Origin of the sequence: Marinobacter alkalisoli, assembly GCF_045449855.1 — a bacterium.
Taxonomy (GTDB): domain Bacteria; phylum Pseudomonadota; class Gammaproteobacteria; order Pseudomonadales; family Oleiphilaceae; genus Marinobacter.
In genome coordinates, this window is record NZ_JBJJLC010000005.1 from 170,808 (window position 1) to 227,551 (window position 56,744).

The 56,744-nt window shown below is 55.0% G+C and carries 57 protein-coding genes (1 of these 57 only partly in view); 45 read left to right on the forward strand and 12 right to left on the reverse strand.

Annotation, left to right across the window (positions count from 1 at the left end; genetic code table 11):
• Window positions 1-112 precede the first annotated feature (112 nt).
• The 3 genes from zwf to ACJO5Y_RS02890 are packed head-to-tail and all read left to right on the forward strand — an operon-like array spanning window position 113 to window position 2,975.
• Window positions 113-1,588, forward strand: coding sequence for a glucose-6-phosphate dehydrogenase (gene zwf / locus ACJO5Y_RS02880; protein WP_406984903.1), 1,476 nt, complete (start codon window positions 113-115; stop codon window positions 1,586-1,588).
• On the forward strand, window positions 1,575-2,294 hold the full coding sequence (gene pgl / locus ACJO5Y_RS02885) for a 6-phosphogluconolactonase (protein ID WP_406984905.1): 720 nt from the start codon (window positions 1,575-1,577) through the stop codon (window positions 2,292-2,294). The genes zwf and pgl overlap by 14 nt, the downstream gene beginning before the upstream one ends.
• Window positions 2,295-2,327: 33 nt before the next feature.
• Window positions 2,328-2,975: a bifunctional 4-hydroxy-2-oxoglutarate aldolase/2-dehydro-3-deoxy-phosphogluconate aldolase gene (locus ACJO5Y_RS02890; protein ID WP_406984907.1), complete on the forward strand. Its 648-nt coding sequence runs from the start codon at window positions 2,328-2,330 to the stop codon at window positions 2,973-2,975.
• 41 nt (window positions 2,976-3,016) lie between these two features.
• Here the strand turns inward: ACJO5Y_RS02890 and ACJO5Y_RS02895 are convergent, their stop codons facing one another.
• Together ACJO5Y_RS02895 and ACJO5Y_RS02900 are read right to left on the reverse strand one after the other, a co-directional pair.
• Window positions 3,017-4,204, reverse strand: a complete 1,188-nt coding sequence (locus tag ACJO5Y_RS02895) for a fatty acid desaturase family protein (RefSeq protein WP_406984909.1) — start codon at window positions 4,202-4,204, stop codon at window positions 3,017-3,019.
• Window positions 4,205-4,213: 9 nt separating this feature from the next.
• Window positions 4,214-5,338, reverse strand: coding sequence for a ferredoxin reductase (locus ACJO5Y_RS02900; protein WP_406984911.1), 1,125 nt, complete (start codon window positions 5,336-5,338; stop codon window positions 4,214-4,216).
• Window positions 5,339-6,194: 856 nt separating this feature from the next.
• Between ACJO5Y_RS02900 and ACJO5Y_RS02905 the strand changes: the two genes are divergently transcribed.
• From ACJO5Y_RS02905 to ACJO5Y_RS03040, 29 genes are all read left to right on the forward strand, one after another.
• On the forward strand, window positions 6,195-6,509 hold the full coding sequence (locus tag ACJO5Y_RS02905) for a hypothetical protein (RefSeq protein ID WP_406984913.1): 315 nt from the start codon (window positions 6,195-6,197) through the stop codon (window positions 6,507-6,509).
• 1,358 nt (window positions 6,510-7,867) lie between these two features.
• Entirely contained in the window at window positions 7,868-8,419 is a 552-nt protein-coding gene (locus tag ACJO5Y_RS02910) for a hypothetical protein (RefSeq protein ID WP_406984914.1), read from the forward strand.
• Window positions 8,420-8,504: 85 nt separating this feature from the next.
• On the forward strand, window positions 8,505-8,732 hold the full coding sequence (locus tag ACJO5Y_RS02915; RefSeq protein ID WP_406984916.1) for a hypothetical protein: 228 nt from the start codon (window positions 8,505-8,507) through the stop codon (window positions 8,730-8,732).
• Between the two features lie 116 nt (window positions 8,733-8,848).
• A complete protein-coding gene (locus tag ACJO5Y_RS02920) occupies window positions 8,849-9,250 on the forward strand; it encodes a hypothetical protein (protein WP_406984918.1) in 402 nt (133 codons plus the stop codon).
• A gap of 108 nt (window positions 9,251-9,358) precedes the next feature.
• Window positions 9,359-9,739: a VOC family protein gene (locus tag ACJO5Y_RS02925; RefSeq protein WP_406984920.1), complete on the forward strand. Its 381-nt coding sequence runs from the start codon at window positions 9,359-9,361 to the stop codon at window positions 9,737-9,739.
• Window positions 9,740-9,755: 16 nt separating this feature from the next.
• Window positions 9,756-10,067: a hypothetical protein gene (locus tag ACJO5Y_RS02930; RefSeq protein ID WP_406984922.1), complete on the forward strand. Its 312-nt coding sequence runs from the start codon at window positions 9,756-9,758 to the stop codon at window positions 10,065-10,067.
• A 121-nt stretch (window positions 10,068-10,188) separates the two neighbouring features.
• Window positions 10,189-10,398, forward strand: a complete 210-nt coding sequence (locus tag ACJO5Y_RS02935) for a hypothetical protein (RefSeq protein WP_406984924.1) — start codon at window positions 10,189-10,191, stop codon at window positions 10,396-10,398.
• A gap of 118 nt (window positions 10,399-10,516) precedes the next feature.
• Window positions 10,517-11,140 (forward strand): DUF1780 domain-containing protein, encoded by a 624-nt coding sequence (locus ACJO5Y_RS02940; protein ID WP_406984926.1) that lies wholly within the window; start codon window positions 10,517-10,519, stop codon window positions 11,138-11,140.
• Between the two features lie 70 nt (window positions 11,141-11,210).
• Window positions 11,211-11,717, forward strand: coding sequence for a DUF2199 domain-containing protein (locus ACJO5Y_RS02945; protein ID WP_406984928.1), 507 nt, complete (start codon window positions 11,211-11,213; stop codon window positions 11,715-11,717).
• Between the two features lie 120 nt (window positions 11,718-11,837).
• The gene (locus tag ACJO5Y_RS02950) at window positions 11,838-12,800 is read left to right on the forward strand and encodes a calcium/sodium antiporter (protein ID WP_406984930.1); all 963 of its coding nucleotides are present in this window, start codon (window positions 11,838-11,840) and stop codon (window positions 12,798-12,800) included.
• Window positions 12,801-12,916: 116 nt separating this feature from the next.
• Window positions 12,917-13,621, forward strand: a complete 705-nt coding sequence (locus ACJO5Y_RS02955) for a hypothetical protein (protein WP_406984931.1) — start codon at window positions 12,917-12,919, stop codon at window positions 13,619-13,621.
• A gap of 273 nt (window positions 13,622-13,894) precedes the next feature.
• Window positions 13,895-14,353, forward strand: coding sequence for a hypothetical protein (locus tag ACJO5Y_RS02960; RefSeq protein ID WP_406984932.1), 459 nt, complete (start codon window positions 13,895-13,897; stop codon window positions 14,351-14,353).
• Between the two features lie 285 nt (window positions 14,354-14,638).
• Entirely contained in the window at window positions 14,639-15,199 is a 561-nt protein-coding gene (locus ACJO5Y_RS02965; protein ID WP_406984933.1) for a hypothetical protein, read from the forward strand.
• Between the two features lie 261 nt (window positions 15,200-15,460).
• A complete protein-coding gene (locus ACJO5Y_RS02970; RefSeq protein ID WP_406984934.1) occupies window positions 15,461-15,886 on the forward strand; it encodes a hypothetical protein in 426 nt (141 codons plus the stop codon).
• On the forward strand, window positions 15,883-16,479 hold the full coding sequence (locus ACJO5Y_RS02975) for a glutathione S-transferase family protein (RefSeq protein ID WP_406984935.1): 597 nt from the start codon (window positions 15,883-15,885) through the stop codon (window positions 16,477-16,479). Before ACJO5Y_RS02970 ends, ACJO5Y_RS02975 begins: the two co-directional genes overlap by 4 nt.
• A gap of 34 nt (window positions 16,480-16,513) precedes the next feature.
• Complete coding sequence (locus ACJO5Y_RS20835; RefSeq protein ID WP_504928329.1) at window positions 16,514-16,972, forward strand: Rv1443c family protein; 459 nt, start codon at window positions 16,514-16,516, stop codon at window positions 16,970-16,972.
• 98 nt (window positions 16,973-17,070) lie between these two features.
• Entirely contained in the window at window positions 17,071-17,748 is a 678-nt protein-coding gene (locus ACJO5Y_RS02980; protein ID WP_406984936.1) for a class I SAM-dependent methyltransferase, read from the forward strand.
• A gap of 97 nt (window positions 17,749-17,845) precedes the next feature.
• Window positions 17,846-18,385 carry a GrpB family protein gene (locus ACJO5Y_RS02985; protein ID WP_406984937.1) on the forward strand — a complete coding sequence of 180 codons (540 nt, stop codon included), beginning with the start codon at window positions 17,846-17,848 and terminating at the stop codon, window positions 18,383-18,385.
• Window positions 18,386-18,481: 96 nt separating this feature from the next.
• Window positions 18,482-18,895, forward strand: coding sequence for a GNAT family N-acetyltransferase (locus tag ACJO5Y_RS02990; protein WP_406984938.1), 414 nt, complete (start codon window positions 18,482-18,484; stop codon window positions 18,893-18,895).
• Between the two features lie 185 nt (window positions 18,896-19,080).
• The gene (locus tag ACJO5Y_RS02995; protein ID WP_406984939.1) at window positions 19,081-19,935 is read left to right on the forward strand and encodes a class I SAM-dependent methyltransferase; all 855 of its coding nucleotides are present in this window, start codon (window positions 19,081-19,083) and stop codon (window positions 19,933-19,935) included.
• A gap of 8 nt (window positions 19,936-19,943) precedes the next feature.
• Window positions 19,944-21,479 (forward strand): N-acetyltransferase, encoded by a 1,536-nt coding sequence (locus ACJO5Y_RS03000; protein ID WP_406984940.1) that lies wholly within the window; start codon window positions 19,944-19,946, stop codon window positions 21,477-21,479.
• A gap of 333 nt (window positions 21,480-21,812) precedes the next feature.
• Window positions 21,813-23,372: an NAD(P)H-dependent oxidoreductase gene (locus ACJO5Y_RS03005; RefSeq protein WP_406984941.1), complete on the forward strand. Its 1,560-nt coding sequence runs from the start codon at window positions 21,813-21,815 to the stop codon at window positions 23,370-23,372.
• A gap of 532 nt (window positions 23,373-23,904) precedes the next feature.
• Window positions 23,905-24,618 (forward strand): glutathione S-transferase family protein, encoded by a 714-nt coding sequence (locus ACJO5Y_RS03010; RefSeq protein WP_406984942.1) that lies wholly within the window; start codon window positions 23,905-23,907, stop codon window positions 24,616-24,618.
• Between the two features lie 112 nt (window positions 24,619-24,730).
• Window positions 24,731-25,141, forward strand: a complete 411-nt coding sequence (locus tag ACJO5Y_RS03015) for a hypothetical protein (RefSeq protein ID WP_406984943.1) — start codon at window positions 24,731-24,733, stop codon at window positions 25,139-25,141.
• A 50-nt stretch (window positions 25,142-25,191) separates the two neighbouring features.
• Window positions 25,192-25,668, forward strand: coding sequence for a GNAT family N-acetyltransferase (locus ACJO5Y_RS03020; protein ID WP_406984944.1), 477 nt, complete (start codon window positions 25,192-25,194; stop codon window positions 25,666-25,668).
• 208 nt (window positions 25,669-25,876) lie between these two features.
• Complete coding sequence (locus ACJO5Y_RS03025) at window positions 25,877-27,196, forward strand: glycerophosphodiester phosphodiesterase family protein (RefSeq protein WP_406984945.1); 1,320 nt, start codon at window positions 25,877-25,879, stop codon at window positions 27,194-27,196.
• A gap of 12 nt (window positions 27,197-27,208) precedes the next feature.
• Window positions 27,209-27,823 (forward strand): GNAT family N-acetyltransferase, encoded by a 615-nt coding sequence (locus ACJO5Y_RS03030; RefSeq protein ID WP_406984946.1) that lies wholly within the window; start codon window positions 27,209-27,211, stop codon window positions 27,821-27,823.
• Entirely contained in the window at window positions 27,751-27,972 is a 222-nt protein-coding gene (locus ACJO5Y_RS03035) for a hypothetical protein (RefSeq protein ID WP_406985037.1), read from the forward strand. Before ACJO5Y_RS03030 ends, ACJO5Y_RS03035 begins: the two co-directional genes overlap by 73 nt.
• An 18-nt stretch (window positions 27,973-27,990) precedes the next feature.
• Window positions 27,991-28,626, forward strand: coding sequence for a LysE family translocator (locus tag ACJO5Y_RS03040; RefSeq protein WP_406984947.1), 636 nt, complete (start codon window positions 27,991-27,993; stop codon window positions 28,624-28,626).
• Window positions 28,627-28,629: 3 nt separating this feature from the next.
• Here ACJO5Y_RS03040 and ACJO5Y_RS03045 read toward each other — a convergent pair whose 3' ends face one another.
• Window positions 28,630-29,808 carry a magnesium transporter gene (locus tag ACJO5Y_RS03045; protein ID WP_406984948.1) on the reverse strand — a complete coding sequence of 393 codons (1,179 nt, stop codon included), beginning with the start codon at window positions 29,806-29,808 and terminating at the stop codon, window positions 28,630-28,632.
• A 149-nt stretch (window positions 29,809-29,957) separates the two neighbouring features.
• Here ACJO5Y_RS03045 and ACJO5Y_RS03050 point away from each other — a divergent pair, with 149 nt between their 5' ends.
• Window positions 29,958-30,350: a VOC family protein gene (locus ACJO5Y_RS03050; protein WP_406984949.1), complete on the forward strand. Its 393-nt coding sequence runs from the start codon at window positions 29,958-29,960 to the stop codon at window positions 30,348-30,350.
• 26 nt (window positions 30,351-30,376) lie between these two features.
• On the opposite strand, the gene ACJO5Y_RS03055 is transcribed toward ACJO5Y_RS03050, so the two are convergent.
• From ACJO5Y_RS03055 to ACJO5Y_RS03065, 3 genes are read right to left on the reverse strand one after another with little or no spacing between them, the layout of a single operon-like run.
• Window positions 30,377-31,372: a type I asparaginase gene (locus ACJO5Y_RS03055; RefSeq protein ID WP_406984950.1), complete on the reverse strand. Its 996-nt coding sequence runs from the start codon at window positions 31,370-31,372 to the stop codon at window positions 30,377-30,379.
• On the reverse strand, window positions 31,369-32,772 hold the full coding sequence (locus ACJO5Y_RS03060) for an aspartate ammonia-lyase (protein WP_406984951.1): 1,404 nt from the start codon (window positions 32,770-32,772) through the stop codon (window positions 31,369-31,371). The genes ACJO5Y_RS03055 and ACJO5Y_RS03060 overlap by 4 nt, the downstream gene beginning before the upstream one ends.
• Entirely contained in the window at window positions 32,750-34,225 is a 1,476-nt protein-coding gene (locus ACJO5Y_RS03065) for an alanine/glycine:cation symporter family protein (protein ID WP_406984952.1), read from the reverse strand. The genes ACJO5Y_RS03060 and ACJO5Y_RS03065 overlap by 23 nt, the downstream gene beginning before the upstream one ends.
• A gap of 161 nt (window positions 34,226-34,386) precedes the next feature.
• Here ACJO5Y_RS03065 and ACJO5Y_RS03070 point away from each other — a divergent pair, with 161 nt between their 5' ends.
• The gene (locus tag ACJO5Y_RS03070) at window positions 34,387-35,217 is read left to right on the forward strand and encodes a helix-turn-helix domain-containing protein (RefSeq protein ID WP_406985032.1); all 831 of its coding nucleotides are present in this window, start codon (window positions 34,387-34,389) and stop codon (window positions 35,215-35,217) included.
• Between the two features lie 32 nt (window positions 35,218-35,249).
• Window positions 35,250-35,855: a GNAT family N-acetyltransferase gene (locus tag ACJO5Y_RS03075; protein WP_406984953.1), complete on the forward strand. Its 606-nt coding sequence runs from the start codon at window positions 35,250-35,252 to the stop codon at window positions 35,853-35,855.
• An 89-nt stretch (window positions 35,856-35,944) separates the two neighbouring features.
• Here the strand turns inward: ACJO5Y_RS03075 and pyk are convergent, their stop codons facing one another.
• The gene (gene pyk, locus ACJO5Y_RS03080; RefSeq protein WP_406984954.1) at window positions 35,945-37,393 is read right to left on the reverse strand and encodes a pyruvate kinase; all 1,449 of its coding nucleotides are present in this window, start codon (window positions 37,391-37,393) and stop codon (window positions 35,945-35,947) included.
• 68 nt (window positions 37,394-37,461) lie between these two features.
• A complete protein-coding gene (gene gap, locus ACJO5Y_RS03085; protein ID WP_406984955.1) occupies window positions 37,462-38,466 on the reverse strand; it encodes a type I glyceraldehyde-3-phosphate dehydrogenase in 1,005 nt (334 codons plus the stop codon).
• A gap of 169 nt (window positions 38,467-38,635) precedes the next feature.
• Here gap and edd point away from each other — a divergent pair, with 169 nt between their 5' ends.
• From edd to ACJO5Y_RS03105, 4 genes are all read left to right on the forward strand, one after another.
• Window positions 38,636-40,456: a phosphogluconate dehydratase gene (edd, locus tag ACJO5Y_RS03090; protein ID WP_406984956.1), complete on the forward strand. Its 1,821-nt coding sequence runs from the start codon at window positions 38,636-38,638 to the stop codon at window positions 40,454-40,456.
• A complete protein-coding gene (locus ACJO5Y_RS03095) occupies window positions 40,453-41,418 on the forward strand; it encodes a glucokinase (RefSeq protein WP_406984957.1) in 966 nt (321 codons plus the stop codon). Before edd ends, ACJO5Y_RS03095 begins: the two co-directional genes overlap by 4 nt.
• 154 nt (window positions 41,419-41,572) lie before the next feature.
• Window positions 41,573-43,093, forward strand: a complete 1,521-nt coding sequence (locus ACJO5Y_RS03100) for a sensor domain-containing diguanylate cyclase (protein ID WP_406984958.1) — start codon at window positions 41,573-41,575, stop codon at window positions 43,091-43,093.
• A complete protein-coding gene (locus ACJO5Y_RS03105) occupies window positions 43,090-43,701 on the forward strand; it encodes a uracil-DNA glycosylase family protein (RefSeq protein WP_406984959.1) in 612 nt (203 codons plus the stop codon). The genes ACJO5Y_RS03100 and ACJO5Y_RS03105 overlap by 4 nt, the downstream gene beginning before the upstream one ends.
• Here the strand turns inward: ACJO5Y_RS03105 and ACJO5Y_RS03110 are convergent.
• Entirely contained in the window at window positions 43,676-45,430 is a 1,755-nt protein-coding gene (locus ACJO5Y_RS03110) for an ABC transporter substrate-binding protein (RefSeq protein ID WP_406984960.1), read from the reverse strand. The genes ACJO5Y_RS03105 and ACJO5Y_RS03110 overlap by 26 nt on opposite strands.
• 387 nt (window positions 45,431-45,817) lie before the next feature.
• On the opposite strand from ACJO5Y_RS03110, the gene ACJO5Y_RS03115 reads away from it, so the two are divergent.
• Window positions 45,818-46,987, forward strand: coding sequence for a porin (locus tag ACJO5Y_RS03115; protein ID WP_406984961.1), 1,170 nt, complete (start codon window positions 45,818-45,820; stop codon window positions 46,985-46,987).
• A gap of 169 nt (window positions 46,988-47,156) precedes the next feature.
• Here ACJO5Y_RS03115 and glpD read toward each other — a convergent pair whose 3' ends face one another.
• Both glpD and ACJO5Y_RS03125 read right to left on the reverse strand, forming a co-directional pair.
• A complete protein-coding gene (gene glpD, locus ACJO5Y_RS03120; RefSeq protein ID WP_406984962.1) occupies window positions 47,157-48,686 on the reverse strand; it encodes a glycerol-3-phosphate dehydrogenase in 1,530 nt (509 codons plus the stop codon).
• Window positions 48,687-48,888: 202 nt separating this feature from the next.
• A complete protein-coding gene (locus ACJO5Y_RS03125; RefSeq protein WP_406984963.1) occupies window positions 48,889-49,647 on the reverse strand; it encodes a DeoR/GlpR family transcriptional regulator in 759 nt (252 codons plus the stop codon).
• A gap of 205 nt (window positions 49,648-49,852) precedes the next feature.
• On the opposite strand from ACJO5Y_RS03125, the gene glpK reads away from it, so the two are divergent.
• A complete protein-coding gene (gene glpK, locus ACJO5Y_RS03130; protein WP_406984964.1) occupies window positions 49,853-51,325 on the forward strand; it encodes a glycerol kinase GlpK in 1,473 nt (490 codons plus the stop codon).
• On the opposite strand, the gene ACJO5Y_RS03135 is transcribed toward glpK, so the two are convergent.
• Window positions 51,326-53,209, reverse strand: a complete 1,884-nt coding sequence (locus ACJO5Y_RS03135) for a sigma-54-dependent Fis family transcriptional regulator (protein WP_406984965.1) — start codon at window positions 53,207-53,209, stop codon at window positions 51,326-51,328.
• Between the two features lie 340 nt (window positions 53,210-53,549).
• Between ACJO5Y_RS03135 and ACJO5Y_RS03140 the strand changes: the two genes are divergently transcribed.
• The 4 genes in view from ACJO5Y_RS03140 to ACJO5Y_RS03155 are tightly spaced (at most 10 nt apart) and all read left to right on the forward strand, a layout consistent with a single transcriptional unit that may run on beyond the window.
• On the forward strand, window positions 53,550-54,644 hold the full coding sequence (locus ACJO5Y_RS03140; protein ID WP_406984966.1) for an ABC transporter ATP-binding protein: 1,095 nt from the start codon (window positions 53,550-53,552) through the stop codon (window positions 54,642-54,644).
• Window positions 54,644-55,747, forward strand: a complete 1,104-nt coding sequence (locus ACJO5Y_RS03145) for an ABC transporter ATP-binding protein (RefSeq protein ID WP_406984967.1) — start codon at window positions 54,644-54,646, stop codon at window positions 55,745-55,747. Before ACJO5Y_RS03140 ends, ACJO5Y_RS03145 begins: the two co-directional genes overlap by 1 nt.
• Entirely contained in the window at window positions 55,744-56,610 is an 867-nt protein-coding gene (locus ACJO5Y_RS03150; protein WP_406984968.1) for a carbohydrate ABC transporter permease, read from the forward strand. Before ACJO5Y_RS03145 ends, ACJO5Y_RS03150 begins: the two co-directional genes overlap by 4 nt.
• A 10-nt stretch (window positions 56,611-56,620) precedes the next feature.
• On the forward strand, window positions 56,621-56,744 hold the beginning of the coding sequence (locus ACJO5Y_RS03155) for a carbohydrate ABC transporter permease (RefSeq protein WP_406984969.1). The gene runs 683 nt beyond the window's last position; only the first 124 of its 807 coding nucleotides appear in the window; the start codon lies at window positions 56,621-56,623; its stop codon lies beyond the right edge, outside the window.

Sequence of the window (56,744 nt, forward strand, 5' to 3'; positions counted from 1 at the left end):
ATGCGGTAGTAAAAATATCAAAATATGGATTTTTTTCTTGGAATGACCGGATTTCGATGTCATTATTTGTTTAATATTACTACATTGTGGTTTGGAATGAGAGACGGAACCAATGGCCGATAACAACAGTACCCGTTGTGACCTGATGATGTTTGGAGCGCTGGGTGATCTGGCGCAGCGTAAGCTTTTTCCCGCACTGTATCAGCTGGAGCGCTCAGGTCTGCTGGATTCGGGGAGTCGGATTCTGGCGATCGCCCGAGATAAGGTCGATACGCCAGGCGCCCGAAAGTTGCTCCAGGACAAGCTCAGGGAACATGTAAAACCCCACGAATTTGACGAAGCCCTGGTCGAATCCTTCCTGCAACGGGTGGACTACCTGTACCTGGACTTTACCGATCCGGATGGGTATGACGCACTGAACGAGTGGCGCGGGACACCTGAAAGTAATCTCATTGTATATATGGCGACGCCACCTTCTATGTACGGTGTCATCGCGCGCAACCTGAGAAGTGCCAACTGCTGCACGGATCAAACCCGCGTAGTGGTCGAGAAACCGATCGGTCACGACCTGGCGTCATCCAAGGTTATCAACGATGAGCTGGGTGAGGTTTACCGTGAAGATCAACTGTTCCGCATTGACCATTACCTGGGCAAGGAAACGGTCCAGAACCTGATTGCACTGAGGTTCGCCAACAACCTGTTCGCCTCCCAGTGGGATCAGAACCACATTTCCCATGTTGAGATCACGGTGGCCGAGAGCGTTGGCATTGAGGGCCGCTGGGGCTACTTCGACAAGGCTGGCCAGATTCGGGACATGATCCAGAATCACCTGCTGCAGCTGCTCTGCCTGATTGCCATGGACCCGCCATCGGACCTTTCCGCGGACAGCATTCGTGATGAAAAGGTCAAAGTGCTCAAGGCGTTGAGAGAAATCACGCCTGAGTTGATGGATAGCCATGTGGTGCGCGGTCAGTACACCGCAGGCACCAGCAATGGCCAACCGGTGCCCGGATACCTTGAGGAAGAGGGCGCCAACAAGGGCAGCTCCACGGAAACCTTCGTGGCGCTGAAGGCGGAGATCGAAAACTGGCGCTGGTCCGGCGTGCCTTTCTATATTCGGACTGGTAAGCGCCTGCCGGAAAAGCTTTCGCAGATCATTATTCACTTCAAGCCGGCCCCTCACTACATCTTCGATCCGGATCAGAAGCACCTGGCGAACAACAAGCTGATTATTCGCCTGCAGCCGGATGAAGGCATGTCCCTGAAAATCCTGACCAAGGACCAGGGCCTGGACAAAGGCATGAGGCTGCGTCAGGGGCCGCTGGAGCTGACCTTCTCTGAAACCTTCCATACCGATCGCATTCCGGATGCCTATGAGCGCCTGTTGTGGGAGGTGATGAAGGGGAACCAGTACCTGTTTGTTCGCCGTGATGAAGTCGAGCATGCCTGGCGTTGGGTCGACCGCGTGATTGGCAACTGGAATGACAGTGGCGAACCACCCAAGCGGTACGCGGCAGGCACCTGGGGGCCGGTTGCTTCCATCGCCATGATCACCAGGGATGGAAGGAGCTGGTATGAAGACGCCTGATATTCAGTTCCCCCGGGGTGTTGAGCCCCGGTTTGGAGAAACACCGGAACAAGTAGCCCTTGAGCTGGCAGAGACGGTGTCGGGTTTCCTCAAGAAACGTCTGGCGGAGGCCGAGCGAGCGTCCCTGGTGGTGTCCGGCGGATCAACGCCCATGCCGTTTTTCACAGCCTTGTCCCGCAAGGAGCTGGATTGGGGGCGGGTGGATGTCTTGCTGGCGGATGAGCGCTGGGTTGAGGAAACCGATCCGGCCAGCAACACCCGATTGGTGAAGGAAGTCCTGCTGCAGAACAATGCCGCCGCGGCCCGTTTCCTGTCCCTGAAGCAGTCCGGTGCAACGCCGGCAGAGGGGCTGGACGCCGTCAAAGCCGAACTCGCCGGGTTGTCACTGCCGCTGGATGTGGTGATTCTGGGCATGGGTAACGATGGTCATACCGCCTCCCTGTTCCCGGATGCAGCAGAACTGCCCCACGCAATGGACCCGGAATGCCGGGATATCGTTGCCGCCATGACGCCACCGTCGCAACCGCAAAAACGAATCACCCTGACCTGGCCGGCCCTGCGCGATGCCCGGTTTATCGCCTTACATCTCAAAGGCACGGATAAGCTGGATACCCTGAAGAAAGCGCTGGACACCCCGGATGACGTCATGGCCATGCCCATTCGCGGCTTCCTGAAGCCCGGTTTGCAAGTGTTCTGGAGCCCCTGAGCCCGCCCCCGAATTTCAATATGGAGTAGACCCATGAATCAACTATCCGATTTCCACCGTGAGCGAGTCAGGGCCGTGCTGGAGTCTTCACCTCTGGTCCCGGTGATCGCCATTCACGATCTTGATGACGCGGTGCCCCTGTGCCAGGCATTGGTGGACGGCGGCATCAACGTACTGGAAATTACCCTGCGCACCGAGCACGGCGTCAAAGCCATAGAGCGGGTCCGCAAAGCCATTCCTGACGCCTGGGTTGGCGCCGGAACCGTTACCAGCATCGCCCAATACCGTCAGGTAGAGGCGGCCGGTGCCCAGTTTGTGATCACCCCAGGCGTTACCGAAGCCATCCTGGAGTTCGGCCTGACTTCCGAAGCCCCGCTGTTGCCGGGAATCTCCACCATCTCCGAACTGATGGTGGGGTATAACCTCGGCTATCGGGAATTCAAATTCTTCCCGGCGGAAGTCGCCGGTGGCATTCCAGCCCTGAAAGCCTTCAGCGGCCCATTCCCGGACGTCACCTTCTGCCCGACAGGCGGTATCCGACGCGACACCGCCAGGGATTACCTGGCCCTGGGCAACGTCCAGGCAGTCGGTGGAAGCTGGCTGACCCCGGGTGACGCGATTGCTTCCAAAGATTGGGCAACAATCACTGATGTTGCCCGTGGGAGTCTGGAGGACCTCTGAGTTTTCCGGCGGCAGGGTCCACAGTTCACCGGGGGCTCGCGTCAGGCGCGGGCGACTTCCGGTTGTGGTCTGCCCCCCGGAAATGCCAGACGTAAGTTTTTCAGCCAGGTAGTGCCAAACTGGCGCCACAGGGATGCCCGGTTGTATGGCAAGCCATAGCGGGCAGCCACGGCCCGCACCCGCTGGGAGGCTTCCGGATATCGATTGCTGCACATGTCAGGGAACAGGTGGTGTTCAATCTGGTGGCTCAGGTTGCCGGAGAGCACATGGAACAGGCTGCCCCCCGTAATATTGGCGGAACCGAGGAGTTGACGAAGGTACCATTGGCCACGGGATTCCCCCTCCACCTGATCGGGGGTGAAGTTATACACGCCTTCGGGAAAATGGCCGCAAAAAATGATCATAAAGGCCCAGATATTGCGAATGATGTTGGCGATGAAGTTCGCCCCGGCCACCAGCCCGAAGACCAGGAAAGGGGAGGCCGGCACAAAGAAGGAAACAGGCACAGCCACCAATGCCGCCAGTCCCGGCCACATAATGTAGTCCTTACGAACCTGACCCCAGATCTTGCGCCCGATACGGCTCGCCAGTGGCTTGAGCTCTGATGCCTTCTTACGGCCTTCGATCACATCCACCAGGGCCTGTTCATGCAACGCTACGCCTTCCTCAAAGAACAGCATCAGCAGGATGAAATAAACAGGCTGGGGCAGGTATTTGGGATGCCACTCCTGCAAAGGCGTAACCCGCATAATGCCGTATCCGACATCGAGGTCCTTTTCCAGGACATTGGTCCAGGTGTGGTGTACCACGTTGTGGGAATGCATCCAGCGATCCGACGGGCTCATGGTGTCCCATTCCCAGGTATTGGACTGGATATCGGGATCCTTCATCCAGTCCCACTGCGCATGCAGGACGTTATGGGCAATTTCCATGTTCTCCAGGATCTTGGCGATACCAAGCATGAACGTACCCAGTCCCATGATCAGTAATGTCGCTGTCCAGCCGGCTAGCGCATGGGACCAGGCAGGCAGGAAGAACAGACCCGCATACATAAACAAACGGCCAATCAGAGCCATGCTTCTCTGAGTTCGGATCATTCCAAGGATGTATTGGCGATCACTCTCACCTCGACTCTTCATGATGTCATCATAAATCGCCTCCATTTCACGGCCGAATTCGTCAATCTGCTCGTCAGTAAGATCCACCGGCAGGGGTTTCTTGGTAGCCATCGTGTACTCCTAAAGATCCAGTTCACAGTCGCCAGCAGCGGCGCACACACAGGTCTGCACAATGGCGCCGGCTTCATTCAACACCTCGCCGGTACGCAAATCCCGCACACAACCCGAGACCAGCTTGGTGTTGCAGGTATGACAGATACCCATGCGACAGCCGTGGGGCGGGTTCATGCCAGCGTCTTCGGCAATCCGTAACAGATTGGTTTCGCTGTCGGCGTCTACATCAAGGTTACTCAGGGCAAAGCGAACTTTACCGCCAACGGCGTCTTTCGGTACCTCGGCAAAATCCGCCAGGAAACGCTCAATATGCAGTCGGCGCCTGAGTCCAGCTTGCTCATACAAGTCTTCCAGAGCGGCGAGTAACCCCGGGGGACCACAAGCGTAGCAATCCCGCTCTTTCCAGTCGGGACAGAGCGATTCCAACTGCTCCTCACTGAAATAGCCCCTGATTTGTTTCTGTTCACCAAGTTCCTGGGTGTGCACTTCGTGGAGGTGGTACTGCGCCTTATCCGCCGCGAGTTGTCGCAGCTCTTTACTGAAGATCACATCGAACTCGTGAGGTGCGTAATGTATGTGCACCGTGTCTGGCAACCGCTCCTGCGCAACCAGACTTCGTATCATGCTCATGGCCGGTGTAATACCACTGCCGGCGGTAATAAACAGGGGCTGGATCGGAGAGGCATCTGGCAGATAGAAATCGCCCTGGGGCAGGCCTATGGGGAGATAGTCACCGACTTTGATATTGCGGACGATATGCCTGGATACGCGCCCTCCCTCGATAATCTTCACGGTGATCGTAAAGCAGTCGTCATTACGCTCCGGCGGGGAAGATATCGTGTAGGTGCGGGTATAGTGTCGGCCCTCAACAGGAATGCCGATGCGAACATGCTGTCCGGGCCGGTTCAATCGCCAGTTCACGCCAGGGCGCAAGGTAATGGTGCGCGCATCCTTGGTCTCGTCCCATACATCGACGACCTGCGCCTGCATCTGGTGGGTGCTCCAGAGCGGGTTGACCAGTTCGACGTAATGGGAGGTGCGTAAAGGAAAGGCGAACATATCCAGAACCTCTGCCAGTTTCTGTCGCCAGGTGGTTTCCGGGGCGGGAGTTTGCTGAGCTGGACTTACCATAACTACGATACTCTGAAAAAATGCATTGAAGCCGAAGTTGTGTACTGCATGACCTTTTTCAAGCTAGTACACGGGTTAAGAGCCCTCCACCTATATAGAGTCCACCAATGCCATATGGCCTGATTAGCTATCAGCCGACGTCACCGGTGGCATCCTTGCCGCAGGAAGTTTTCAGCGGTTGGTTGGAGGGGAGGGGCTGACAACTGGAAAAATGATCGTTGCGACCATGAACTGGGTGAGTTTGTAGAAACCTGTAAGTTTCCGTTCTAAATCAGTGGTATGGAAGGGTGTTTGAAAAAGTGGATAGTGGTCTTTGTGATCATTTTTGTTTGGGACGGCGGTCAGGAAAACAGTCGGAACTTATTGACCTGACGGGATTTTCTGCCTAGTTTTGAGAGGTTGTTGAATTGAGATATGAGTCAGTGGAAAAGTGATCATTCAGACTCATATACAAATGTTAGGCAGTAATGATGAGTCAAGAGCAGCTATATAAAAACTGGCATATACCATTCGTTCCGCTCGGGCGAGAATGCTGCATTGCTAGAGACAATGCAGCTGAAGTCATCACACGAATTTACGATGATCGATTGATCTTTTTAGGCTACGACGCTTTCACCGTTTTCCCTGACGGAAATAGGCAACCGAGAACTGATTTTTGTGCCTCTTTTTCCGCTAACAATCAGCCAAGCCTTGATGAAGCATTAAGCTCGCTTACAGCAGATCCGTCGCAAGTGACACATTATGTTTTTTACTTTAAATTCAGTGCCTAACAAGGGCAGGCACGGCGACGCCCACTACATTGCACCTTCGGCTCCATTCCGTGGGCGCGCATGCTGCAGGCGTTAAGTGTAAAGCCATGATCGAAGTTGATACCGAAACTTGGTCTGTTCATGATCCAGATAGGATTTTGGAAATAGCCTTGGGAAAATCTCACCTTTCTGCGAGGGTAGAGCCAAGAGAGGATTTGCTGTTTTTCGAGCACAAGTCCAAGCCAATAAATGTCGATTTTGGTTTTTATGGCAATGAAGCGACATTTGATGGTGAGTGGGTGGTGTACGTTATAAATACATCACTCGAAGAACCTTGGAGTCAGCCGCTTGAGAGAATGGCTTCAAGTAGTTTTTTAAAGGGCATCGAGAATGTTCAAAACACCGTGGCAAAATACACTTAACCAATCATTCCAGTTCGTTCCGGCCCTGATGGGCCTCCACCGGACGGCCTTTGCTCCGCTTCGCTTCGCAAAGGCCGCCGCTGAATCTTGGCGTTAAAGGCCTTGGCTGTGGTGTTCATCGGTTGGGTGTTTTGGCGCGGTTTGGGTGGGTGCCTGCAGGCAGAAAACAGCCCTCAGTTTGGCAACGGTTTTGGCCGGTATTTTGGTGTTCAGGTCGCGGGGCAATCCGGCGCATTCGTCGGGCACTTTCCGCGTATTCGGTGTTCTGGTTCCTGGCGCAATGGGTCAAGCTGGCACACAGTATCGGGAGTGGGCATTCAGCACTGGGTGCCAATACAAAACAACGGGTAACCGGCCCTTAACCAGTCGGTCAACCGGACGCCAAAAGCGTACCGCTTTTGGTTCCCTTCGCTGCGCTACGGCGCCGGTTACCATCAGCGTTAAGTGTTTGAGGGTGTTTTGGTCCGCGTCATCCTGATAGCAATATTTACGGTAGTTGCGGTTTCAGCTCTGCTAGGTGCTACGGTGGCATCTCTAAATGCACACCCGTTTTGGTATGTCAGCAGAGCAAGCGCCTTTATGGTTGGCTTGGCTTTAGGAGTGTTTTCGAGCACTCGGTTGCAGGAAGTCAGTAGGCTGTCTGAGCGTGGCCTTTGGGCCTCTCTGCTTGGTGTGGTAGTGGCTTTTCTTTCGCTACCAATACTAGACGCTATGGAACCTACTCTGGTTTCGAATCGGTCATATGGCCATGTTATAGGCAGTATTGTATTTGTACTTTTGGGTCTTCTAGTGACCAAATTTATAAGCAAAATTATTCACTTAACAAATGCAGGCAAGGGACGCTCCTAACGTCGCGCCCCTGCTGCTGGCGTTAGGCACACAAGCAATGAATATCTATTTTTTAACGAGGTGGGGTAACGGGGAGGAAGATGACGGTCCTGATTCAAGCAACGACACTCACCTGATAGTCCGGGCGAGTAGCTTGGGGCGAGCGAGCGAATTGGCCGATCCCTATTTGCACCGGCTGCCTGAAAGTACCGAGGAAGGCAGAAAGGTCGCAATGTTTACACAGTGTGCTGTCCTACTCGGAGCCACTAATGACGCGAAGGAGCTGGAGGGCGTGATCTGTTGGCCATGGTACAGTTTTTCTCCGCCGCAATGTTGTGCTTCTACATGGGTAAGGGATTCAATAGCAGAAGGCTGGCTCACTCACGAGGAGTATTATGGTGAACCACCGCCACTTAACGAAAATGCCTAACCATGCCAGGCACGGCGACGTCTACTCCATTGCGGCTTCGCCTCCATTTCGTAGCCGCGCGTGCTGAGCGGCGTTATGCAAAGGGAGTAACGGTCGATTAATGGAAATTATAATTAACCCTTTTGGTGACCCCTCGCGGCATAAAATTGAGCGCGAGAAGGAGGAAGTTGATAGCCTTCTTCAAAAACTTGAGAGCTACCCGGGCGGTTATATTCCTGCTGAGGTCGGCACCAAGGACATCGGCAGAGGGGCTGACTGGCTAGTTGTCTCCGTGACAATTCTCTCAGGTGCAACCGGTCTATTTTTTGCCATTCCCGCAGCCCATAAAAAAGTCAGAGAAACATTAGAGGAATGGGACAGAATCTTTAGAGAGTTCAAAAGGCTGCTTGATTGGCTTTCTATTAAAAAGCCAGTAATGCTGCCTGATGAGTACCTGTTTTTAGAGGCACTATCCAAACTAGATGAGGAGTGCGAAGCCTCGGAATTGGTGTTCTTGGGAGTCAATAGAATCCCAACAGACAATCCGAGTCTCCAAGGACTCGAAGACATGGTTTTTAGCTTTCAAGATGGAGGCATGATTGAGAGTGTAGCCGTTTCTCGATCGGGCAAAATTCTCTGGCACCATAGTGTCGAGTCAGCAGGTAGTGCATAACAATTCGCGGCACTCGGACGCACTAAAGTGCGCCGGTGCGCTCTGGCGTTATGCAGCGTCGATTGGCACAGCAGGTACTGGCTTTATGAATGACGATATGCTGCCCCCATGGCTTCAGTATCCTGAAATACCGTTGGGGTCTATTGGTTGGCGAATGGGGCCTGGTGAAGAGTATTGGTATCAGTTCGTTGACTGGTACGGCAGGCTTAGTGCGAGAGAACGAGAGGAGTACAAGGCACGCTACCCCAAACCAGAAAGCTGGAAGGTGTTTTGGCCATATATCCCTGAAAAGCTTGAGGCCTATCTTGGATAAAATGCATAACCAGGCATTCCAGTTCGTTACGGCCCTGGCGGGCCTCCACCGGACGGCCTTTTCTCCGCTTCGCTGCGCAAAGGCCGCCGCTGAATTTTGGCGTTAGGAGTAAATGAATGGAAGCCATCTTTCGATCGCTAGTAGTCACTATGGCGCTCCTCACGGTAATTTTTTGGTCAATGCCATACGTCGATTACATGTGGTTTTCGGTTGAGCAACTTCAGCTCCTTGATCAAGGCGGCTTAGGATCTGTCATTCCAGGAAGTGAACTAGCATATTGGGGGGAATTAGCTGTCTGGCTCGGTTTGTCTGTTGGGCTGTTCTTCTACATCAAAGTAGCTAGGATTGGATTTTTGGTTTTTTACTGCCTAGTCATCGCCCGAAGCTTTTTCGACGGAGTCCAAGTGCTTTCACCTTATGAAACGGCGATATCATCGATCCTTGGTTTGGCAGATGGAGCTATCTTGGCCCTAGCTTACCTCACTTCGATTGCTGCCAATTTTGAGCGGAACTCCTAACAAGTGCATTAAGTTTGTTCCGGCCCGATGGGCCTCCACCGGACGCCCTAGTCGGGCGCCGCTTATGCAAAGCGTTATGAGTATCCACACTCGTGAAGGGAGTCATCGGTGTTTAAAGTAAAAGCAACCCAGCATGTTCTGGCGGTAAAGGATCTTGAGAAGACCGAGAGCTACTTTCTCGACAAACTTGGGTTTTCCGTCCGGTTCCGTGTGGACGGCTGGTCGTTCCTGAGCCTCGGCAGTTTTCACGTAATGGTGGGGCATTGCCCGGACGAACTTCCGGCTCGTGATACGCATGAACATTCGTACTTTGCCTATGTGAACTGTGAGGGCATCGACGAAATTTACCGTGACTATCAGCAGAGCGGCGCGGAGATTTTCCAGGCAATATCTGATAAGCCTTGGGGCTTACGTGAGTTTGGTGTAGCAACACCAGAGGGTCATCGAATCATGTTCGGTGAAGACATTGACCCATCAGAGAACTCATAACCAGGCCATGCACCGGATGCCAAAACCTCCGCTTCGCTCCGGTTTCGTCACCGGTGATGGCAGCGTTATGTACAGGGCAGTCAAAGGAGCCGTGGTGTCACAGAATAACCTTCGTGTTGTTGTCGCAAGCGATATAAATCCTCGTGACGGTATTGGGGTCGAGATTTACATCGATGAAGATCTGATTCTCGAGATATTCAGGGACGATACGGACAGGACGAGAACTGTCACGGTTTTCAAAGAACCTGTATCCCTCGAGGTAATGGAGGAAAGCATTTCAATCTTTAAAAGAGAAATTCCATGGGATTTCATCGAGTATGAAGAATGAGGTGCTGGTCCGGTCACAGACATAACAATACGCACCAGTTCGCGGCCTACGGCCGCCGGACGCTCGCAAGCTCGTGCCGCTGTGCTCCGCATTATGTTGCAAAACTATGAATAGAGAACTTATGGAAAAAGAGTTCTACGAAGGCAAAAGGAGTAACAGAATCCCTTTTGTCATCAATGACTCCGTGGAGATTTCCGACGGCCCGGCCAAGGGTAAGTTAGCAGCTGTCATATCAATTGAGCCTGGCGACGATGGAGTCTCATATTTAGTTGAGCCCGGTGACGGCTCAGGGGACTTGATCATCCCGGCCGAGCAATTAACGTTAAAGTAGCGCTGTTGGAAATTGCAACATAACAAGTCGCTTAAGTCTGTTCCCGGCCTGACGGCCGTCCAGCGGACGCCACTGTCGTGGCGCCGCTTAGCTCAGCGTTAAACACAAGGGAAGCATCATGGAAGATGATGAGTTCATCAAAGAAAGAATCGCTTCACTGGAAGAATCGGTAGAGTATTTTGGTGCCGAATACAAAGCCGAGCGCGAGCGGTGGGTTGTTCAGACGTTTCTCGAAAATTTGAACATTCATCACTCTGAAGAGGACGTTACCTCTCCAGAACAAGATCCACCTAATGTTGTCGTCATTGGTGGTGCTTTTGAGGTCAAAGAGATACTTGATCCGGGCCGTAAGCGCCATAAGGAATTCAAAGATGAACTGGAAAGGGTCAAAGAAATTAGCGACCCTCAAGATCTTCTGACTCCTTTCAGGCCCAAAGATTCGTCGATTACCGAGATTTATCAACGTTGCTTGGAAGAAGCAAACAAGCTTAACTTGAAATACGCATCCAGGGACCGTGAATCGATGGATCTCCTGTTTTATGTGAACTTGAAACATATCTTCGGGGTTAAGGAAGAACCGTATCCGGACGTTTCCGAGATCCGGAATTGTGGGTGGAGGTCAGTATCATTTGTGAAAGGCCAGATTGCATGTTGTTTTTGCGCCAGCGAGCTTGCGCCTGAATGGTTACAGCAAGCTGTCGGTAGTATCCGCCACAAAGTCTGGGACCTAGACAATGTTTAACAAATGCAGGCAAGGGACACTCCTGACATCGCGCCCCTGCTGCTCGCGTTAGCCAAAAAAGTTGGAGATCATGGCAGGTATTTTCAGTTTCAAATGCTCTTGTTGTGGAGAGGTACATGAAGGCTCTCCCAGTTTCGCATTTCGGGCTCCAGATCCTTGGCTTGAGCAACCGGAAGAAATTAAATCCACCGGTAGAATTGGAGATGACCTGTGCTTCTATGAAGACGAAGATGGTTGGCATTTTTTCATTAGAGTGATTATTGAGATTCCTATTTATGGAGTTTCTGAGCCGTTCATGTGGGGTGTCTGGGTCTCCCTGAGTCGGGAAAGTTATGAGCACTATGTTGAAACTTGGGATGAGCCAGACACGGATAGAGCTTATTTTGGTTGGTTCTGCAACTACCTTCCCTATTACGAAAACACCTATGCGCTAGCAACCGATGTGCATCCTCGTTCAGATGGCTCTCGGCCTTATCTGACGCTACATGAGTCGGACCATGAACTATTTAGAGATTTTGAGAATGGAATCAGCATCCAAAAGGCACAAGAAATCGCGGAAACCGTCATGCATGGCTAACCAGGGCTCCAGCCGACCGGTTTTCCGCTGCCGCTCCAAACCGGCGGCTGAGCCCGAGCGTTAGGCAGTCCAGACTGATGCAGCCATTTTTATTAAGTGCGCAACCGGAAGCTCAAAATCATGTTGAACCTGCTATTTGTCGCTATCGGAGTGTTGCTTCTGACTAGTGGCGGTGAGGCACTTATCAGAGGATCTTTGGCAGCTGCAAATCGACTGGGGATTTCTCCTCTGCTCAGCGGCTTGTTAATTGTCGGTTTCGGTACGTCTGCGCCAGAGTTGGTGGTCTCAATTGAGGCTGCTCTTAGTGAGCGGCCCGACATCGCAATCGGTAACGTTGTGGGGAGTAATATCGGCAACATCCTGCTGATACTAGGCTTATGCGCACTGATAACGCCTCTTGCTGTCAAGCCGCTCGTATTGCGGCGTGATGGTGTCACGGTTGTCGCGGCTAGCATTTTGTTTCTTATTCTTGTCGGTGGGGATGCTTTGGTAAGGTCTGACGCCACCATATTCCTTCTGGCGCTCGCCGCTTATCTGATCTGGGCTTATTGGACCGAGCGCTCTGGAGAAGCGCCTTCCGCAGGGTTACACATAGCTGAAGGGGAGGAAGTTACTTCTCTGCCAAAAACAACGCTATGGATAGTCATGGCGGTTGTGTTGGGCTTGGTCCTTTTGGTTGCCGGCTCACAAGTACTGCTAAAGGGAGCCGTGGGAATAGCCGAGTCGTTTGGTGTCTCAGAAGCTGTGATAGGTTTGACCCTTGTGGCGGTTGGCACGTCTTTGCCCGAGCTTTCGATATCAGTAATCGCGGCGTTCCGCCGACATGCCGATGTTGCTATTGGGAATATCCTAGGCAGCAATATTTTCAATCTCCTGGGAATACTCGGAATTTCCGCGTTGCTACAGCCGCTTCCAGTCCACGAGCGAATCCTTCATTTTGATCAATGGGTCATGTTAGGAACGTCGCTGATTCTGTTGTTCTTTCTATATACGGGAAGTCGGCTTAGCAGACTCGAAGGAGGGTTGCTCCTGCTGGGCTACGCTGTATATGTAAGTCTGAGTTTCACGGTATTCGGTACATAAACTATGCGAGCGAAAATGACTAACCAGGCCAAGCACGGCGACAGCTTTTTCGTTTCGGCTTCGCCTCCACTACAAAGCTGCGCGTGTTGGCGGCGTTAGATTTTCGAGGAGCCAACTTGGATCCAACTGAAAGATATGTTGAGCGGCACCTACGCCATAGGGGTTTTAAAGACATTACTTATGAGCCAGACGGTAACGTACCGCCCGATTTCTTACTGGACGGCACTATCGCTGTGGAAGTTCGCCGTCTGAATCAAAATCACTTCGATGGTGGGGAATTTAAGGGCTTAGAAGAGGTGGAGATACCACTCTGGAAAAAAATTGATGACCTTACCAAAAGCCTAGGTCCACCTTTGTTTGGGCAAAGTTGGTTTGTTTTTTTCCGTTTTGCTCGCCCAGTAGCGCCTTGGAAAACTCTTGGTCCAAAGATAAAAACTGCTCTCCAATCATCTGCCCAGAATCCTCTTCAAGAAAAAGGGACTATTTTTCGGGATGGAGATTTTGAACTCGACATTTTTCCGGCCAGCAACCCGCATTCAACAATGTTTTTGATCGGAGGTTGTAGCGATGAAGAGTCTGGCGGTTTGGTCTTAGCTGAGATGGAAAAGAATATTCGCTACTGCGCTGAAGAGAAGTCGAGGAAGGTCTCTAAAATCAGAAGTAGATACCCAGAGTGGTGGCTTGCATTAGTAGACTATGTTGGCTTCGGGATCAACGACTACGATCTGGAAATGTTTCGTAATCAGGTCCAAATTGAACATGATTGGGACAGACTTGTGGTAATCGATCCTAACGACCCAACTAGATACTTTGAAATCTAACAATCGCAGGCACGGCGACGTCTTTGCCTCCATTCCAAAGCCGTGCATGCTGCGGGCGTTTTAGGGAGCCGAGTTACCCTATCGGGATAGAGCACTCTTTATTCGCTCGCAAATTAACTCAACCGTCTTCAGAACCGATGAACCGTCGGTATGCCAAACTAGGAGTAGAGATTGATGGGAAGCTCTGTTTTGAAAACAGCCATTTTTTGCCTCGGTGTCTCAGTACTGCACGGGTGCGCGTCAGGATATACTCTGTCACAGCAGTCTCTGCAGATGAAATCATCAATGACTGAAAGGAACGCGATGAATATAATCCGTTCTAGCCTTCGCGGCAACGAATCAGCAAAAGGCATGTGTAACGCACACACCAATCGAAATGATCAGCCCGCGCAGTTGGTTGGTTTTCGTGATATGGATGTTGTGTACACAAGCACAGAAGTGAGTTTCAAGGGTTTTGAAAATATTCGTAATTTAATGGAAGGGAGAGACTTGGGCAGTGAATTTGAGGACCAGATTAAAACATACAGTCTCAATTTAAGTGAAGTGAATAAAGTAAGGGTGATGAATGATGTGGATTACCCGAACTGTCCTAAGAAGGGCGCAATCATCACCCTTTACACGGGAGTCGCAAATTCAATCAAGGCCCATATTGGTTCCAATGAAGACGAATTCATGGCCGCCATCAGCTCTATTTCACCCGAAGCGAGGTTGATGGAGGGCGTAGGCTTGTGAAACAGCGCCGCTCCATCTATCTATGCGGGATTCAGCCTTGTCCACCGGTGGGTATGTAATTGGGGCGACCTGCATGTTCGTCATAAGCGTTCGGATTATCGATGCGCTTCCCTAACAGTGGGTGAAGCCGACCGATACTTCGCTGCGCTCCGTCCCGGCCCGGCGGCTTACTTAGGGCGTTCTACCTGATCATGAACTGCTTTTGGAGATTCGCGCCACATAGGTGCTACGTTTGCTTCGCTGAATGGCGTATGCATGTGTCCACAGTACTAAAAAGGAAAAGAAATGTTTAAAAAATATGTGATCTTGGCTTTGTGTACTCTAACAGTTGGCTGTCAAAGTATGATGAACACTGACTTCTTCATCAGCAATGAGCAGATGATTGATATGTATCCAATTGGTGAAAATAGTGGTTATCTAGTTGCTCGTATTGGTATAGAGGACGCGAATGAAGTGCCGGGATCAGTTTTTCTGCATATGAGACACCAAGAAAATAGCGGCTTGGGCGCTGCAACTGAAATTAGAATGTTCCCCAACCATGATCCTCTGGTCGTGATGCGAGTTCGCTCAGGAACCTATACGTGGGAAGATGTGGACTACATGGGCTACGGCTATTCAATGGACCTTAAAGGTACGGAAGTCCAAGTTGCACCCGGCAGCTTCAACTACATCGGCGACATCTATTTTAGCGTTCAGAAAAAAGAGTCCGGACGATTCTTTGCTCGTATGGGAGGAGCCGATAAATCAGATGTTGTGGAAGATCAAATTCAGAAGACCTTCCCTGTGTCCTCGGAAAAGTATCCGTTTCTGAACCAAGTGTCTATTCCAAAGCCGGTGGGTGGGTAAACGAACACAGTTTTGAGGTTAGGCAGATAGGCGATTGTCAGCCAGAATGCTCTAACCAGTGCAGCCACGGCGACGCCCACTACATTATCACCGCCATCCTCGCCCATTCGATTGGCGCATGGAATAAGATCTTGGTTGGGAGCAGGCCGAGTGGTATTTCGAACAGCTACAAACATAACCTGGCCAGTCACGGCGACGGCTACTACATTGAGGCTGCGCCTCCATTCCGTAACCGCGCGTGCTGAGCGGCGTTAAACGATTATGACATCAGCTCAGAAAGTTATCGTTAAAAACTGGAAGTGCGCCGGTATTTTCTTGCTGGTCTTGGCATCAACTTTCCTGCTGCCTTCAGATCATCGATTATCTGCTGGCCTTGCAAGCGGTTTTGTTTTGGTGCTGATGCTGGCATTCAACCCTGAGTTTCGGAAGTGGAAAGGGTATGGGCCGAGAGGTCTACGCCTGGGCCAATATCTACAAGAGCACGGAATTTTGCAGCTGTGGGTGGTCGGATCTTGCCTTTTTGTGCTGCCAGTTCTTATTTACCGGATTTATAGCTCAGGCGGCGACGCTTGGGGATTGTATGCGCTCTGTTTCTTTCTTTTAATCGGTCCCGTTGTAGTTACTTCGGAGATCGAGAGGTATCGGGCTGCGGGCCCAGAGCGTTACATAGCAAAGGAGAGTGCGTGAAAATTTACGGTGATACCAAATCAGGCAACTGCTACAAGGTTCAGCTCGTCTGCAGCCTGCTGAATATTGACCACGAATGGATTGATGTCGATATCCTGGCTGGCGACACTAAGTCTGACGAGTTCTTGAAAAAGAATCCCAATGGCAAAATACCCTTGCTTGAGCTTGATGAGGGCGAGACCCTTGCTGAGTCAAACGCCATTATCAACTACTTGGCAGGCGGGTCAGCTCTCTATCCAGAGGGAAGTCTGGCTCAAGCACGCGTCCTGCAATGGCAATTTTTCGAACAATACAGCCATGAGCCGTTTATCGCGGTAGCCCGCTTCATCAATAAGTACCTTGGGCTTCCTGAGGAAAAGGCCGCCGAATATGCTTCAAAGCAAGCTGGCGGCCACAAGGCGTTGCAAGTTATGGAGCAGCAACTTAGAAAAACACCATATATAGCAGGTGAGAACTTTACCACCGCAGACATTTCGCTTTATGCATACACACACGTAGCTCACGAGGGCGGCTTTGAGTTGGAGGCCTATCCGGCCGTTCTAGCATGGCTAGACCGGGTGGCTTCATTGCCGAATTTCAAAGGTATGGTGTGATTGCATGTAACCATCACAGTCTCGGAGGGTAGTGGTGAAGTTTCAAGTATCGAGCAATCTTGAAGTCAGTCCGAAGGAGGTCGGCGGACTTCTTACCATGAAGGGGGTCAATACGGAGCTGAGTCCTCTCATCCGCATGACCGCACCTCCCAAATGGTCTAACCAGGCAATCTTTGAGTGGCCTACAGGCAGGATACTTTTTTCCAGCTGGATACTACTTTTCGGATTTATTCCCATCGATCGGCATACGTTCTTTTTCCAGAGCATTGATCGCCAACGTGGTTTTGTGGAAGAGTCCAGTTCTCTAACCAACAAGTTGTGGCACCATTGTCGGGACATTGATTTGAACGGGTCATCTTGCCGGGTTACCGATACCGTCGAGTTCCAGTGTAGGTTGCCCCTATTGGCATATATTCTGGCACCGGTTTACCGGTTCGTCTTCAGGCACCGTCATAAAGTATTGAGGTCGCACTATGGGGGGAGCGACAGTTAACCATGCCAGTCACGGCGACGGTTACTGCATTGCGGCTTCGCCTACGTTCCGTAACCGTGCGTGCTGAGCGGCGTTATACAGACTAGGGAGAGTCAGAATTGAAGTTAGCAAACGTAGTCCCATGGGGTCGGTCTTTTGAAGAATACCAGGCAATGTTCGGATTATCAGAAGATGATCTGAAAAAGCGGATTCTTGGCTGTGGTGACGGCCCAGCGAGCTTCAACGCGGAGGCAACGAAACGGGGGAGCCAAATCACCTCTTGTGATCCGGTGTATCAGTTCGAGACGAAGGAGATACGTCGCCGGATTGATGAAGTGTATCCGGACATCATGGCTAAGATGAAACAGGGGGCAGACGGCTATATCTGGGACTCACTGGGCAGCGTTGAAGAGCTTGGCAACGTTCGGATGAAAGCCATGTCGAAGTTTCTTTCTGACTTTGATACCGGTTGTCGCCAAGGGCGGTATGTATCAGCATCATTGCCTTCGTTGCCATTCCCTGACTCCGATTTCGATCTGGCTCTCTGCTCCCACTACCTTTTTCTTTACAGTGCCCACGTAGATGAGGTGGCTCACCTGGCATCAATGCGTGAGCTGTGCAGAGTTGCCTCCGAGGTTCGCATCTTTCCGGTTATCTCTCTGGATGGAGAGGCCTCGAGGCATTTGGATTCGGTCATGACGGCACTATCCGCAGACGGTATTGATGTTTCGCTGCAGGCTGTGAGCTACCGTTTTCAGAAAGGCGCCACTGAGATGTTGGTGGCAAAGTCTGTATAACCAGGCCAGTCACGAAGACGTTTACTACAACGCGGCTTCGCCTCCATTCCGTAGCCGCGCGTGCTGAGCGGCGTCATATTGCTATAGATGGTGGGTCATGGACGAAGAAGAATCCCTGAATAGAGCAATTCAGGAGCCGGTGACAATCTTCTCGTATGACGAGAACTGGCCAACCATATTTGAAGAAGAGCGGGACCGCCTCCTTCGCTTGTTTCCTGATTACTTTTTGGCGATTGAGCACTTTGGCAGCACAGCAGTACCTGGCCTTTCAGCCAAGCCGATTATCGATATTCTGGCTGGAGTAGATTCGATATCGCGTGCCGATGAGTTAATGGAACCGTTGTGCCATGCAAAATATACAACATCAATGGAGTTCAATGCCTCGTTAGTTGGTCGGCGTTGGCTTATGCGATGGGCCGAGGGGCGCCGGACACATCACCTGCACCTTGTGGTTTACGGTAGTCAGGAATGGGATCGGCGCTTGGCGTTTCGGAACATACTTCGTGCCCATACTGAACTAGCAGAACAGTATGAGCAGAATAAGCGGTTGTGGGCGGTAGAGTTCAGGTCAGATAGAGAGGCATATACTGCGGCTAAGGCAGATTTCATACGGGAGGCACTGAAAGGTGCAACATAACTAAGCCAATCACGACGACAGTTTTTCCGTTGCGGCTTCGCCTCCACTACAAAGCTAGGCGTGTTGGCAGCGTTATAAATCAGGGAGTAGCCATTGATGGAGTGGCGCAAGGACGATTACCTAATCACTGACGATAAATCCAAGGTGCAACTGGGTACTGTCCAGCGCTTGCTTGCAGCGACATATTGGGGAGGTCGCCGTCCCGTAGAAATTGTAGAGCGCATGGTTGCTGGCTCCATTTGTTTCAGTCTTTACCATGGAACCACGCAAATTGGTTTTGGGCGTGCAGTCACCGACAGTACTACGTTTACTTGGGTGGCTGACATTGTGATTGAGCCGGGGTATCGGGGTACCGGTCTGGGCCAGTGGTTCATGGAGTGCTTGGTTGCGCATCCAGCTATCGAGGGTACTCAAATGGTGCTGCAAACCCGTGATGCTCAAGGGTTGTACGAGAAGTTTGGTTTCTCTGGGAATAGTGCTCTCATGAGCACCAAAGTCACTGATTCATAAAAAATCATTCAAATTCGTTCTGGACTTCCCCCGGTGCAGTGAGCCCGGGGGAAGAAGACTCAAAGGTACAGCATTGAGTTTAAAGTGAACTATCATACCCTCACTGCACGCTGAAAATGTGTTGACCCTCACGTAACGTGTGGCTTTAGCCTGCCCCTGTTCTTTGATTACACAGGAGGTAGGTCATGCAAACAATTCACCCTCGGAATTCCGCACAGCTTGTTGCTATTGCACGGGCTGTCCACCAGTTGCTGGATGAGCCCCGGATTCTAGATGATTCTCTGGCTTTGTCTCTATTGGGTACAGAGCTGCGGGACGCTGTGGTCGTGGACCCTTTCCAGTATAACGACCCAGGCGCCCGCTCCATGCGCGCCGGTATAGTTGCCCGTACCCTGCTTGCAGAGGAGTATCTGGATGTTGCAGTGGCGGATGGGGTCGGGCAGATCGTAGTCCTTGGTGCGGGAATGGACAGTTATGGGGTGCGGCAGGGCACAACCATACCCAAGGTGTGCCTGTTTGAGGTGGATCGCCCTGAAATGTTGACCCAAAAACAAGCCATGATCACTGAATCGAGTCTACATGTTCCGCATAACCTGCGTTTCGTGCCCGCAGATCTGCAACAGGATGACTGGGTCGATGTTTTGGTTCAACACGGGTTCGACAGGCACAAACCTGCAGCCATCAGTTGCCTTGGGCTGACCCCTTATTTGGATGTGGAACAAGTGCGTCGATTGCTGTCGGAGGTGTCGGAACTCCCGCCCGGCTCCTGCCTGGTTTTTGATTACCGCGTTTGCACTGAGTTGCTCAATACCATCGAACAGGCGATTGTGGCTTTCTCCGAACGCGTTTTTGCAGCGATGGGCGAGCCCTGGCTTTCACAATTTGCTCCTGCTTCCCTCGTGGAGGAACTGGAAACCATGGGCTTTGCTGAAGTCCGCAATTTTGATGTCACGGAACTGAATCGAAGATATTTTGCCCGTCGAAAGGACGGCCTGCAGGTTGCTGGTGGTGGTTTTAACTATATTGTAGCCCGACGTTAGGTTTGAGAATGTTCGGGGTGGTTAAGGGGGAGATCATGGGTGGATCTAGAGGGCGAGGCAATATGCGGGCTGGCGCATTGGCAAAACGTGCGGGCACTACCGTAAGAACGTTGCACCACTACGATGAAATTGGTCTGCTCCGGCCGTCTTCCCGTACCGGGGCTGGCTACCGTCTTTACACGGATGATGACATCGGGCGGTTACAGAGAATCCAGTTGCTGAAAAATCTTGGATTCGCCCTGACAGAGATAAAGAGCCTGCTGGAAAGGGATAGAGATTATTCTATCAAGGCTCTCGTTGCTGATAATTTATCTGCCGTCAACACCCGCATCGCTAGCGCGGTTCGCTTGCGTGAACAGCTTCTGCGCATGCAGGAACTATTGGATCAGGAGACTGAACCCGATACGGAAGCTGTTCTAGACACGCTCGAACTGCTTAATGCCTATGAGCGTTACTTCACCCATGAAGAACTACAGGAACTGCGCTTCTACACCCGTCAGAGGACCACCAAAATCCGCTGGCGTCGGTTGCTGACGGAACTTGCTGCGTTACGTGAAAAGATTGTGTTTCCCAGCGATCGTCGAAGTCAGGACTTGGCAGTACGCTGGATGGAACAGTTGGAACAGGATACTGCTGGCAATCCTGAGTTACTCAGAAAACTAACTCTGATGGCGGAAAGGGAGCAGGCTTTGCAGGTTTATCTGGGTATCAACATTAAACAGATCACTTTCATTCAGCAGGCTTTTCAGGAACACAAGTTGGCTATTTTCAAGCGCCACCTGAGTCCGGGAGTATATGCCTATCTGGCTGAACGATACGCTGGGCAGATGGAGCGCTGGCCGCCTCTGCTTGGCCGCATAAATCGGCTGCTTGAAGAGGGTGTCAGTCCGGAGAGTGACAAAGGGCAGGATGCCGCAAGGGAATGGGTAGACATCTTCGTGGGGTACGCTGGTCCAGATCCAAAAGCACAGGCCGAGATCCGTCAAATACAGATGTCCGAGCCCGAGCTACGCCGTGGCACCTGGCTCAGTGATGAAAGGCTGGCTTTTCTGCAGAGCGCGCTGAAAACGCTCAATGGCAATTCACTCGAAGCCGCATCAGGCACTAGTGACAACAACCAGATGATTAGAGAGTATCGAGAAGCGGATATCGATCAGATCCTGGATATCTGGCTTTCAGCATCGATTAAGGCCCATGACTTTGTCGAATCGGAGTTTTGGGTATCAAAGGTTAGCGATATGCGCGGTGTATACATCCCTGCATCGGAGACCTTTGTATTTGAATCCGACGGTCAAATCGCCGGATTCTATAGCCTATACGGGAATACTTTGGCCGCAATCTTTGTATCGCCACACATGCAGGGTAAGGGCGTGGGACCAGCCTTGCTTGATGATGCCAAGAGTAGAAGAGAGAGCTTGCAGCTCACCGTGTACAAGGAGAATGCCCCAAGCGTCAAGTTCTATGAGAAGCATGGATTTATTTCAATTGGTGAGCAAATCGATGAACATACTGGTCACCCTGAGCTCATCATGGAGTATCGCTAGTCTTGTTCGGCTGTCAGGCGCTTACAGCAAACGCATATAGGGGCTCTCTTACGCGGTTCTCAACCACAACTTGACCGCCCGTCTCAGGTTCCGGGCGTGCAGATCGATTCCACAATAATGGCGGTGGGTGCTATGGTAAAAGTTCATGAGTCTTCTCCCTTGTGGTGCTTGGTCGCCTTCCAGCTTAGCGGGCAACCGATTAGCCAACTATTTGCGCGCAAAGGGGATGAGCACACAGCTTCCGTGGTGCGGACTCGATCTCGGCGCTGTGCCAGATGAATGATCGGGGCCGAAGTCACGTAAGATCGTAGGAGAGCGTTCAGGACGAACATAATGCTGGCTGAGAGACTCGAACCGACTGAGCGGCCGATAAACGTGCTGGTTATTCTTGGGCATCCCCGTGCCGACAGCTTTTGCGGAGCGTTGGCGGAGGCCTTCTGCCAAGGCGCGCGCGCGGCGGGGGTGCAGCTGCGCAGGCTAGACCTATCAGGACTGGATTTCGATCCTCATTTGCACACTCCCTCCCCCAACGATCAGCCGCTCGAAGATGACCTGTGCAGGGCGCGGGAGCTCTTACTTTGGGCGGATCACCTGGTCATCGTTTACCCCACCTGGTGGGGCACCGCTCCCGCCCTGCTCAAGGGCTTTCTGGATCGGCTGATGGCACCAGGCTTTGCCTTCAGGACCTGTGAAGGCGGCATCGGCTATCAAGGGCTGTTGCAAGACCGTTCCGCTCAATTGATCACCACCATGGATACTCCCCCGCTTGTGCATCGGTTGCTGTACCGGCAACCGGGTAAGAATGCCCTGGCCCGGGCGACCCTGGGCTTTTGTGGCATGCGCCCGGTGCGTTCGCTGGTATTTGGCTCCGTCAAGAACGCCAGCACGGACCAACGCGAGGCCTGGCTCGCCCGCGCCGAACGACAGGGCCGGCGGCTACAGCAGGGTCGGATCACCAGGATGGAACGGCTACGGCACAAAACTGGCGCCTGGCTGCGAAGCCTGCGACTGCAGTTCTATCCGATGTCGTGGGTGGCCTATGCCATTGGCGCGCTCGCGGCCTCCCCCGGCAGCCCAGTGCTCGGGACGTCGGTGTTCTGGGTCGGCTACCTTTGCCTTTTCCTGCTGGAGGTGGCAACCGTGTTGGTCAATGAGGTGGTCGATCTGCCCACGGATCAGCGCAATCGCTACTTCAACGCTTTCACTGGTGGGTCGCGTGTGCTGGTTGACGGTTCGCTGAGCCAGCGGGAGGTCAAGGCCGGGATTGGCGTTGCGCTATCGGGCCTGTTGGCCAGCACGATCTGGCTGCTGTCGCTATCCGCGGCGGCTCCGGCTGCCATTATCGCGGTGCTTGGCGTCCTGACCGTGCTGGCCATCGGCTACACGGCGCCGCCGCTGAAGCTCAGCTATCGTGGTTTGGGAGAGGTGGACGTGGCGGTCACCCACAGTATCGGCGTGCTGCTGTGCGGCTACTTATTCCTGGGTGGGGCCTGGCACGACCCCACGCCATGGCTCCTGAGCGTGCCGATGTTGCTGGGAATACTGCCCTCCATCACGCTGTCGGGCATACCGGATCTCGATGCGGATGCCTTGGTGTCCAAGCGCACCTTGGCGGTACGCTTTGGATTCAAGAACGCGCTGCGTATCGCACTCTTCTTCGTCTTACTCTCCGCCGCAACCGCGCTGGTATGGGACGTTTGGGGACTGGCCGGTGGTGCCTACACCGGCATTGTGTGGCTGGTCGTCCCTCACGCCGCGGTGCTGACGTGGTTCTTGTATCGACATGTTCGGATTGATCGCGCCCCCGGTCGCATTGATGGGCTGATGGTTGCTTCGCTTGGCTACGTGGTGTGGTTTGGGCTGGTTCCATTACTGAGGCTGGCACTACTATAAGCATCCGCAGGCTGAAGACGGCCAAGCACAGCTTGCTTAACCGCGCCTGTGGAGTCTCGCCAGTGTCCTCTGAGGCAACATGGGAAATCCTGCCCGATGCAGTAACTCAGTACTATGAGGAAGAGCCTGCGAATGCATAGCAATCGCAGGCCTGGTAAGGATCTCTAGAGAAAACCTGTAATAGCGAAGTTCTAGCCAAAACCAAGAAAGGAAAGAATCACTACAATGATAACGACTGCACCGATGATATAGACGATATTGTTCATTAGTAGATACTCCTTTTCATCAACCCGACATCGCGCTTCTCCCCTTCCGTGTGGCGCGCGATATAACTTCTTGCGGAGGCTACTCCTTTGCTTCATCTCAGTTCAGAGTAGATTATCGGCTTCTTATGGTCTGTTCGCTGGCGAACTGAGTTGCGAAAAGAAAGGTCAATGAATGATGCATAGCCAACCGCTGTTGCCGGACAATTTTTCCACCGGTCTAAGCTTGGGTGCACTGTATTTGGGAGAATCAGACTCGGGGGGATGCCGTGATCGAGATACATCAATTCGCGCCGGGGTGGGGTTTGAATGCAAGCCCGTTCTGTCTCAAGGTGGAGACTTACTGTCGTTTGGCAGGGATTCCCTACCAGACCAAGAGCACTCTTCCTTTCAAGGGGCCAAGAGGCAAGCTCCCATTCATCATTGACCAGTCACAGAAAGTTCCCGACAGTGGCAACATCCTGGCGTACCTGAAGATGACATACGGTGACCCGCTAGACGGACAACTTTCCGCGGCTGAATTAGCCTCCGGCCATTTGCTGCGTCGTACGTGTGAGGAGAGTCTTTACTTCACTATCGTCTTGTCACGGTGGATAGACGACAAGTACTGGCCCAAAACCAGGGATGCGTTTTTTGGCATGGTGCCATCCGCGGCTCGCCACTTGGTGGCGGGTGCGGCGCGAAGAAGTATCAGAAAAAGCCTCATCGGGCAGGGTTATGGTCGCTATCCATTGGCTGAGGTCTACGCCACCGGCATTGCGGATCTTACTGCGATGGCCTGGCAGCTAAGTCAGCACAAGTATGCAGTAGGTGACCAAGTGACCTCGTTTGATGCGATTCTTTATGCGTTCCTTTTCAACATCGCACGGGTACCGCTAGAGACGCCGCTCAAGCATGCTGCATTGGAGGACGCCTCGATTCCTGCGTACTTGGAACGTATGGATGACGTGCTCAAGATGAAAGATGGTACCAATAGAGTGTAATCGGTCGCGGGGTACTATCTGATTTTGGTGAAACCCGTTTCGCCGGGCAGGGTTTCATAACAGCGGCATGAGACTTTTGGTCCCGGTGAGTTCAACGTTAATTGGGAAAGACATGGAACCCGTCATCCAGGAAGAAGTAACCGGCTGCGGCATCGCTGCAAGTGCCGCAATTGCCGGTGTCACCTATGCTGAGGCCAAAAAGAGAGCGAATGCTCTGGGTATTTATGCCGCAGACACAGCGCTTTGGTCGGATACTGAGTACGTCCGAAAACTCCTGCGTGAGTTCGGCATTTCGGTTTCTCCCAAAGAAACGCCATTCGAGTCCTGGGAGCGCCTTCCGGACAAGGCACTCATGGCCATCAAGTGGCACACGGAGCAAGGCAAACCATTCTGGCATTGGGTAGTGTTTGTCAGAGAAGGCGGCAAAGAAATGGTGCTGGATTCCAAAAAAACACTGAAATCAAATACTCGCTGGGACTTCGGGCGCATCAAGCCCAAGTGGTACATTGAGGTAACCAATTAACAATTCGCGCCAGTGCGCGGCCGGTCTTTCAAAGTTGCATTGGAGTATTGATGAATTTAGATGGAATAGTTGTGAGGGAAGCACGGAGTGAAGACCATGATTCCCTAATGGCTCTGGAACAAAAAGTGATTGACGCTGAGCGTCCATTTAACCCGTCTCTGAAAGAACAGGATGCTTACTATTACGATATCGAAAAACTGATGACTGATCAGTTCAGTAGGTTGGTAGTGGGAGAAATTTCTGGAGTCGTTATCGCCACTGGATACGTTCAGGTCCGCCACTCAAAGCCTGCCTTGGAGCATGATAGTCACGGATACCTCGGTTTCATGTACGTGGCTGAGGAATATCGAGGGCTTGGGCTGAACAAAGTGATTTTGCAGGATCTGGTTCGTTGGGGCCAATCTCAAGGAGTCACCAACTTCTATCTCGACGTTTACGCGGAAAATGGATCTGCTGTTCGGGCATATGAGAAGTTTGGTTTTCAGGGATCCCTGCTGGAAATGAAACTGGATATTCAGAAAACATGACCAGTGCAGGTCACGATTACAATATTGATGGCTTTTACCGTGGACATGTATCTGTATAACGAGGCCGGGCCAGGCACTGCGACGTCTTTTGCGTTGCGGCTTCGCCTTCATTTCGCAGCCGCGCGCCAGTCACCAAATCGTCACTACAACGTAACCCACCCCGCTGATAGTAGTCGTGGAGTGTTATTCATCACATAGGGAGCTTGTTATGAAGTTACGCATGTTACTGATTGTGGCATTACTGATGTCACTGTTTTCCCTCGCCAATGCTGCGCCGGGTGGGCATGGCAAAGGCGAGAACTGGGTGCCCCCGGGCCTGGAAAACTGGGACGACAAGTGGCCGGATCTGAATGGTAAATTCCACCGAGGCAAGCGCCAGGTTCATCTCGGACCCAGGCCTTTCTGGTTGGTGAATGACATGGACGAGGGGCCACTAAAAGACACCCTGCAGTCCTGCCATGGCAAAGATTTCAGGCCCACGGATTTCTCGATCGGTCACCGGGGTGCGCCCTTGCAGTTCCCCGAGCACACCATGGAGTCCTACGTTGCAGCCGCTCAAATGGGCGCGGGTATCCTGGAATGCGACGTTGCCTTCACCAAGGACAGGGAACTGGTCTGCCGCCATGCCCAGAACGATCTTCACACCACCACCAATATCGTGACCATTCCCGAACTGAACGCCAAATGCACCCAACCGTTTGTGCCGGCTGATCCGGAAAGCGGCACCGAGGCGCAGGCAGAATGCCGTACCAGCGATATCACTCTGGAAGAATTCAAGTCTCTGGAAGGCAAGATGGACGCGTTCAACCCAATGGCAACCACCCCTGAGGAGTACCTGGAAGGGACGGCCGACTGGCGTACCGAGTTGTACAGCAGCCGCGGCACTCTGCTGACACACAGGGAAAGCATCGAGTTGTTCAAGGCGTTGGGTGTGAAGTTCACACCGGAACTGAAAACACCTGTGGTGGAGATGCCGTTTGAAGGGGACTATAGCCAACAAGACTATGCCCTCCAGATGATTCAGGACTACATTGATGCGGGCGTAAGTCCGGCGGATGTATGGCCGCAGTCGTTCCTGCTGGACGACGTGCTGTTCTGGATCAACGAAACGCCCCGGTTTGGAAAACAGGCGGTGTTCCTGGACCAGGCCCCGCTGACGCCAGAAAACTCGTCCCTGGCCTGGATGGAGGATCTCTCCGCACAAGGGGTTAATATTCTGGCACCGGCACTATGGAAGATGCTGACCCTGGATGGCCACCAGGAAATCGTTCCGTCGGAGTACGCGGAAAACGCCAGGGCTGCGGGGCTGGACCTGATTGCCTGGACGGTTGAACGCAGCGGACCGCTGGCTGACGGAGGGGGCTGGTACCATCAGACCATCACTGACGCCATCAATAATGATGGTGATGTTTTCACAGTGATAGATGTGCTGGCCCGCGAGGTCGGGGTAATTGGTATCTTCTCTGACTGGCCTGCGACCACCACCTTCTATGCCAATTGCATGGGGATTGCTGGTCGGGGGCACTAGGCAAACCGGGGCATGAGCCGAGCGTTAAACGAACTGAGGGGCAGGGTAGTGGAGTTAACAACCAGGAGGTTCCTGCTCCGTGATTTCAATGACACGGATTCCGATGCTTTTGAGGCGTATCATAGTGATCCTCGCTCTCATGAGTTCTATGGAACGGAACACACGACGACGGAGCATGCTCGTAAACTTCTTGAACTTTTTCGAGCATGGGCAGCGGAACAGCCAAGGGTAAATTTTCAGCTTGCTATCATTCGGCGTAGAGACCCCCAAATACTCGTCGGCTGTTGTGGCTTGCGGAGCGGTGGTGAGGAAGAAGGTACTGCAGAGCTGGGAATTGAACTGGCACCGGAGTATTGGGGGCGGTATGCGTACGCTACGGAAGTCATGCATGCTTTGGTTGAGTTTGGGTTTGGTACGCTTAATCTTCATACCATATACGGCGGCACTGTCAGTGCTAATTCGCGCATAGCACGCCTTGTAAATGCACTGGGTGCTACGGCAATCATACGGCCGAGCCCTGAGTGGATGCGAAGCAAAGGCTGGAGTCATGTTGAATGGAGAATCACCCGAGACCAATGGGCGAGTTTTCGTTTAACAAGCGCAGGCACAAGGGGGGGAGGGGCATAAAAGAGAGTGATTGGAAAAAGTTCAAAGTCATCAGGGAAAAAGCCATAGAGCAGTTCTGCACTCAGGCCCTGGATGAGTTTGAAGAGGTCATGGAATTATCGGACGAATTTCGGGATCAAACGGACCCCAAGCGGTTCGGTTGGGAGTAAATACAGGGAAGCGCCAATATGTTTGATTACTCAATTGTACATTGGATGACGTTTTTGTCTGCGGCGGTTCTTCTGAATCTTTCCCCGGGCCCGGATATCGCTTTCATTCTAGGGCAGACGCTACGTGGCGGACGTCGACATGGGTTTGCTGCGATGTTCGGCATATGGTCGGGGGCGGCGTTACATGTAGTTATGGCGGCGGTGGGGCTTTCGGCAATCCTTGCTACCTCGGCTCTGGCCTTTTCTGTGGTTAAGTGGGTTGGGGCGGCCTATTTGATATGGCTTGGCATCAAAATGCTTCTGTCGAAAGGTGACTCATTCATCTCGAGTGACGGAGGCGGCAGTCTACGGATGCAGTCGGTCTATTGGCAGGGGATGCTGGTTTCCGCTCTTAACCCGAAAGTCGCCATATTCTTCCTTGCTTTCTTGCCACAGTTCGTCGTGCAAGGTGCCGGCCCTGTCGGTGCTCAGCTAATATTGCATGGCAGTCTGATTATTGTTGTTGCGGCTTTTGTCGAGCCTCCGCTGGTCATGGCAGGTTCAAGATTAGGAGCGTTCTTGAGGAAAAACCAGCGAGTTGGCTTGTGGATGGATCGAAGCCTTGGAGCCTTATTTGTTGCCTTGGGAGCGCGCCTCGCGGCTAGTACAAAATAAAGCCTACAGCACCAGCGAGGTGGCCAGGAACAGCATCAGACCCATGCCGATGATGTCGGTAAAGGTGGTCAGGAAGATACTGCTGGCGGTGGCCGGGTCGGCGCCGAAGCGTTTTAGCAGCAACGGTACCGCGACGCCGAAGATGCCGCTGCCAATACAGGCGCCGATCATGGCAATGAAAATGACGAGGCCGAGCATGGCCGGGTTGGCAGAGTCGGTGGACAAGGCATAGGCGAACATGGCGATGCCGGCGATCACGCCCACGGCGGCGCCATTGAGCGCGCCCAGCAGGATCTCTTTGCGCAACAACCGGCTGATCGGATAGTCCTGTATCTTCCCGAGGGTGATGCCGCGCAGGGTGATCGCCAGCGCCTGACAGCCGGTGTTGCCGCTCTGGCCGGCGAGCACTGGCAGGAAGGCGGCCAGGGCGACGATCTGTGCGATGGTGCTTTCGAACATGCCCACCACGAAGGCGGCAGCGAAAGCGGTGATCAGGTTCACCTGTAGCCAGGGGTGGCGCATGCGGAAGGCCGCCATCACCGGTGTATTGATTTGCTCTTCCTTCGCTACACCATACTGTGAGCCGGCCTGGGCGGTGAGTTCCGAAGCGATGCGTTCATACAGCTTCCAACCACGCACCTCGCCCACCACGTGCTGCTGCTCGTCCACCACCGGGTACATGCGGTAGTGCCGGTACTGCACTTCGCCGATTGCTTCCTCGATTGGCGTGTCCTGGTGAAAGGCGAAGGGCTCGCGCACCATGATGCTGGCAAGGGCCTCAGAGGGTTTGGCGAGAATCAGGTCGCGCATGCCCACCACCCCCACCAGGCGATGCTCCTCGGTCACGAAAATGTAACTGATCTCGGAGACGTCGGCGCTCTTTACCATGAAGGTCAACGCCTCGGCGACGGTATAGTTGGCCGGCAGCATCGCCGCCGCCGGGGTCATCAGCTCACCGATGGTTTCTTCCATGCCGGTCAGCACCGCGCGGGTGGCCGACTCGTCCGGGGCGGCTACTTCGGCGAGGTGGGAGGCCACGGTGAGGGCCTGTTCAGCGGGCAACCGAGAGAGAATGAACTGGATATCGTCCGCTGGCAGCCGGGCCAGTTCCTCGGCCGCATCCAGGGGTGTCAGTTCGCGAATCTGTTCGACCCGTTCGATCAATCCCATATTATGTGACATGGCTTGGTCCGTCATCGCTATTGATAACCAGACTATATCAGGCGGATTATGGTGGGGCGACACGCCCTGATCGCTGGCGTGGCAGGCTTCAACAATCGGCTGCATAGCGGCGGGCGTTGATACGGCTCACTCGGACTGATGGTAACTGTATGCGAATAGTAGTGAATATAGACGTTCCGGAGCTTGCGCCAGCTATAGACTTCTACTGCGCTGCTCTGGATTTGGAGCTCAGCCGGATTATTGATGACGACGTCGCAGAGCTTACAGGCGCCTCTTCAGTCATTTACCTTCTGGCGAATGTCACCGGATCTGTTACCAGCAGTTCCGTTGCAGAGGCACGTCGATACTCAAGGCATTGGACACCTGTGCATATTGATTTTGTCGTCGGCGACATATTGAAGGCCGCTGACCGGGCGAGAAAGGCGGGTGCAAGCCAGGAAAGTGAGTGCATAGCTTGGAGAGGTTCAAAATGCATAACCTTCTCAGACCCGTTTGGTCATGGCTTTTGTCTGATTGAGTTCGATGGGGAAACCTATCGTTAAGTCGCGGCCTGACCATGCCGCCCGTCTCACTCTCCACTATCCCCACACAATGGCTGCATCAGGCCATTCCGGAGTTCCTGCCCCTTATGCCCTGTGGCCAACAGGTAGTGCAGCTTGGCGAAGGCGGCCTCTGGTGTCAGATCCGAGCCGGGAATAACGCCGATTCTGTCCAGCGCCGCGCCGGTTGCGTAGGCGTTTTGGGAAACCGGGCCTTGCAGGCATTGGGTGATGTTCAGGATGGTGATCCCCTGGTTGACGCCATATTCCAGGGCCTGGATCAGGTCGGGGTTGGCGTCTGGCGGGTTACCGGCGCCGTAGCTGTGGAGGATCAGGCCCTGAAGACCTGGCAGTGCCAGTGTCGCCTGGATCAGCTCGGCGGGAATGCCAGGATAGAGGGTGAGTGCTGCCACGGCCCGGTTGTCGAATTCCGGTATATGGAAGTCCGGATGGCCTGGCGGTAGCAGCCTTTCGTCCCGAAGCCTGATTTCAATGCCAGCCTCGCCGAGCCAGGGTGCATTGGGGGAGTCGAATGCGCTGAGCCCGTTGGTGCTGATTTTCCGTGCCCGGTTGCCACGGAGCAGGCGGTTGCGGAAGTAGATGCAGACCTCCCGGAGATGTGGCATGGCCGCCATGGCGAGAGCGGAGGTCACGTTATCCAGGGCGTCGCTCCGGTCCTGGTCCAGGGGAATCTGGGCACCGGTGAGGATCACGGGTTTGTCGCAACCGCGGAGCATGTAGGAGAGGGCCGAGGCGGTGTAGGCCATGGTGTCCGTGCCGTGAAGCACCACAAAGCCGTCGTAGCTGTTCCAGTGGCTCTCCAACACCCGGGCTATGCCGGTCCAGTCCGATGGGGTGAGGTTGGCGCTGTCGATCAGTCGGTCCAGTTCGATGACGTCCAGACCCGGCAGGTCAAGGTGCCTCTGCAGTCGGCCCCGGAAATCCGGGCTGGGCACGTACCCCTTGCCGGAGGCCACCATGCCGATGGTGCCCCCGGTGTAGACCACCAGCACCTTGCGGTTCATGCGCTGTCTCCGATCGGGGCGAGCATAGAACGGGGGCTGAGCAGGCGGTCCAGTTCCTCCGGGTGCAGCAGCGCCTCGGCCAGCACCAGCTCACGCACGGTGGCCCCGGAGTTCAGGGCCTGGGCGGCAATGCGGGTGGCATTGGCGTAGCCAATCCGGGGTACCAGCGCGGTGATGATGCCAATACTGTTGTCCAGGTGGCGGGCGCACTGTTCGACATTGGCGCGGATATCCTTGATGCAGCGCTCGTCGAGCATGGTGCAGGCGGATTCCAGCATTTTCATGGAGTTCAGCAGGTTGTAGACAATCAGCGGCTCCATGGCATTGAGCTGCAACTGGCCGGCCTCCGCTGCCATGGTGACGGCCAGGTCGCTGGCGATCACCTGGTAGGCGGTCTGGTTGACGGCTTCCGGGATCACGGGATTGACCTTGCCGGGCATAATCGAAGAGCCCGGCTGCCGTGCTGGCAGCATGATTTCGCCGAGCCCGGTTCTTGGCCCGCTGGACAGCAGCCGAAGATCGTTGCACATTTTGCCGAGCTTGACGGCAAAGCGCTTGAGTATTCCCGAGAACAGCACGAAGGCGCCCATGTCGGAGGAGGCTTCCACCAGATTGCTGGCGGACACCACCGGTTTGCCGGAGATCTCCGCCAGGTAGCGCACTGCCAGGGCCTGGTAGCGGGGCGGGGTGTTGATGCCGGTGCCAATGGCGGTACCGCCCAGGTTCACCTCACACAGCAACAGGCTGGCTTCGTGCAGGCGGTCGATATCCTCGCCCAGGTTGACGGCAAAGGCCTCGAACTCCTGCCCCAGGGTCATGGGCACGGCGTCCTGTAACTGGGTGCGCCCCATTTTTACCACGTCAGCGAATTCGCGGCCCTTTGCCTCCAGGCGCTCCTTCAGCCGGATGATGGCCCGCTCCAGGGGGGCGGCAGCGAACTGGACTGCGAGGCACACCGCTGTCGGGTAGGCGTCGTTGGTGGACTGGGAACGGTTGACGTCGTCGTTGGGATGCAGGTGCTGATAGTCCCCGAGACCATGGCCCAGCTTGGTCAGTGCCAGGTTGGCAATCACCTCGTTGGCGTTCATGTTGGTGGAGGTGCCGGCTCCACCCTGGATCAGGTCTACCACGAACTGATCGTGCAACTGGCCTGCGACGATGTCGTCGCAGGCCTCCACGATAGCGTCCGCCTTGTGGGGGGCGAGTACCCCCAGGTCCCGGTTGGCCAGTGCGGCGGCCTTCTTGACCATTGCCAGTGCACGGACAAAATCCGGGAAGTGGCTTATGGGCACGCCGGTGATGGCGAAGTTGTCCAGGGCGCGCTGGGTCTGGATGCCGTACCAGGCGTCTGCGGGCACCGCCAGGTCGCCCAGGAGATCATGTTCGAGACGGGTGTTCATTGGTGTCTATTTCCTGCGAGGTGATGCGTTCAAGATCTTCGGGCTCGATGGTCCAGGCGGCGGCGTCCACGTTCATATCCTTGAAGCGGGCGGCGTCGAACACCGGTTGTTCAATGCCGGCGGCGATCTGCTGGTCAAAATCCTTCAGCACGCGCAGGCCGGGTTTGAACAGGCACAGCAGGGCGATCAGGTTGACCAGGGCAAGCAGCCCCATGGTGACATCGGCGAATCCAAAGACAGTGCCCAGGTCGGTGGTGGCGCCCCAACACACCAGGCCGATGACGGCTACCCGGAAGATATTGAAGAATTTCAGGTTGGCGGAACTGAAGAAGCTGATGCTGTTCTCGCCCAGGTAGTAGTTGTAGAGGATGGTGCTGAACCCGAACAGCAGCAGTGCAATACTCACAAAGCTGCGGCCCCAGTCGCCGACATGATCTGCCAGGGCAGACTGGGTCAGCGCCACGCCGCCCACATCGCCCATGCCCGCCGGCTCGTAGATGCCGCTGAGCAGGATGATGAACGCGGTGGAGGAGCAGATGATCAGCGTGTCGATAAACACCGAGAACGATTGCACCACGCCCTGGTTGGCCGGGTGGGGCACATAGGCAACCGCTGCCACGTTGGGGGCACTGCCCAGGCCTGCCTCGTTGGAGAACAGCCCACGCTTGACGCCCATCATGATGGCTGCGCCAATGCCGCCGCCAACAACCGGCTCAAGCCCGAAAGCGCTGTTGACGATGAGCATGAATACATCGGGGATCTGCTCTAGGTTTAGGGCAAGCACGACCGTGGTAATCAGCAGGTAGCCGCCCGCCATGATCGGGACCAGGAACTCGGTCACACGGGCTATGCGCTTTACCCCGCCGAAGATGATCACACCCACCAGCACCGCCAGTGCAATGCCGGTCGCAACGACTGGCACCCCAAAGGCGTCGTCCACGGAGGTGGCCACGGCGTAGGACTGCAGCGCGGTAAAGCCGAAACCGAAGGTCATCAGCAGCAACACCGAGTACACGCCCGCCAGCCATTTCCATTTCGGGCCCATGCCTCGGGCGATGTAGTGTGCCGGGCCACCGCGGTAGGTGCCGTCGGCCTCTGCCTGCTTGTAGGTCTGGGCCAGGGAGCATTCGAGGAAACTGGTGGCCATACCCATCAGGCCAACGACCCACATCCAGAAAACCGCGCCGGGGCCGCCGAGGGTGATGGCCACCGCCACGCCTGCGATGTTTCCCCCGCCGACACGGCCGGCGACAGACAGTAACAGGGCCTGGAAAGAACTGAGATGGCCGTGTTTGTCTCGCTGGAAAGCCTGGCTGGCACTAAGGATGCGAAACATGCGGCCAAAGTAGCGGAACTGGACGAAGCGGGAAGCAACGGTAAAACCGATGCCAACGGCAACGAGCAGGGCAATCAGGACCTTGCCCCAAAGCAGGTCATTGAGTAACTCCAACATAGGGAACTCCGGTGGTTGTTTTTATCAGGAGGTTTTATTTAACCAGCCCGGGGCGACTGGTAGAATTCGTAGACTGGCGTCAACATGGTGCGATCTGGCGCACCATTAGCGCCAACACGCACCAGCGCAGGCTGGCGCTTCCGGATGAGAGGGTGAACACGATGGATGATGCCGGCACGCATCAGGACCTGGCTCAGAACCTCAGGTTGCTGTGCAGCTACTACAAGTCGATTGCGGAGGTGTGCCGTCGTCTGGACATCAACCGCCCGCAATTTAACCGGTACCTCAGTGGTCAGCACAGGCCCTCGGCGAATATCCTGCGTCGCCTGTGTGACTTCTTTGGGGTTGATGAACAGGAAATCCTGCTGCCGCACTGGCAGTTCCAGCGGCTGGTGCGGGTAAGGCCTGTTCCCGAGAAGAAACGGCAGGGGAATGATGACACCCTCCTCGAACACCTGGATCAGTTGGGGCAGGAGGGGCGCAACGATATAGATCGCTACCTCGGCTATTATTATGAGTACTATTTGTCGATGTCGACGCCGGGCAAGCTGCTGCAGAACCTGGTCTGCCTGGAACGTCGGGGCGACCAGGTGGTGTTCCAGCGTACCGAGCGGATGCGTCCCAGCAAGCACGAACCGTACTGTCACAACCAATATCAGGGGGTGGCCTACCTGCTGACGGACCGGTTGTTCCTGGTGGACTATGAAACCCTGAATCGCCACGAAATCACTCAGACCATCCTGTTCCCCAGCTTCCGGAACCGGTTGAGCCGGCTCACCGGGCTCAAGATCGGTGTGTCTGATAACAGCGAACGGATGCCCTGTTGTGCCCGGGTGCTCTATGAATACCTGGGACCCGACGTGCGGGTGCGTAAGGCTCTCGCGAGCTGCGGCCTGCACGATTTACGGGAAGACGCCCTGGATCCCTCCATCCTGGAGGCGGTTCACAACGACATGGTGGCGGGGGAGTTCCTGTTTCGCGCTCGGCATTGATCGGAAATGTACCCAATAAAAGGAATGTTGACATGATGGATGAGAATCGATGGCTTCGGGATGTAGTGCTGGAGTCCGAAACAGTCAAGCTGGCTCCACTGCACAGGAACCACGCTGACGCACTGGTGGAAGCGGCGTCAGACGGTCAGCTTTGGAGTCTGTGGTTTACCGGCGTGCCCGGACGAGACACCATTCACAGCTACATTGAAAAAGCGTTATCTGAAAAGGACGCGGGCAGGGCGTTACCGTTCGTCGTCATTGAAAAAGTGTCCAACAAGATCATTGGCTCAACACGTTTTTGTAATGCAGATAGCCAGAACAATCGCGTCGAGATTGGTTACACCTGGTACGCCAAAAGCTATCAACGGTCCCCGATGAATACGGAGTGCAAACTGCTGTTGTTGGGCCATGCTTTTGAGGATCTGAATGCCATAGCTGTGGAGTTCCGTACCCATTGGCATAATCTGGAGTCCAGGGCTGCGATTGCGAGATTAGGTGCGAAGCAGGATGGGGTTTTACGTAACCATCAAAGAATGCCGGATGGTGGCTACCGTGACACGGTCGTATTTTCCATCATCAATCTTGAGTGGCCTGTTGTGCAACAAAGCCTGATGCACAAGCTGGATTCATACCGTTAACAGCAGTGGTTAGCGTGAATCTCAGTGAGGTATTTGGTGCTGGGCGCCAGGGAGTGCTCGCACTCCCCTTTGCCCCCGGGACAGAATAATCAGCGAATATCCTGCCCAACCCGAACAATCTTCATGGTGTTGGTTCCACCCTGGGCGTTCACGTAATCGCCCTTGGTCATCACCACCAGATCGCCTTCCTTTACCACATTCCGGTTGATCAGCTCGGAGATCGCCAGCGCGTTGGTGCGCTCGTTAGGGATCTTGGCCGAGTCGAACGGAACGGTCTGAACGCCCCGGAACAGCGCAACCCGGTGCTGGGTGGAGTGGTGACGGGAAAAGGCGAAAATCGGCAGGCTCGATTTGATGCGGGACATCAATCGTGGCGTGGCGCCGGTTTCCGTCATACAGATGATCGCTGACACACCATCCAGGTGGTTGGCTGCGTACATGGCAGACAGCGCAATGGCTTCGTCCACCTTCTCCATGCTCTCGTGAATCCGGTGCTTCGACTGGTGCATGGAAGGCTGCTTTTCAGCGCCCAGGCAGATGCGCACCATGGCTTCCACCGCTTCTACCGGGTAGTCGCCTACGGCGGTTTCCGCGGACAGCATCACCGCATCGGTGTAGTCCATGACGGCGTTGGCCACGTCTGAAACCTCAGCCCGTGTGGGCATGGGGCTGGTAATCATCGACTCCATCATCTGGGTGGCGGTGATGACAGCGCGGTCCAGTATCCTGGCGCGGGAAATAATGTGTTTTTGCACACCAACAAGTTCAGCGTCGCCAATCTCCACCGCCAGGTCACCACGGGCAACCATCACGGCATCGGAGGCTTCAATCACCGCATCTAGGGCTTCCACGTCATGGGCCAGTTCCGCACGCTCGATCTTGGCGACCAGTCCCGCATCGGAACCGGCTTCCTTCAGTAGCCGGCGGGCGATGTGCATGTCTTCTGCGGTTCGAACGAAAGACACCGCCACGTAGTCTGCACCAAGGCGAGCCGCCGTCACGATGTCCTGTTTGTCCTTTTCAGTCAGCGCGTCGGCGGAGAGGCCGCCGCCACGCTTGTTCAGGCCCTTGTTGTTGGACAGGGGGCCGCCAATAAGGACTTTGGAGGTAATGCTGGTGGCGTTTACCGAGGTCACTTCCATCTCGATGCGGCCGTCATCCAGAACCAGGATATCGCCGGGTTCCACGTCCTCAATGAGTTGCTCGTAATCGATACCGACGCGCTCTTCGGTGCCGGCTTCTTTGTCCATTGCGGCGTCCAGGATAAACGTCTGGCCTGCCTTCAGGGTGACTTTGTTCTCTGTAAAGCGGGCGATACGCAGCTTGGGACCCTGAAGGTCCGCCAGAAGCGCCACGAAGCGATTCTGGCTGGCTGCCGTTTCGCGGACGCGGCGAGCGCGGTTGATGTGTTCTTCGGCGCTGCCGTGGGAGAAGTTAAGCCGGGTTACGTCAACGCCTGCTTCAATAATGGCGGCGAGGGATTCCGGGGAGTCGGTTGCGGGGCCGAGGGTGGCGACGATCTTGGTACGCCTGAGCATGTTTGTTGTCCTTTGGTTGATGGGAGGCATTCCGAATAGGCTAGCGGATGTTCGCCAGCCGACCAACTTTACTGGCCGGCTTTGATCAGAGCGATGGCATTATCCAGCATTCTGTTCGAAAAGCCCCACTCATTGTCGTACCAGGCCATGACTTTTACGTGACGGCCCAGCACCCGTGTGTGGTTGGCGTCAAAAACACTGGAGAGCGCGTTATGGTTGAAGTCCACGCTGACCAGTTTTTCGGTGTTGTAACCCAGAATCGGGCTGTCCTGCGCTGCCACCCTGACTGCTTCATTAATTTCTTCAACGGAGGTTTCCCGGTTCGCAATGAAGCCGAAGTCAACCAGCGATACGTTGATGGTGGGTACCCTTACCGCCAGTCCGTCCAGCTTGCCGTTAAGCTCGGGAATGACCTTGCCGATGGCGGCGGCCGCGCCGGTCTTGGTGGGAATCATCGACTGGGTTGCCGAGCGGGCCCGGTACAGGTCTGAGTGGTATACATCGCTCAGTTTCTGGTCATTGGTGTAGGAGTGAATGGTGGTCATCAGACCGCTTTCGATACCGACAGCCTTATGGAGCGCTTCTGCCACCGGTGCCAGGCAGTTGGTGGTGCAAGACGCGTTGGAGATAATGTCATGACTGGCAGTCAGGCTGTCGTGGTTAACTCCGTAAACCACGGTGGCGTCGGCATCGGGCGAGGGCGCGGAAATGATCACCTTGCGGGCGCCAGCTGTCAGATGTGCCTGAGCCTGGGCACGTTGTGTGAAGAGCCCGGTGCACTCGAGGACCACGTCAATATGGAAATCTTTCCAAGGCAACTCTTCGGGGTCGCGGATGGCGGTAATGGCGATGCGATCGCCGTTAACGGTCAGCGATTCTGCGTCATGGTTGACCACACCGTCAAAACGGCCATGAACGCTGTCATACTTGAGCAGGTGTGCGTTGGTTTCAGCGTCGCCCAGATCGTTGATGGCGACGACCTGAATCTGATCCCGGTAGTTGTTTTCATAAAGGGCGCGAAGGACATTGCGGCCTATGCGACCAAAACCGTTGATTGCGATGCGAATAGTCATTCTCTGACTCCTCTTGTGGTTATTTTTTGTTCGATTCCTGATTGTGATGTAGTAAATATAACAACAAAAAGAGAAGAAATGAACGTTTAATGGGTGAAATCATCCAATAAAGAAAGTAAAATTACGTCTAAAAATGACGATATTAATAATATTTGCTATGGAGCCCGCCATGCACCCGATCGTTGACAAGGTTACACAGAGAATCATTGAGCGCAGCCGTGCCAGCCGGCAGGACTATCTCAACCGCATGAACGAACTCAAGGCCCAGTCGCCGCACCGGAGCTCTCTCTCCTGCGGAAACCTGGCCCATGGTTTCGCCGCCTGCAGTCAGGGGGACAAGGACACCCTGAAGTTCATGAACAAGGCGAATGTGGCCATGGTTTCTGCCTACAACGATATGCTTTCGGCCCATCAGCCCTATGAAAAGTTCCCGGATGTGATTCGTGAGGCGGCCCGGGGTATGGGGTCGGTTGCCCAGGTTGCCGGCGGCACACCCGCCATGTGTGATGGTGTGACCCAGGGCCAGCCGGGTATGGAGCTGAGTCTGTTTTCCCGGGATACCATCGCCATGAGTACGGCGGTGGCCCTGAGTCACAATATGTTTGATGCCACGATGCTGCTGGGTATCTGTGACAAGATTGTGCCGGGCCTGCTGATCGGCTCCCTGAGCTTTGGCTACCTGCCGACTATTCTGGTGCCCGCCGGCCCGATGCCTTCAGGGCTTCCCAATAAGGAGAAACAGCGGATTCGTCAGTTGTATGCGGAAGGCAAGGTGGGCAAGGACGAGTTGCTGGAGGCCGAGAGCAAGTCCTACCACAGTCCGGGCACCTGCACCTTCTACGGAACCGCCAACAGCAACCAGCTTCTGGTGGAAGTGATGGGGCTGCATTTGCCGGGCGCGGCCTTTGTAAACCCGAATACACCACTGCGTGACCAGCTCACCCGTGCCGCTACAGAGCAGGTCATCAAACTGTCCAAGCCCCACGGCGGCGAGCTTGGTCTGGGCGACATGGTTGACGAGAAGAGCATTGTGAATGCCCTCGTTGCACTGCTGGTGACCGGTGGCTCCACCAACCATACGATTCACTGGATCGCCATTGCCCGGGCAGCGGGCATCATCATCGACTGGAATGATTACGCGGAGCTGTCTTCCGTTGTGCCATCAATGACCCGCATTTACCCCAACGGCCAGGAAGATGTAAACGCGTTCCACGAGGCTGGCGGCACGCCGTTCCTGATTCGCGAGCTGCTGGATGCCGGCTACCTCCACAACGACGTGGAAACGGTGGTAGGGTATGGCCTTGATCGCTATGCCCAAATGCCGGATCTGGAAGGCGATCAACTGGTCTGGCAACCAGCGCCCGAAAAAAGCCTGCTGCCCGATGTGCTCAGCTCCGCGGCGGAGCCGTTTGCGCCGGATGGCGGGCTGAGGGTGCTGGACGGTAATCTGGGCCGGGGTGTGATCAAAGTGTCTGCCGTCGCGCGTGAGCATAGGATGGTGGAAGCGCCCGCGGTGGTATTCAACGATCAGAACGACCTGAAAGCAGCGTTTGAATCCGGCAGCCTCGACAAGGACTGCGTGGTGATTGTCCGCTTTCAGGGGCCCAAATCCAACGGCATGCCCGAGCTACACAAGCTGACGCCATACCTGGGGGTCTTGCAGGATCGGGGGTTCAAGGTCGGCCTGGTGACCGACGGCCGCATGTCCGGCGCCTCTGGTAAAGTACCTGCCGCCATTCACGTCTACCCCGAAGCGCTGGACGGCGGTCCACTTGCCAGGGTCAGGGATGGTGATCTGGTCTGCCTGGATGCCGAGCGGGGCAGGTTGTCCATCGAGGTGGAGCCACAGGAATTTGCGGCCCGTGAACCTGTAAAAGCAGATCTGACCGGGTATCATCACGGCTACGGTCGGGAGCTGTTTGGCTGGATGCGTCGTGCGGCCAGCAACCCCGAGGAAGGCGCCAGCTTTTTCTGGAATCACGAGGCATGACGGCAACACATTACTCCCTGGTGGGTGATATCGGTGGCACCAATGCGCGCTTTGCACTGGTAGAGCGTGGCAGTTTCCAGCCCCAGGCTATCGAGATCCTGGCCTGTGGTGACTACCGTAACCTCGACCATGCGGTAACTGAGTATCTCGCCAGGGTAGGGGTTTCCGAGGTCGGAGAAGCCTGCCTTGCGGTGGCGTCCCCGGTGACGGGGTCGCGGGTGCGGATGACCAACAATCACTGGTGTTTTGATACCGATGAGATCCGCCGGCAGTTCGGGTGGCGGACCTTCAAGGTGATCAATGATTTCACTGCCATGGCTCTGGGCGTTCCTCACGTTCCGGAAGAGCATCTTGTGCATGTTTGCGGCGGACCTGGCGACAGCCGCCGTGCAAGGCTGGTGATGGGGCCGGGGACCGGTCTTGGGGTATCCGGTCTGGTGCCAATCAACGAAGGTTGGGTACCGCTGATGACCGAGGGCGGGCATGTGGATTTTGCACCCACCGATGAAGACGAGATGGCAATCCTGCGAATTCTGAAAGCCCGTTTTGGCCGGGTGTCCGTGGAGCGAATACTCTGTGGGCAGGGGTTGCTGAATCTCTACCAGGCTCACGCCGAGATACAGGGCGTTCCAGCGGCATTGGACGCACCGGAAAAAGTCACGGCAGCGGCGCTGGAGGATAACGACGCACTGGCCCGCCATACTCTCCGCCATTTCTGTGAACTGCTGGGCAGGGTGGCCGGCAATGGGGTGCTGACCCTCGGGAGTACCGGGGGCGTGTACCTGTGTGGCGGTATTCTGCCCCGCTTCCTCGACTTCTTTCTGGAAAGTCCGTTCCGCAATGGCTTTGAGGATAAGGGGCGCATGCGACCATTGCTGGAGGCTACGCCGGTGTATGTGGTGACCGAGCCATACACTGGGCTGCTGGGAGCAGCGGAAGCACTGACAAACCCGGAGGTGTGAGCGGATGGTTCCATGCCGGGATTACCAGTCATACGAGGCCGGTGACCGTCGACGGTCTGGCCGTGACCAAAGGAAGAGTCTACTCTGGAGGTAATAGGTGCGGGCAGATACAGACGTACCAAATTGCCATCAATACGAGTAGTCATTACCTGGCATGGAATTGTTACTTTCCCATTTCGCCCGCACATTGTCGGGCGCCGAAAACCTTGAACAACTCACTCGCCCCATTCTTTTGCTGTTGCAACGCATTACCGGCCTGGAATCCACCTACCTGACGATGATTGATGAATCGCAAGGCGTTCAGGTCATTCTTTTCGCGGACAACTCCGGAAGTATCAATCTCCCGGAAGGTATGCAGGTTCCCTGGTTGGATACCCTGTGCAAGCGCGCAATGGATGAAAAGCTGTACTTTACCGAAGACGTCGAGAGTGTCTGGGGTGATTCCGAGGCTGCTCGGGAGCTGGGCCTGAAGACCTATCTCTCTGTTCCCGTCAGTAATCTTGATGGCAGCATCTACGGCACCCTCTGCGGTGCGAGCAGTCGCGCCACGAAGGTGGATCAGGAAATGTTTGATCTACTGGAACTCTGCTCCGAGCTGATTGCCTATCAGATTGCCAGGGACGCTGCTGCCAAGGCCTCCATCCGTCGGGCCAATGCGGCCGAGAAAAAGCTGGAATCACTGGCGCTGATTTCTGACATCGGTGAATTGTGTTTTCGGTCGGATACCCTTAATTCCGCGTTGATACATACCGCTTCCATGCTCGAGAAACGTGGGGGCTGGTTCAGGGCAGTGCCGTTTGTCCGAAGTGGCCAGAGGGTCAGCGCCCTGGTTCAGGCTGACAGCGCCTGGTTGGAGGTTGTTAAAGAGACCGATGCCCTGATCCCGCTAACGGATGCGCTATTCGACAATGTCCACCCTGACCCGTTTGTCAGTGCTCATGGGCCGAGAGCACTGGGAATGTTTCCTCCAGAGGCTGGATTGTCAGGCGATGCCAGTGCCGCACTGGTCAGTGTTGAGACAGCGGAGGGCCGGGTGGCGGGTATTCTGCTGATTCTTGAGCAGGTGCCGGCGGAACCGGAAAACGACCGGCAGATGATCATCAGTTGTTCCAATTACCTGTCTCTGCTGGCTGAGCGGACAGAGTATTTCGCGCAGCTTGAACGTGCCAACCAGGAACTCTCGGTGTATGCCCTTCATGACCCGTTGACAGGGCTGGCCAATCGTCGTTATGTGATGGAGGAGCTGGCGCGCATGCTGGCTGCTACCCATCGAAATGGCGGCAGTGTACATGTTGCCTTTATCGATCTGGATGAATTCAAGCAGATTAACGATGAGCACGGGCACGATGCGGGTGACCACGTTCTGCAGTGCATGGCAAAGCGATTGCGGGAGGTGATCCGTTCCGGGGATTTGGTCAGTCGTTATGGCGGTGACGAATTTGTGGTGTTGTCGGCGGGCAGGGCGGGGGAAGATCGATCTGGCCTGGAGGCTTTCCTTGACCGACTGAGGTCAGCGACCCGGGGACAGTTCGAGCTGCCGGAACTGACTCTGGATTATGCCGGGGCAAGTGTGGGTGGGGTGACCAGCCGCGCTGGCGAAAGTGATCCGGACAAACTGCTGGCGAGGGCGGACGAGGCCATGTATGCGATCAAGAGGGCCAGGAAGGTGTCATGACAGAACTCTACCCATCGCTGTCGTTCGACGAACTGGTCGCCAGAGTTCGCCGATGCACCCTTTGTGAAGAGCATTTGCCACTGGGGCCGAGACCGGTGGTGCAGCTCAGTGAATCCTCGCGGATACTGGTGGTCGGGCAGGCACCGGGCCGGCGGGTTCATGAAACCGGGTTGCCGTTCAATGACCCCAGTGGCGACCGGCTGCGGGATTGGATGGGGATTAGTCGTGAGATCTTCTACGATGAGAGCAAGCTGGCGATATTGCCCATGGGGTTCTGTTACCCCGGTACCGGCAAGTCCGGTGATCTCCCACCGCGTCCCGAATGCGCGCCAGCCTGGCGGGAAGCGTTGCTGGTACGGCTAAAACACATAGAACTGACACTGGTCATCGGGCAGTATGCCCATGCCTGGCACTTGTCGGGCCCGAAGAAGTCGGTGACCGACAATGTGAAGGGCTGGGAAAAAGACTGGCCCAGGGTGTTGCCGCTGCCTCATCCCAGCCCCCGAAACAATATGTGGCTACGGCGTAATCCCTGGTTTGAAAAGGATGTTATTCCCGAATTGCGGCAACGGGTTGGGGATATTATCGGGCGTCTTCCCACCGGGTGAGCAGCTCTTCATAACGTATGGTTTTTCCGGGTGGTTTCTCGTTCTGAAGCTTCGGTTTCGGGGCGCCGGGCTGGGCCAGCCACCAGTCACGGCCCTTGGCTTCACCGTCCGGGACAATGCGTGGGCCGCAGTTGTTCACCGAAAAATTTCTCTCCATAACGGCCATAGCCCTGTCCTGACTCTCTGCCAACTTGTCCATCGCCTGCTGTGCGGTGCGTTCCCCGGACATGGCGTCGGCAATGTTCGGCCACCAGAGTTTTGCCAGCTTAGGGTAGTTGGCGATGTTCACGCCGGTTGGTGTCCAGGCCTCCCGTGCTGGGCTGCGATAGAATTCGACAAGCCCGCCCAATTCAGCGCTTTTCTGCTGCATTTCCGGCGAATTCAGGTCAGATTCCCGAATCGGTGTCAGCCCCACGAGGGTTTTCTGCAGTGACACGGATTTGGAAACTGTAAACTGGGCATAGAGCCATGCGGCTTTCTGCCGGCGATCGCTCATTACCCGCGGAATGGTCCAGGCTCCCACATCCTGGTAACCCAGCTTCATGCCGTCAGACCAATAGGCGCCGTAAGGGGAGGGGGCCATTCGCCATTTGGGTGTGCCGTCCTGGTTTACCACCGGAAGCCCCGGCTTTGTCATATCGGAGGTAAAGGCGGTGTACCAGAAAATCTGCTGGGCTATCTGCCCCTGGGCGGGTACCGGCCCTGCCTCAGAAAAGTTCATGTCCGGAGCTTCCGGCGGAGCATAGTTTTTTAGCCAGTCTATGTACTGTTGCAGTGCGTAGACCGCCGCTGGCCCATTCGTTGCACCACCTCTTTCGACCGACGAGCCCACGGGGTGGCATTCCTCCATCCGAATGCCCCATTCGTCTACAGGCAGGCCATTGGGTAGGCCGGGGTCGCCGGCGCCCGCCATGGATAACCAGGCATCCGTAAAGCGCCATCCCAGTGACGGGTCTCGCTTGCCGTAGTCCATATGCCCGTATACCCGCTTGCCATCGATTTCCTTCACATGAACCGTAAAGAACTCGGCGATGTCTTCGTACGCAGACCAGTTCAGCGGTACACCCAGTTCGTAGCCGTATCGCTCGCGGAATTCCGCGCGCAGTTCAGGGCGCTGGAACCAGTCATAGCGGAACCAGTAAAGGTTGGCGAATTGTTGGTCAGGCAATTGGTAAATCTTGCCGTCAGGTCCTGTCACAAAGCTCAGGCCGATAAAGTCTTCCAGATCCAGGGTGGGAAGGGTGAAAGCCTTGCCTTCACCTTCCATGTAATCACTCAGTGCCAGTGCCCAGCCGGTGCGGGAGTGTGTTCCGATCAGGTCTGAATCGTTGACGAAGGCATCGTATCGCCCTTTTGCGGCCATGATCCGTTGCAGATTGACCTGCCGGATAACCTCGCCTTCCGGCTTCAGATCGTGGGTTACCTTAATGCCGGTTATCTCCAGGAATGCCCGTGCGAGAACCTCGGATTCATAGCGATGGGTGGCCAGATTTTCGGAGAGCACCGAAATTTCGAGGCCCTCCAGAGGCTCTGCCGCCGCGGCAAACCATGCGAGCTCTTCAGCCTGCTCCCTGGGCGATAGGGTCGAGGCCTGTAGATGCCCTGAAACCCATCGTTCGATGACCTGTCGCCGCTCTTCCGGTAACGCGTTCAAAGTGTCAGATGCGTGGCTGACAGCGTTGAAATAAAACAGACAGAAGATTGCAGCGACAACTGGCCAATTCTTCATGGGACACCTTTTTTGTTGTTTGTTTTACTACCTAAAGGAGCCTAATGTTCGATTTTGGGTTCGTCAACGAAAATTTCGTAATCGATTGCTAAGAGTGGATAATGTTAATAAAAACATGTTAGTACAGTTATTTTGGCGAGATGTTTGCCATCATGGTGTGGTGAGTTCGAAAAAAATAATGTTCTAAAACTTTCTATTTTTTCTGTTGCGCGCTAAGTTTGTGGGGTCTCGAAAACAGGAAACGGCCACAGACCGTAATGAATGTTCGGGATGACAGTGCCCATCACTCCGAAGGGTTGCCGTAAAGTACTGAAAAAACGCTTAATATGGCTGTCACAGCGATGGAGGGGTGGGCCGGAACATATCTAACAATAATAGGAAGCTATCATGATCGAAAATAAACATCGCACAAATACAATAATGACAACTGCAAACCCGATGCGACGTTCCGCGCTTGCAATTGGTGTTGCCCTGGTTGCCGGTGGTCTTGCTGCTCCCGCCGCAGCCGAGCTTTCATTTGAGGCGGACAGCGGGTGGAAATTCGGTGTAAATGGCCACATTCCCGTCTTCGCCCTCATGAGTGATAACGATAATCTGGAAGAAGATGCTTTCCGTATCACGACGGGCTTCAATCCGGCCACTGCGCAGTTCAACGTGCATGCGCCTACTCAGTTTGGTCTGGATGTCTCTGGTCACTTTCAGTTGAACAGTCATCTCGCCGGTGCGGATGGTGTTCAGAACTCGGGCTTCGGGCGTGTTGATTTCGGCCGTCAATCCGGGGTGGAAAGCCGGGTCGCCGAGATTGCTGTAAGCGGGATTTTCGGGGCTCTTAATATCGGTAAGGGATTTGGAATCTACGGCACACCCGCGATTGGTGACGCCGGCAGTGGCATGGGCGTTGGTTTATTCAGCCCGAACCAGGGTGATGCCACTGCGGGCAGGATCGGCAATGGCTACTTCTATGCTAACTTTAACCCGCGAGTAATCTACACCTCACCGGATATGGGTGGTCTGCAATTTAAAGTTGGCGCGTTCCAGCCTGAGAAGCCAGAAGGCAATACCGATGCGCTGACCGAAGCACCGCGCCTTGAGGCAAACGTCGTCTGGGCCAGTGACATGGTGACTTTGTGGACCAGTGGTTTTACCCAGGCTATTGACTCCAATGACCCTGCCGTTGATGACTTCACCATGAATGGTATCGACTTTGGGGGAGCGCTTGCACTGGGGGACCTGGGCGTACGTGCGAATTATGCCACGACACAGGGTACCGGTAACTTTGTCTTCGGTGGCCATGGTTTTGCCGGTGGCGCACAGGAGGAGGATGCGGATCAGTGGTACGTTGAGGGTACCTATGGCATTGGTCGTGCAACTCTTGGGGCAAGCTATGGTGAAGGCTCCGATGACCTGACCGACATCGACACCGATATGACCATGATTTTCGCCCGTTACAAGGCTACTGATGCATGGACCATACTGGCCGAAGTTCAGGACTTCTCCAGCGATGCTCCCGACAGTGACTACAGCGCTGTTATCGTAGGCTCACAACTTACATTCTAAAGAGCTGCAGACATTGCTCCCCCCGGGATCCAGAGGGAGGGGCGTAAGCCAGGTGCCTCGGGGCATCTGGCTTTTTTTATCTCGGGAAAAGTTCCGGGTGTTCCAGATGGTCTACGCAAAAAACTCCGGGCGGTAAAACCGGCCGGAGCAAAGTGCTTGGGGGAATGAGTCAGGCGCTGTGGTGGAGAGCAACAGTCTGTGGTTTCGGGGTGGCCTGAGCCGACAGATACCTGTCCAACTCGCGGACATCTTCTTCAGTGGCGTACAGCCCCTGCTTGGTGCGGCGCCAAAGTATGTCCTCTGACGTCATTGCCCATTCGTGTTTGATCAGGTATTCCACTTCCCGTTCATAGAGCGTACCTGCAAACCGGGAGCCAAGGTCCTGAACGGATTTCGCGCTGCCCAGAATGTGATAGGCGTTGGTTCCATAGGTGCGCACATAACGGCTGTAAACGACTTCTGGAAGCCACGGATAATCCGCTGATATGCGAGCTTCCAGGGTGTCGTGATTTTCAAAGTCGCCACCGGGGAGAACGCTCTTTTTGGTCCAGGGGCCTCTGGCGTGGGGGAAGTACTGGCACAGCTTGTCGGTAGCGGCTTCTGCCAATTTGCGATACGTTGTGATCTTGCCGCCAAATACCGAGATAACCGGGGCCTTGTCCTTTTCCGCGCTGACTTCAAACGAGTAGTCGCGGGAGGCTTTCTTGGCGTCACCCTCTTCATCGTCCATCAGCGGGCGAACACCGGAATAGGACCAGATTACATCGCTCTCTGTCAGTTGGCGCTTGAAATAAGAGTTAACAATATCCAGTAGGTATTTGGTTTCTTCCGGTGAAATTTTTGCTTTCTTCGGATCGCCTTCGTAGTCCACATCGGTTGTACCAACCAGGGAGAACTCGTCTTCGTAAGGGATAACGAAAACAATACGCTCGTCTTCGTTCTGGAGAATGTAGGCCTCTGTTTCACGGTTCAGGCGGGGAACTACAATGTGGCTGCCCTTGACCATGCGAATGATTTTCGGAGCCTTCATGGCGAGGCTCTCACTGAACAAGCTGCTTACCCAGGGGCCGGAGGCGTTCACAATAACTTTGGCCGACACATGGTGGATGCTGTCGTTGTTCATGTCCTGAAGCGATACATTCCATGAATCCGCTCCGCGCTCGGCATTGATGCACTTGGTTCTGGTTAGAATGGTCGCACCGTATTCCTGTGCCTTCTTGGCCGTAAGCACCACCAGGCGGGCGTCGTCGACCCAACCGTCGGAATATTCGAACCCTTTGGTTATGTCAGACTTGAGCGGGTCTTTTTCATCGAACCTGATGGACCGCGACCCGGGCAGGACTTCCCGCTTGGCAAGGTGGTCATAGAGGAACAGCCCCATTCTGATCATCCAGGCAGGGCGAAGGTGAGGGCGGTGGGGCAGCCGGAAGCGCATTGGCCACATGATGTGGGGAGAGTTCCGCAGCAGGGACTCTCTCTCTGCCAGGGCTTCCCGCACCAATCGGAACTCATAGTGCTCCAGGTATCGTAATCCGCCATGGATCAGCTTGCTGCTGCTGGAGGATGTCGCCGAGGCGAGATCATTCATTTCGCACAGCAACACCTTGAGACCCCGGCCCGCAGCATCCATTGCGATCCCCGTTCCGTTAACGCCGCCGCCCACAACGACAACGTCAAATTTATTGTTCTCCTCGGTCATCTTGTGTCATCTCCTGACGCCAATGAAAGACGCTTCCGGGCGCTCTTTCCGGTTTTCACAGAAACGTGTTCGTATATTATGCGAAAGCAAAGTATATTCGTAAAGGAAAATAAAGAAAAAAAACGAAAAGATGCACTCGGATAAGTCAGAGGCTATTCCGAATAGCCTTCAGAAAGCGAAAGGGGTAATCAGCGGGGAACGGTCAGACCAGGTGCAGTTCCACGTTGTTCTCGCGCAACAACTGGCGGATCTCAACGGGAGGCGGCTCGTCGGTAAACACGTGATCGGCCTGGGCAATGCTGCCAAGACGAACCATGGCGTTGCGGCCAAACTTGGAGTGGTCGGCGGCGAGTAAAACCTGGCCGGAATTTTCGATAATGGACTGGGCGACGCGGACTTCCCGGTAATCGAAGTCAAGCAATGAGCCGTCAGCGTGAATGCCGCTGATCCCTATGATGCCGAAGTCCATCTTGAATTGATTGATAAAGTCCCGGGTGGCTTCACCCACAATACCGCCATCGCGATTCCGGACTTCACCGCCGGCGATGATGATGTGGAAGTCTTCCTTGGCGGAGAGGATGGAGGCCACGTGCAGGTTGTTGGTCACCACCTGAAGGTTGTTTTTTTCGAGCAGGGCCTTGGCGATGGTTTCCGTGGTGGTTCCGATGTTGATGAACATGGAGGAGTTGTCCGGAATCATCTCCACCAGGGCCTCGGCGATACGCTCCTTGGCTTCCAGGTCCATGATCTTGCGTGCCTGGTAGGCGGTGTTCACCGTGCTGGAATCGATGCCGGCACCGCCGTGGTGGCGACGGAGTTTTTTCTGACTGGCCAGATCGTTCAGATCCCGGCGAATGGTCTGCGGTGTGACTTTAAACTGGTCCACCAGCTGTTCTGTGGTGACAAAGCCGTTTTGCTGGATCAGCTCCATGATCAGATCCTGCCTGCGTCGCTGTGCCATTCAACCTCCTCCGGCGTCCGGTTTTTCTGTAACGAACGAATTAGCGATTTCACGCCCTCGCTCAGTCTAGAGTGTTTTGCGTCTTTGTGCAGCCTTTTTAGGAGGTTGTGGAGCTTGGGGCGTTTCCCGCTAGCGAAAAGGGTTGGCTTTTATTTTCAAAAAGGTAAAAATACGAAAAAATAAGAACACCCGAGGAAAAACAACTATGACTCAGTACATTCTGTCGATCGACCAGGGAACCACCAGTTCCCGTGCCATTCTTTTTACTTTGGACGGCAACATACACGCCACCAGCCAACAGGAATTCCCTCAGCATTTCCCGGCCAGTGGCTGGGTTGAACACGATCCGGAAGATATATGGCGTACCGTGCGGGAAACCTGCGACGACGTCATGGCTGAAGGCTGTAACGAAAATGACGAGGTAGTGGCTGTCGGCATAACCAATCAGCGCGAGACCACGGTGCTCTGGGACCGGGCGACTGGGCAAGCGGTATACCCGGCCATCGTCTGGCAGGACCGCCGGACAGCCGACTGGTGTGAATCTCTCAAGAAGCAAAGTCTTGAACCATCGGTAAACAACAAGACCGGGCTGCTGATTGATCCCTATTTTTCGGCCACGAAAATACGCTGGGTGCTGGACAACGTACCGGGCGCGCGCGACCGTGCGGAGAAGGGCGAGCTGGCGTTTGGTACCATCGACAGCTTCCTGTTGTGGCGGCTGACCGGCGCAAAGGTGCACAGGACCGATGCCACCAATGCCAGCCGCACCATGTTGTTCAATATTCATACCCAGGAGTGGGATGCGGAACTGCTGGATCTGTTCGGGGTTCCGGAGTCCCTGTTGCCTGAAGTGATGGATTCTGCTGCGGACTTTGGCCAGATCGTCGGTAACGGGCGGCTGAACGGTACTTCGGTTATGGGCATGGCAGGAGACCAGCAGGCGGCTCTGTTCGGGCAGACCTGCTTCGAGACAGGAATGGCAAAAAGCACCTACGGGACCGGCTGCTTTCTGATGCTGAATACTGGCGACAAGGCACTGACGTCGGAGCACCGCCTGCTGACCACCGTGGCCTATCGTTTGAATGGCAAACCGGTCTACGCGCTGGAAGGCAGTATCTTTATCGCCGGTGCTGCCATCCAGTGGTTGCGCGATGGCCTGCAATTGATCAGAGATGCATGCGAGACCGAGCCGCTAGCCGAAGGCACGCCGGTGGACCACGGTGTCTATCTGGTACCGGCCTTCACCGGCCTGGGCGCCCCTTATTGGGACCCCAATGCCCGGGGCGCCATTTTCGGGCTGACCCGGGATACCGGTATCAAGGAAATTGTGACCGCAGGCCTGCAATCGGTTTGTTACCAGACCAAGGATCTGCAGAAAGCCATGGAAAAGGACGGGATCCGGCCCATCACCCTGCGTGTGGATGGTGGCATGGTTGCCAACAACTGGGTGTTGCAGTTCCTGGCGGATATTCTCGGGGCGCGCGTCGACAGGCCGGCGCTGGTGGAGACCACTGCCCTCGGAGCAGCCTATCTGGCGGGCCTGCAGGCCGGTGTTTACAAATCCCTGGAGGATCTGAGCAGCATGTGGTGCTGTGACCGAAGCTTCGAGGCAGTGATGACCAAGGCCCAGCGCGATAAGCTATACGATGGCTGGATTACGGCCATTCGTAAGCTCTGATTACCTCACCCCAAGATCCCGAAGACGTTTGTACAGGGTGTTGCGACTGACATCCAGCTCCCTGGCGGCGCGGGATACGTTCCCCATGCACTGCCGATAGACCACGAGAGTTTGGTTCATAGTGTCGTTGGCCTGGGGCGTTTCGCGGAACGACGAGGCATCGAATACCGGTTTTCGCTCCGCTTCCTGTTGCCCCCCATATTCCCCAAGAAAGTCTTCCGGCAGGTGCCAGAGCTGCACTTCGTCGCCGTCTGCAATGGCGACAGCGACACGGATGATATTCACCAGCTGGCGGATGTTGCCAGGCCAGGGATGGTTTTCCAGTGCCGCCATCACCTCTGCGTTCAGGGTGGCCGGCAGGCCGTCATCGCGATGCTCCTGGTAGATTCTGCGGATGAGCTCGCGCTTGTCCATCCGCTCCCGTAGCGGCGGGAGTTCAAGGCATAGCCCATTGATGCGGTAATAGAGGTCGGCGCGGAATTCACCGCTAGTGATCCGGTCGGATAACGGGCGGTTGGTTGCTGACACCAGTAGAATGTCCACCGGGATGCGTTCTGTCGACCCCACCGGCGTGACTTCCCGTTCCTGTAGCACCCGCAGCAGCCTGGACTGGGCAGCAAGCGGCATTTCACCGATTTCGTCAAGGAACAGGATGCCCTTGTCGGCTTTTCGTATCAGGCCAAGGGAGCCCTGGGCACGGGCGCCGGTGAACGCACCGGCCTCGTAACCAAAGAGCTCGGATTCGACGAGTTCCGGAGGGATGGCGGCACAGTTGACCGACACCAGGGGCTGATCACGCCGTCCGCTGGTTCCATGCAGGGCCTTGACCATCACTTCCTTGCCAACACCGGTTTCGCCACAAATCAGTATCGGAACCCCCCGCTCCAGAACCTTGCTCGCCTGGTCAGAGCAGCGTCGGACCACTGGGTCGCCATGCTCGATATCCTCCAGGGAAACCCCCATGTTACGAGGCGCTGATGGCCTCGGGCGGGGCACCGGGCGGGATGACTTCGGGCCGGTGGCGGCCACCGATACCGGTCGTTTCAGGAGCCCCGACAGTCGTACCCGTTGGGTGGTGGTGAGCTGGATAGGTGCGTTGTGGGAATGGTTCAGTACCAGGTTCCGGTTTTCGATAAACAGTGAGCTCAGGTTGCGTGCGGAAAGTGGTTCACCGAGCAATTGGTCGGCCCGCTGATTGGAGGCGATAACGCGGCCACTCTGGTCAAACGCGATCAGGCCGGACCAGGGGCTGTCGATGTTGTCTGCCGTGGTGTTGAGAGTAAGGATGAAGTGGTCGCCACCCAACTGCCTGACGATCAGACGGTTCTCAACGGATTGCGACAGCAGCCGGACCATTCCCAGGGTGTGGGCCTGGGGCAGATAGGCGTCACTGAAGGCGCTGAGTACACCCACCAGGGTTCTGTCCGTATCGAAAATGGGGGCAGCGGAACTGATGATGCTGCGATTCAGCTTGAGAAAATGTTCGTTTCGCTGCACCTGTATCGGCGATCGGGTGGCAATGGACGTGCCGATGGCGTTGGTACCGGCATAGCGCTCATGCCAGCTTGCGCCCGCGCTGAACCAGGGGCGCAGATGGCTTTCGGTAATGCGCCGGTCGCCCCAGCCCTTCAATACCTGCGCGTCGGAATCCGTGAGCAGGATCAGGCAGCGACTGTTGGACATGATGTTGTTGTAGTAGGGCAGCACTTCCGTTTCTGTTGTGCTCAGTAATGCCTCGTAGTCCTGTTCCAGTGCTTCACGTGCCTTGTCGTCAAGGTTCGCCGGCGCCGGTTCATGGTCGTGATGGAGGCCATAATCGATACAGCGGTTCCAGGAATCGGCAATGATGGACCGGTATTCGGCCCGTTCGTGTTGTTTTTTCACGCGCGTCCTCCGCGTTCCTGCAGTTTCGTTTTGTTTTTGTGGCGGCTGTCAGGGCCTTTCGCTGACGCGAATCTGTTCGCAATGGTGTTCAATAATGTGCTCATTGACTGTTCAGGTCAATGCTCAAACTGAACAAAAAGTTTGATAACGAACATTTTAATTTTCAGTAAAGAACTTTCTTAAATCATTAAATCCCGTTAAAACAATCAGATAGGAATCTTCCCTGGATTTTTTCCTGTATTGGTATGCTCGTTGCCTCTATGTATTCGAAATCGAATTTTCGCCGGTCACTTGCCGGTGCCGGCGAATAACCTGTTACAAGAACAACAAAGGAAAGCCTATGTCCTTAACACTGGAGAATCTCTCCCGTGTCGTGGATGGAGTCGATTACATCCGGGACGCGAACATCACGTTTGAGGCAGGTTCGTTCAACGTACTGCTCGGGCGCACATTGGCCGGTAAAACCTCGATGATGCGGCTGATGGCCGGGCTGGACAAGCCTGACGAAGGCCGCCTCATCTACAACGGCCATGATGTGACCGGGCAAAGCGTTCAGCAACGCAATGTCTCGATGATCTATCAGCAGTTCATCAACTACCCCAATCTCACGGTATACGAAAACATTGCCTCGCCCCTGCGTCTGGCGAAGATGAAGGAGAGCGAGATTGATCGGCGGGTAAAAGAAACCGCGAATATGTTGCAGATTGACCCGCTGTTAAAGCGGTATCCGCTGGAACTTTCCGGCGGTCAGCAACAACGCACAGCGATGGCCCGGGCCCTGGTCAAGGATGCCACTCTGATCCTGTTTGACGAACCCCTGGTGAACCTGGACTACAAGTTGCGGGAAGAGCTGCGTGCGGAGTTGCGGGACCTGTTCCGTGAACGTCAGTGCATTGCCGTATATGCCACCACCGAGGCCAACGAAGCGCTGGCGCTGGGTGGCGTCACGACGCTGCTCGACCAGGGGCGCATCGTTCAGACAGGTCCGGTGATGGACGTATACCGCAACCCGGTAAACACCCTGGCCGCGCAGCTGTTCAGCGAACCGCCCATGAACATGATCAAGGGGCGCGTAACCGACACCGAAGTCACCTTTGACGAATATTCGCACCATGCGTTGACCCAGGAGCTGTCAAAACTCGAGCCCGGTGATTACTGGTTCGGTATCCGGCCGAGTCATATCGGGCTGGTTCCCAATAACGAGGACGATCTTGAGATGTCCATGGAAGTGGAGCTCAGCGAGATCAGCGGCTCGGAAACGTTCATGCACGTTCGTAACCGGCACTTCGAGATGGTTATGCAATTAATGGGGGTTCACCAGTATCACACCGGGTCGCCCATCAAGATTTACCTGCCTATCAACAAGCTGTTTGTATTCGATCAGGACGAAAAACTGGTGCATACCCCACCACAGGTAACAGGAGGGACGGTCTGATGGCTGAAATTCACTTGAAGTCCCTGGCTCACAGCTACAGCGACACCCCGGCCGGGCCCGATGACTATGCAATTCGCCACCTGGACCATGTCTGGGAGAAGGGCGGTGCTTACGCCTTGCTTGGCCCGTCCGGCTGCGGCAAGAGCACAATGCTGAACATTATCTCGGGGCTGCTGCAGCCGTCCGAAGGCGATGTGCTGTTCGATGGCAAGCGGGTCAACGAATTGTCTCCGCGGGACCGGAACATTGCCCAGGTATTCCAGTTTCCCGTTATCTATGACTCGATGACCGTGTTCCAGAACCTGGCGTTTCCCCTCAAGAACACCGGTGTGCCTTCTTCCCAGATCAAGGCCAAGGTGCACGAAATCGCCGGAATTCTGGAGATCGAGGAAGAGCTGCATAAAAAGGCCAAGAACCTCTCCGCGGACCAGAAACAGAAAGTCTCCATGGGGCGTGGCCTGGTTCGGGGCGATGTCTCCGCCATCCTGTTCGATGAGCCGCTGACGGTGATCGATCCCCAGCTCAAGTGGAAGCTGCGCCGCAAGCTCAAGCAGATCCACGAGCAATTCGACATCACCATGGTGTATGTCACCCACGACCAGCTGGAAGCTTCCACCTTCGCCGACAAGATCGCGGTGATGTACGGCGGCCAGATCGTTCAGTTCGGAACGCCAACCGAGCTCTTTGAGCAGCCCAACCACACGTTCGTGGGGTATTTCATTGGTAGTCCCGGCATGAACCTGATTGAGGTTCAGCGTTGCCCTCGTGGCGTCTGCTTCGGCAGCACGGTGGTACCGATGGATGCTCGTCAGGTTGAAACCTTGCAGCGCCTCAAATCCAACAACCTCAAGATCGGTATTCGTCCTGAATTTGTCCAGGCATCGGACGTCGCGGCAGACGATACGTATGAAGCCGAGGTGCTGGATGTCGAGGACTTGGGCACCTACAAGATCATGACGGTGAAGCTGGACTTCGAAACGTTGAAAGTCCGTCTTACCGAGGATCAGCATTTTGAGGTTGGTGGTCACGTCCAGCTCAGTTTCCCGGAGAAGTGGCTGAAGCTGTATGTGGATGAGTTTCTGGTAGAGGAGAAGGACCAATGAATAGGGTTCCCAATAATCGTGCCTGGTGGCTCGTACTGCCAGTATTCATCCTTGTGGCGTTCTCGGCGCTGATACCGCTGATGACGGTTGTTAACTATTCGGTCCAGGACATCTTTGGTCCGGGTAACGCCTATTACGTGGGCACTGAGTGGTTCAGGGAAGTGCTCGCTGATGAGCGACTGAGAGAATCGTTGCTCAGGCAGTTCCTGTTTTCTGGCGCAGTGCTGGCCATCCAGATTCCCCTTGGCATCGGGGTTGCCCTGATGATGCCGAAGTCCGGCATCAAGGCTTCTCTGTGCCTGATCCTGCTGGCCATACCCCTGCTGATTCCCTGGAACGTGGTCGGCACTATCTGGCAGATCTTCGGTCGGGGTGATATTGGCCTGTTTGGCTGGGGGCTGAACGCGCTCGGCGTTGATTACAACTATACAGGCAGCACGGTGGATGCCTGGCTGACGGTGTTGTTGATGGATGTGTGGCACTGGACGCCCCTGGTGGCCTTGTTGTGCTACTCAGGGTTGAGGGCCATTCCCGAGGCCTTCTATCAGGCCGCCGAAATTGATCGTGCGTCAAAGTGGGCTGTCTTCCGCTACATCCAGTTGCCTCGCCTGAAAAGCGTGCTGGTGATCGCCGTACTGCTGCGGTTTATGGACAGCTTCATGATCTACACGGAGCCCTTTGTTCTCACCGGTGGCGGGCCTGGCAGCTCGACAACCTTCCTGAGTCAGACGCTCACAACCATGGCGATTGGCCAGTTTGATATAGGTCGTGCGGCGGCATTCTCGCTGATCTACTTCCTGATTGTATTGCTGGTGTCCTGGTTGTTCTTTACCGCCATAACTCACCTCGACAAAGAAAAATAAGGAGAGAGTGATGAACTACTCACGTTCCAAGGGCATCGGGATGACACTGTTTGTTGTGCTCCTGCTGACCCCGATCTACTGGCTATTGAACATGTCGTTCAAGACCAACCGCGAGATTCTGGGAGGGCTTACCT

Coding starts and splice junctions, on each gene's coding strand:
- zwf (WP_406984903.1), top strand. CDS start 113: ATGGCCGATAACAACAGTACCCGTTGTGACCTGATGATGTTTGGAGCG.
- pgl (WP_406984905.1), top strand. CDS start 1,575: ATGAAGACGCCTGATATTCAGTTCCCCCGGGGTGTTGAGCCCCGGTTT.
- ACJO5Y_RS02890 (WP_406984907.1), top strand. CDS start 2,328: ATGAATCAACTATCCGATTTCCACCGTGAGCGAGTCAGGGCCGTGCTG.
- ACJO5Y_RS02895 (WP_406984909.1), bottom strand. CDS start 4,204: ATGGCTACCAAGAAACCCCTGCCGGTGGATCTTACTGACGAGCAGATT.
- ACJO5Y_RS02900 (WP_406984911.1), bottom strand. CDS start 5,338: ATGGTAAGTCCAGCTCAGCAAACTCCCGCCCCGGAAACCACCTGGCGA.
- ACJO5Y_RS02905 (WP_406984913.1), top strand. CDS start 6,195: ATGATCGAAGTTGATACCGAAACTTGGTCTGTTCATGATCCAGATAGG.
- ACJO5Y_RS02910 (WP_406984914.1), top strand. CDS start 7,868: ATGGAAATTATAATTAACCCTTTTGGTGACCCCTCGCGGCATAAAATT.
- ACJO5Y_RS02915 (WP_406984916.1), top strand. CDS start 8,505: ATGAATGACGATATGCTGCCCCCATGGCTTCAGTATCCTGAAATACCG.
- ACJO5Y_RS02920 (WP_406984918.1), top strand. CDS start 8,849: ATGGAAGCCATCTTTCGATCGCTAGTAGTCACTATGGCGCTCCTCACG.
- ACJO5Y_RS02930 (WP_406984922.1), top strand. CDS start 9,756: ATGCCAAAACCTCCGCTTCGCTCCGGTTTCGTCACCGGTGATGGCAGC.
- ACJO5Y_RS02935 (WP_406984924.1), top strand. CDS start 10,189: ATGGAAAAAGAGTTCTACGAAGGCAAAAGGAGTAACAGAATCCCTTTT.
- ACJO5Y_RS02940 (WP_406984926.1), top strand. CDS start 10,517: ATGGAAGATGATGAGTTCATCAAAGAAAGAATCGCTTCACTGGAAGAA.
- ACJO5Y_RS02945 (WP_406984928.1), top strand. CDS start 11,211: ATGGCAGGTATTTTCAGTTTCAAATGCTCTTGTTGTGGAGAGGTACAT.
- ACJO5Y_RS02950 (WP_406984930.1), top strand. CDS start 11,838: ATGTTGAACCTGCTATTTGTCGCTATCGGAGTGTTGCTTCTGACTAGT.
- ACJO5Y_RS02960 (WP_406984932.1), top strand. CDS start 13,895: ATGAAATCATCAATGACTGAAAGGAACGCGATGAATATAATCCGTTCT.
- ACJO5Y_RS02965 (WP_406984933.1), top strand. CDS start 14,639: ATGTTTAAAAAATATGTGATCTTGGCTTTGTGTACTCTAACAGTTGGC.
- ACJO5Y_RS02970 (WP_406984934.1), top strand. CDS start 15,461: ATGACATCAGCTCAGAAAGTTATCGTTAAAAACTGGAAGTGCGCCGGT.
- ACJO5Y_RS02985 (WP_406984937.1), top strand. CDS start 17,846: ATGGACGAAGAAGAATCCCTGAATAGAGCAATTCAGGAGCCGGTGACA.
- ACJO5Y_RS02990 (WP_406984938.1), top strand. CDS start 18,482: ATGGAGTGGCGCAAGGACGATTACCTAATCACTGACGATAAATCCAAG.
- ACJO5Y_RS02995 (WP_406984939.1), top strand. CDS start 19,081: ATGCAAACAATTCACCCTCGGAATTCCGCACAGCTTGTTGCTATTGCA.
- ACJO5Y_RS03000 (WP_406984940.1), top strand. CDS start 19,944: ATGTTCGGGGTGGTTAAGGGGGAGATCATGGGTGGATCTAGAGGGCGA.
- ACJO5Y_RS03005 (WP_406984941.1), top strand. CDS start 21,813: ATGCTGGCTGAGAGACTCGAACCGACTGAGCGGCCGATAAACGTGCTG.
- ACJO5Y_RS03015 (WP_406984943.1), top strand. CDS start 24,731: ATGGAACCCGTCATCCAGGAAGAAGTAACCGGCTGCGGCATCGCTGCA.
- ACJO5Y_RS03020 (WP_406984944.1), top strand. CDS start 25,192: ATGAATTTAGATGGAATAGTTGTGAGGGAAGCACGGAGTGAAGACCAT.
- ACJO5Y_RS03025 (WP_406984945.1), top strand. CDS start 25,877: ATGAAGTTACGCATGTTACTGATTGTGGCATTACTGATGTCACTGTTT.
- ACJO5Y_RS03030 (WP_406984946.1), top strand. CDS start 27,209: ATGAGCCGAGCGTTAAACGAACTGAGGGGCAGGGTAGTGGAGTTAACA.
- ACJO5Y_RS03035 (WP_406985037.1), top strand. CDS start 27,751: ATGGAGAATCACCCGAGACCAATGGGCGAGTTTTCGTTTAACAAGCGC.
- ACJO5Y_RS03040 (WP_406984947.1), top strand. CDS start 27,991: ATGTTTGATTACTCAATTGTACATTGGATGACGTTTTTGTCTGCGGCG.
- ACJO5Y_RS03045 (WP_406984948.1), bottom strand. CDS start 29,808: ATGTCACATAATATGGGATTGATCGAACGGGTCGAACAGATTCGCGAA.
- ACJO5Y_RS03050 (WP_406984949.1), top strand. CDS start 29,958: ATGCGAATAGTAGTGAATATAGACGTTCCGGAGCTTGCGCCAGCTATA.
- ACJO5Y_RS03055 (WP_406984950.1), bottom strand. CDS start 31,372: ATGAACCGCAAGGTGCTGGTGGTCTACACCGGGGGCACCATCGGCATG.
- ACJO5Y_RS03060 (WP_406984951.1), bottom strand. CDS start 32,772: ATGAACACCCGTCTCGAACATGATCTCCTGGGCGACCTGGCGGTGCCC.
- ACJO5Y_RS03065 (WP_406984952.1), bottom strand. CDS start 34,225: ATGTTGGAGTTACTCAATGACCTGCTTTGGGGCAAGGTCCTGATTGCC.
- ACJO5Y_RS03070 (WP_406985032.1), top strand. CDS start 34,387: ATGGATGATGCCGGCACGCATCAGGACCTGGCTCAGAACCTCAGGTTG.
- ACJO5Y_RS03075 (WP_406984953.1), top strand. CDS start 35,250: ATGATGGATGAGAATCGATGGCTTCGGGATGTAGTGCTGGAGTCCGAA.
- pyk (WP_406984954.1), bottom strand. CDS start 37,393: ATGCTCAGGCGTACCAAGATCGTCGCCACCCTCGGCCCCGCAACCGAC.
- gap (WP_406984955.1), bottom strand. CDS start 38,466: ATGACTATTCGCATCGCAATCAACGGTTTTGGTCGCATAGGCCGCAAT.
- edd (WP_406984956.1), top strand. CDS start 38,636: ATGCACCCGATCGTTGACAAGGTTACACAGAGAATCATTGAGCGCAGC.
- ACJO5Y_RS03095 (WP_406984957.1), top strand. CDS start 40,453: ATGACGGCAACACATTACTCCCTGGTGGGTGATATCGGTGGCACCAAT.
- ACJO5Y_RS03100 (WP_406984958.1), top strand. CDS start 41,573: ATGGAATTGTTACTTTCCCATTTCGCCCGCACATTGTCGGGCGCCGAA.
- ACJO5Y_RS03105 (WP_406984959.1), top strand. CDS start 43,090: ATGACAGAACTCTACCCATCGCTGTCGTTCGACGAACTGGTCGCCAGA.
- ACJO5Y_RS03110 (WP_406984960.1), bottom strand. CDS start 45,430: ATGAAGAATTGGCCAGTTGTCGCTGCAATCTTCTGTCTGTTTTATTTC.
- ACJO5Y_RS03115 (WP_406984961.1), top strand. CDS start 45,818: ATGATCGAAAATAAACATCGCACAAATACAATAATGACAACTGCAAAC.
- glpD (WP_406984962.1), bottom strand. CDS start 48,686: ATGACCGAGGAGAACAATAAATTTGACGTTGTCGTTGTGGGCGGCGGC.
- ACJO5Y_RS03125 (WP_406984963.1), bottom strand. CDS start 49,647: ATGGCACAGCGACGCAGGCAGGATCTGATCATGGAGCTGATCCAGCAA.
- glpK (WP_406984964.1), top strand. CDS start 49,853: ATGACTCAGTACATTCTGTCGATCGACCAGGGAACCACCAGTTCCCGT.
- ACJO5Y_RS03140 (WP_406984966.1), top strand. CDS start 53,550: ATGTCCTTAACACTGGAGAATCTCTCCCGTGTCGTGGATGGAGTCGAT.
- ACJO5Y_RS03145 (WP_406984967.1), top strand. CDS start 54,644: ATGGCTGAAATTCACTTGAAGTCCCTGGCTCACAGCTACAGCGACACC.
- ACJO5Y_RS03150 (WP_406984968.1), top strand. CDS start 55,744: ATGAATAGGGTTCCCAATAATCGTGCCTGGTGGCTCGTACTGCCAGTA.